The organism is Tahibacter soli (genome assembly GCF_025717065.2).
GTDB classification, from domain to species: domain Bacteria; phylum Pseudomonadota; class Gammaproteobacteria; order Xanthomonadales; family Rhodanobacteraceae; genus Tahibacter; species Tahibacter soli.
Genome location: NZ_JAOVZO020000020.1, coordinates 230,686 through 287,233, shown reverse-complemented (window position 1 = coordinate 287,233; position 56,548 = coordinate 230,686). Strand labels below are relative to the sequence as shown.

The window sequence follows — 56,548 nt, the reverse complement described above, 5'->3', positions numbered from 1 at the left end:
AGGACACGCGCATTTCGGGCTACATGTTCGAATCGGCGCTCGAAGCCGGGCTCGTCGCCGCCGGCGCGAACGTGCGCCTGCTCGGACCGATGCCGACGCCGGCCGTCGCGTACTTGACGCGCAGCCTGCGCGCGAGCGCCGGCATCGTGATCAGCGCGTCGCACAATCCGCACCAGGACAACGGCATCAAATTCTTCTCGGCCGCGGGCGAAAAGCTCGACGACGCCGTCGAGCTCGCGATCGAGGCCGAACTCGAAGCGCCGTTCACGACGGTCGCGTCCGAGCACATCGGCAAGGCCGCGCGCATCGCCGACGCGCCGGCGCGCTATGCGGAATTCTGCAAATCTACCATCGCGGAAGATCTGAACCTCAAGCGCCTGAAGATCGTCGTCGACTGCGCGCACGGCGCGACGTACCAGATCGCCCCGACGCTGTTCGAAGAACTCGGCGCGACCGTCGTCGGCATCGGCACGCAGCCCGACGGTCTCAACATCAATCGCGACGTCGGCTCGACGCGACCGGCGGCGCTGCAGCGCGCCGTGCTCGAACACGGCGCCGACCTCGGCATCGCGTTCGACGGCGACGGCGACCGCGTGCAGATGGTCGACCACACCGGCAGGCTCGTCGACGGCGACGACATCCTGCACGTGCTGGCGAGCGACTGGCATGCGAGCGGCCGTCTGCAAGGCCCGGTCGTCGGCACGCTGATGACGAACTACGGGCTGGAGCAGGCGTTCGCCGCGGCCGGCGTCGGCTTCATCCGTGCCAGGGTCGGCGACCGCTACGTCATGCAGCAGCTGAAGCAGCACGACGGCATCCTTGGCGGCGAAGCGTCGGGCCATATCCTGTGTCTCGACCAGGCGAGTACCGGCGACGGCATCGTCAGCGCGCTGCAGGTGCTCGAAGTCGTGGTGCGCCGCGCGCGACCGCTCGCCGATCTCGTCGCGGGCTGGATGCGCCTGCCGCAGAAGACCGTCAACGTGCGTGTGTCCGGCGGCGCGAAGCTGCTCGAACATGCGTCGGTCGTGGCCGAGCGTGCCGCGGTCGAACGCGAACTCGACGGGCGAGGGCGCCTCGTGCTGCGCGCGTCGGGCACCGAGCCGCTCGTGCGCGTGACGATCGAGTCGGCCGACGCGGCGCTCGTCGACGCGCTGGCCGCGCGGCTCGCGCGGGTCGTAGAATCCGCCGCGAACTCCTGAACGATCTCTGGCCGCCGGCGCGCGGTCGTCTCTCATCACCGGAAAACGCCATGTCAGCCATTCCGACCCTCGACATCCGCCGCTACGACACCGACCGCGACGCCTTCGTGCGCGAGCTCGGCGCCGCGTATCGCGAATGGGGTTTCGCGGGCATCCGCGGCCACGGCATCAGCAACGAACTGATCGACGGCGCGTACGAGCGCTTCCGGCAGTTCTTCGCGCTGCCGGCCGAAACGAAGATGAAGTACCACTTGAAGGGCACCGGCGGCGCGCGCGGCTACACGCCGTTCGGCGTCGAGACCGCGAAGGATTCGCGCTATCCGGACCTCAAGGAGTTCTGGCACGTCGGCCGCGAACTGCCGGAGGGTTCGAAGTTCGCCGACGTGATGGCGCCGAACCTGTGGCCGGTCGAAGTGCCGGGTTTTCGCGACTACGCGTACGGGTTGTATACCGCACTCGATGCGCTCGGTTCGCGCGTGCTGCGCGCGCTCGCGCTGCACATCGGGCTGCCCGAGACGTTCTTCGAAGACAAGACGAACCTCGGCAATTCGATCCTGCGTCCGATCCACTATCCGCCGATCACGTCGCCCGACGTTCCGAACGTGCGCGCCGGCGCGCACGAGGACATCAACTTCATCACGCTGCTGGTCGGCGCGAGCGCCGCGGGTCTCGAAGTGAAGTCGCGCGCGGGCGAGTGGGTGCCGTTCACGGCCGACGCCGACACGATCGTGGTGAACATCGGCGACATGCTGCAGCGGCTGACGAACCACGTGTATCCGTCGACGACGCACCGCGTGACGAATCCGCCGGGCGAAGCGGCGCGCAAGCCGCGCTACTCGGTGCCGTTCTTCCTGCATCCGAATCCCGACGTCGTGCTCGACCCGCTCGATTCGTGCGTGACCGCCGACAATCCGAGGCGCTACGACACCTCGATCACCGCGCACGAGTATCTGCTGGAGCGGCTGCGCGAGATCAAGCTGGTATAGCACTCTTCGGCTGCGAGCGTTTGATTTGCTCCCTCTCCTCCAAGCTCGCTTGGGGGAGAGGGGCGGGGTGAGGGGGCGACGCCGAAATCTGCATCGACCTCGACGAAGTGCGTGGCGTCGCCCCCTCACCCAACCCTCTCCCCCAAACGCTGAGCGTTTGGGGGAGAGGGCTTTAATGCGGATCCTGCACACGAAAATCCTTCGAGCGCTTCTGCACGAGCGCGAGCCCGACCTTGTCGGGCAGCACCTTGATCAGCCCCTTGATGAAGCGGTTCACGCGTCCGGTCACGCGCACGATCTCGCCGCGCTCGGTCGCGTCCCAACCTTCGCGCGCCACTTCCTCCGACGTCATCCACATCCACTTCGGCATCTTCGACACGAGCGGCCGCGAGCCGGTGACATCGTGGAATTCGGAATAAGTGAAGCCGGGGCAGACCGCGCAGACGTTCACGCCGAATTGGCGATTCTCGAGCGCGAGCGACTGCGAGAACTTGATCAGGTACGCCTTCGACGCCGCATACATCGTATGACCGGCCGAACCGGGCACGTGCCCCGCGAGCGACGCGATGTTCGCGATGCGGCCGTAGCGGCGCTGCTGCATGCCGGGCAGCAGGCGATACGCAAGCTCGCACGGCGCGGTCATCAGCACCTGGATGAAGTCGGCGTGGCGCTGCCACGGCTGCGAAAGATAGTGGCCGGGCACGCCGTAGCCGGCGTTGTTGATCAGGATGTCGATCGCGATGCCGCGGCGTTCGATGTCCGCGCACAGCGCCTCGGGCGCCTTCGGGTCGGCGAGGTCGGCCGCGATCGTCTCGACGCGCAGGCCGGGGTGCTTGCCGGCCAGTTCCGCAGCGAGCTTCGCCAGGCGCTCCTCGCGCCGCGCGGTCACCACGAGCGACGCGCCGCGCGCGGCGAGTTCGCGCGCGAACGCCTCGCCGATACCGGCCGACGCGCCGGTCACCAGGGCCCAGCGCGAACTCGTCGTGGTCATGCGATCGTCTCCTCGGATGGCGGGATGCCGAGCATAGCCGCGCGGCCGGCCGCGATGCATTGCGGCAGGGCGTCCGCATCGCTATCCTTCGCGCCCTCTCAACCGCAGCCCGCGAACATGCGCCGTCAATTCGTCGCCGGAAACTGGAAGATGCACGGAACGCTCGCCAGCGCCGACGCGCTCGTGCGCGCCGTCGTCGCCGGTTGCCCGCAGGGCGTCGACGTCGCGGTGTTCCCGCCGGCCGTGCAGGCCGCGCCGCTCGCGGCGTTGCTGGCCGGCAGTCCGGTCGCGGTCGGCGTGCAGGACGTCAGCGAGCATGCGCAGGGCGCCTATACCGGCGACGTCGCGGCATCGATGGCGCGCGACGTCGGCTGCACGCACACGCTGGTCGGCCATTCGGAACGCCGGCAGTATCATGCCGAGTCGAACGAGCAGGTCGCGGCGAAGTTCGCGCAGGCGCAGGCGGCCGGTCTCGTGCCGGTGCTGTGCGTCGGCGAAACGCTGGCCGAGCGCGAAGAAGGGCGGACGAACGCCGTCGTCGCGGCGCAGATCGAAGCGGTCCGCACGCGTTGCGGCATCGGCGCGTTCGCGCAGGCCGTGGTGGCGTATGAACCGGTCTGGGCGATCGGTACCGGACGCACCGCGAGCGCCGCGCAGGCACAGGAAGTTCATGCGTTCATCCGTAGCCAACTTGCGAAAGACGATGCTACAATCGCAAACTCGCTACGGATTGTTTACGGTGGTAGCGTTAAGCCCTCGAATGCGGTCGAGCTCTTCGCTCAGCCGGATGTCGACGGCGGATTGATCGGCGGCGCCTCTCTGGTAGCGGCCGATTTCCTGGCGATTTGTGAGGCGGCGCGCTGAGCGCGATGCCTGGTTGAGTCGAGATGCTGCTGACGATCTTCAACGTTTTCTACATTCTCATCGCAGTCGCGATGGTTGCGCTGATTCTCTTGCAGCGCGGCGCTGGCGCGGACGCGGGCTCCGGTTTCGGAGCTGGCGCCTCGGCGACGGTGTTCGGCGCGCGGGGCTCGGCCAACTTCCTGTCGCGCGCCACTGCGGTGCTTGCCGGATTGTTCTTCCTGCTCAGTCTGGGCATGGGCATGTACTTGAGTCGCGGCGGCGGCGCCGGCATCCGGCCGCAGACCGATTTGGGCGTCATGTCCGGTGTTGAAGTGCCTTCCGCCACCGAGAAAGCTCCTGCTTCCGCGACGCCGCCGGCCGGCGACGTTCCGCAGGCGGCGACCCCGGCTCCGGCGGCATCCGCTTCGGACAAGCCTGCTTCGGACACCACCGAAGTGCCCAAGCCAGTTCCTGCCGAGGCCGCTCCGGCCAAAGACGGCAAGACCGATGCCAAGGCGGACGAGTCGAAGAAGAACTAGTTGGAACGCAATGCCCAGATGGCGGAATTGGTAGACGCACTACCTTGAGGTGGTAGCGACTTCGGTCGTGGGGGTTCGAGTCCCCCTTTGGGCACCAATCTAGTTTACGGTCGTACGCAGCTGCAGGGCTCATACGGCCGCTGATGCATCGAAGTCTGATGCGGAGGTTCGCTGACCCGTGCTTGCCGAATACTGGCCCATCCTGCTTTTCATCACCGTCGCTACCGGCCTGGGCCTAGTGCTGCTCGCCGTCGGTACGCTGCTCGGTCCCAAGACCCCCACGCTCAAGAAGCGATCCGCGTACGAATGCGGCTTCGAAGCCTTCGAAGACGCGCGCATGAAGTTCGACGTGCGCTACTACCTGATCGCGATCCTCTTCATCATCTTCGATCTGGAAATCGCGTTCCTGTTTCCCTGGGCCGTGGTGTTCAAGCAGATCGGCATCGTCGCACTGATCGAAATGGGCCTGTTCCTGGCGCTGCTCGTCGTCGGCTTCGTCTACGTCTGGAAGAAGGGAGCGCTGGAATGGGAGTGATCGACAGCGTAAGCCGGGTGATGCACAACCCGGTTCCGGTTTCCACGGTCGACGACATCCTGCGCCCCGGCGACGACAATCCGCTGATCGAACGCGGTTTCGCCACGGCGCGCATGGACGATCTGATCAACTGGGCGCGCACCGGCTCGATGTGGCCGATGACGTTCGGTCTCGCCTGCTGCGCGGTCGAAATGATGCACGCGGGCGCCGCGCGCCTCGACCTCGACCGCTACGGCGTCGTGTTCCGTCCGTCGCCGCGCCAGTCCGACGTCATGATCGTCGCGGGTACGCTGGTCAACAAGATGGCGCCGGCGCTGCGCAAGGTCTACGACCAGATGCCCGATCCCAAGTGGGTCATTTCGATGGGCTCGTGCGCGAACGGCGGCGGCTACTACCACTATTCGTACGCGGTCGTCCGCGGCTGCGATCGCATCGTGCCGGTCGACGTGTACGTGCCGGGCTGCCCGCCGACGGCCGAAGCCCTGGTCTACGGCATTCTGCAATTGCAGAAAAAGATACGCCGCACCAACACCATCGCGCGCTGACGGGAACCCCGCATGAGCGAGAACACGCCCAACCCGCTGGCGCAGCGCCTCTCCGCGCGTCTTGGCGCCAGCCTCGTCGCCCTGACCGAACGTCGCGGCGAACTGACCCTCGAAGTGCTGCCGGAAAACTGGCTGGCCGTCGCCAAAATGATGCGCGACGACGCCGACCTGTCGTTCGAGCAGCTGATCGATCTCGCCGGCGTCGACTACCTCGGCTACGGCCAGACCGAGTGGGACACCACCGACGTTTCGAACCAGGGCTTCTCGCGCGGCGTCGAAGGCGAAGGCCCCGGGCGCTTCCGCTGGAGCGACCGGCCGAAGGCCGGCAAGCAGGAGCGCCGCTACGCGGTCGTCGTGCATCTGCGTTCGATCGCGCACAACGGCCTCGTGCGCCTGCGCGCCTACTGCACCGACGACGCGCTGCCGCTGATCCCGTCGCTGACCGGCGTCTACCCGGTCGCGAACTGGTTCGAGCGCGAGGCGTTCGACCTCTACGGCATCGTGTTCGAAGGCCATCCGGACCTGCGCCGCATCCTGACCGACTACGGTTTCGTCGGCCATCCGTTCCGCAAGGATTTCCCGCTGATCGGCAACGTCGAAGTGCGCTACGACGCGCAGGCCGAGCGCGTGATCTACGAACCGGTGTCGATCGACCCGCGCGTGCTCGTGCCGCGCGTGATCCGCGACGATTCGCGCTACGACCAGGCGAAAGCCGAAGCGGCTGCCGCACAGCCGGCGGGGAAGTGACATGCAGGAAATCCGCAACTACACGATCAACTTCGGCCCGCAGCATCCGGCCGCCCACGGCGTGCTGCGCCTCGTGCTGGAAATGGACGGCGAGACGATCATGCGCGCCGATCCGCACGTCGGCCTCCTGCATCGCGGGACCGAGAAGCTCGCCGAGTCCAAGCCGTTCAACCAGTCGATCGGCTACATGGACCGTCTCGACTACGTGTCGATGATGTGCAACGAGCACGCCTACGTGCGTGCGATCGAAAACCTCATGGGTATCGAGGCGCCGATCCGCGCGCAGTACATCCGCACGATGTTCGACGAGATCACGCGCATCCTGAACCACCTGATGTGGATCGGATCGAACGGCCTCGATCTCGGCGCGATGGCGGTGTTCCTGTATGCGTTCCGCGAGCGCGAAGAGCTGATGGACTGCTACGAAGCGGTGTCCGGCGCGCGCATGCACGCGACGTACTACCGCCCGGGCGGCGTCTACCGCGACCTGCCCGAGCAGATGCCCAAGTACAAGGAATCGCGCTGGCACAAGGGCCGCGACCTGACGCGCATGAACGAATGGCGCGAAGGCTCGATGCTCGATTTCCTCGACGCGTTCTGCAAGGACTTCTACGGCAAGGTCGACGAATACGAAACGCTCCTGACCGACAACCGCATCTGGAAGCAGCGCACGGTCGGCATCGGCGTCGTGTCGCCGGAAGAGGCGCACGCGTGGGGCATGACCGGTCCGATGCTGCGCGGTTCGGGCATCGCCTGGGATCTGCGCAAGAAGCGGCCGTACGCGGCATACGACAAGATGGACTTCGACATCCCGGTCGGCGTCAAGGGCGACTGCTACGACCGCTACCTCGTGCGCATCGAAGAAATGCGCCAGTCGAACCGCATCATCGAGCAGTGCGTGAAGTGGCTGCGCGCCAATCCCGGCCCGGTCATGGTGCAGAACTTCAAGGTCGCTCCGCCGTCTCGCGAAGAGATGAAGGACGACATGGAAGCGCTGATCCACCACTTCAAACTGTTCACCGAAGGCTATTGCGTGCCGGCGGGCGAGACGTACAGCGCGGTGGAGGCGCCGAAAGGCGAATTCGGCGTGTACATGATCTCCGACGGCGCGAACAAGCCGTTCCGCCTCAAACTGCGCGCGCCGGGCTTCGCGCATCTGTCATCGATGGACGCGATCGTGCGCGGCCACATGCTGTCCGACGTCGTCGCGATGATCGGCACCTACGACATCGTGTTCGGCGAAGTCGACCGCTGAGCGCGACGGGAGCGAGAGAATGAAAGCAACCGGCAACTACGACAAGGTCAAGGACGTCGATCCGCTCGTCGTACTCACCGAACACACGCGTCACCACATCGAAGAGTGGGTCGCGCGCTTCCCGCCCGACCGCAAGCGCTCGGCGCTGATCCAGTCGCTGTTCGCGGCGCAGGAGCAGAACGGCGGATTCCTCACCGACGAGCTGATCACCGCGGTGGCGAAGTATCTCGAGCTGCCGCCGGTGTGGGCGTACGAAGTGGCGAGCTTCTATTCGATGTTCGAGACGTCGCCGGTCGGCCGCAACAACGTGGCGATCTGCACCAACATCTCGTGCTGGTTGAACGGCGCCGAGGACATCGTGCGCCGCTGCGAAAAGAAGCTCGGCATCAAGCTCGGCGAAAGCACGGCGGACGGCCGCATCTATTTGAAGCGCGAAGAAGAATGCCTCGCGGCATGCTGCGGCGCGCCGATGATGGTGGTCAACGGCCACTATCACGAAAACCTGACCGACGAGAAAGTGGACCAGATTCTCGACGGCCTGAAGTAAGGCAGGGCGGGGCGGACATCCAACGCGGCGAACGCCGCGCCTGCATCAAGAGCGAAGCGCTATGGCATTCGGACCGGCACCACAAGAACATCAGGTCGTCTACACCACGCTGCATTTCGATCAGCCGTGGACGTACGACAACTACGTCAAGGTCGACGGCTACAAGGCCTGGCGCAAGATTCTCGCCGAAAAGCCCGACCCGGCGACGCTGATCGAAGAGGTCAAGAAGAGCGCGCTGCGCGGTCGCGGCGGCGCCGGCTTTCCGACCGGCCTGAAGTGGTCGTTCATGCCGCGCACGGCGCCGGGCCAGAAGTATATTCTTTGCAATTCCGACGAGTCGGAACCGGGCACCGCGAAGGACCGCGACATCCTGCGCTTCAATCCGCATTCCGTCGTCGAGGGTCTTGCGATCGCGTGCTACTGCACCGGTTCGACCGTGGCGTACAACTACCTGCGCGGCGAGTTCCATCACGAGCCGTTCGAGCATTTCGAAGCGGCGCTGAAGGAAGCCTACGCGCAGGGCCTGCTCGGCAGGAACATCCAGGGTTCGGGCATCGACGTCGACATCTTCTCGGCGCTCGGCGCCGGCGCCTACATCTGCGGCGAAGAAACCGCGCTGATGGAATCGCTCGAAGGCAAGAAGGGCCAGCCGCGCTTCAAGCCGCCGTTCCCGGCGAACTTCGGCCTGTACGGCCGGCCGACTACGATCAACAACACCGAAACCTACGCGTCGGTGCCGGCGATCCTGCGCAACGGCGCCGACTGGTTCCTCAATCTCGGCAAGCCGAACAACGGCGGCCCGAAGATTTTTTCCGTTTCCGGACATGTGAACAAACCCGGCAACTACGAAATCCGCCTCGGCACGTCGTTCAAGGACCTCCTGGCCATGGCCGGCGGCGTCAAGGGCGGTCGCCAGCTCAAGGCCGTGATTCCGGGCGGCTCGTCGATGCCGGTGCTGCCGGCCGCGACGATGCTCGAATGCACGATGGACTACGACTCGCTGCAGAAGGCGGGTTCGGGCCTGGGTTCCGGCGCGGTCATCGTGATGGACGAAACCACCTGCATGGTGCGTGCGTGCCAGCGCATCTCGCGCTTCTACTACGCCGAATCGTGCGGCCAGTGCACGCCGTGCCGCGAAGGCACCGGCTGGATGTACCGCATGCTCACGCGCATCGTCGAAGGCAAGGCGGAGCTCAACGATCTCAACGTGCTCAAGCAGGCCGCGGGCCAGATCGAAGGCCATACGATCTGCGCGTTCGGCGAAGCCGCCGCGTGGCCGGTACAGGGCATGCTGCGCCACTTCTGGCACGAATTCGAATACTTCATCGTCAACAAGCGCTCGCTCGTGGACGACCAGCTCGGCAAGGCCGCTTGAGGACGACGCAACGATGAGCGCCCAGCCCGTCAATCCGAACACGCCGCCCGATCACGTCAACATCGAGATCGACGGCAAGCCGATGTTCGCGCCGAAAGGCTCGATGATCATTCATGCCGCCGACAAGGCCGGCATCCCGATTCCGCGCTTCTGCTACCACGACAAGCTGGCGATCGCGGCCAACTGCCGCATGTGCCTCGTGGAAGTGGAGAAGTCGCCCAAGCCGATGCCGGCGTGCGCGACGCCGGTCATGGAAGGCATGAAGGTCCAGACGAAATCGGCGAAGGCGCTGAACTCGCAGCGCAACGTCATGGAGTTCCTGCTGATCAACCATCCGCTCGACTGTCCGATCTGCGATCAGGGCGGCGAGTGCGAGCTGCAGGACGTCTCGATGGGCTACGGCCGCTCCGTCAGCCGGTTCGTCGAGCGCAAGCGTTCGGTCGCCGACGAGGACATCGGCCCGCTGATCGCCACCGAGATGACGCGCTGCATCCAGTGCACGCGCTGCGTGCGCTTCGTCGGCGAAGTGGCCGGCACGTACGAACTCGGCGGCCTGAGCCGCGGCGAAAACCTCGAGATCGGCACGTACATCGGCAAGACGATCGAGAGCGAAATCGGCGGCAACATCATCGACGTGTGCCCGGTCGGCGCGCTGACGAACAAGGTGTTCCGCTTCCGCGCCCGCGCGTGGGAGCTGGTCGCCCGCGACGGCATCGGCTGGCACGACGCGCTCGGCTCGAACCTGTGGCTGCATACGCGCCGCGGCGAAGTGCTGCGCACGGTGCCGCGCGACAACGAAGCGATCAACGAGTGCTGGCTGTCGGACCGCGACCGCTACAGCCACCAGGGCCTCTACGCCGACGACCGCGCGCAGCAGCCGATGGTCAAGCGCAACGGCGGCTGGGTCGAAATCACGTGGGACCAGGCGCTCGCGCTGGTCGCCGAAAAATTGAAGGGCGTGCCGGGCGACCAGATCGGCGTGCTCGTGCACCCGGCGACGTCTACCGAGGAAGGCCATCTCGTCGCGCAGATCGCCAAGGGCCTGGGTTCGCGCAACCTCGATCATCGCCTGCGCCAGCTCGACTTCGCGGACGACGCGTCGGGCTTCGGCTTCGCAACGCCGGTCGCCGACATCGAGAAGGTCGGCGCGGCATGGCTCGTCGGCGCGAACCTGCGCCACGAACTGCCGCTCGTCAATCACCGCCTGCGCAAGGCCGCCAAGCGCGGCGCGAAGGTGTATGCGCTCGGCGCCGTCGACGTCGATTCGAACTACGACTTCGCCGGCAGCATCGTCGCGGCGCCGCATGCGCTCGTCGACGCCGCGCTCAAGCTCGCGAAGGCCGCCGGCGACCTGCCGGCCGAACTCGCGGCGCTCGCGAACGGCATCGACGTCGACGACGCCGCGCGCGCGACGATCAAGGCGCTGTCCGACGCGTCCGCGTCGATCGTCGTGTTCGGCGAAGCGGCCGCGATGCATCCGCAGGCGTCGATCCTGCGCGCCGCCGCGCGCTTCGTCGCCAAGGCCACCGACAGCGGCTACAACGAAGTGCCGCTCGGCGCGAACGCGCTGGGTCTCGCCGCGGTCGGCGTGCTGCCGCAGGGCGGACTCGACGCGCAGGCGATGCTGCGCGATCCGCGCAAGGCGTATGTCGTGTACGGCGCCGAAGCGCCGTTCGACTTCGCCGACGGCGGTCTCGCGATGACGAGCCTCGCGCGCGCCGAGACCGTGATCGCGTTCGACGCCTACGCCAGCGAGCAGCTGCGCGCGATCGCGACGCTGATCCTGCCGATCGCCGCGCTGCCGGAAACCGACGCGACGCTGACCAATCTCAACGGCATCGTGCAGACGGTCGCCGCCGGCGCGAAGGCGCCGGGCGAAGCGCGGCCGGGCTGGAAGGTGCTGCGCGCGGTCGGTGCGAAGCTCGGCGTCGCCGGCTTCGAGTTCACCGAAATCGCCGAGGTGCGTGCGCAGTTTGCGGGCAAGTCCACGAATGCACACGCGAACGGCAAGGTCGCCGGGCGCGGCAAGGCCGAGGGCCTTGCGCGCATCGTGACGGTGCCGATCTACCGCAGCGACGCGACGCTGCGCCGCAGCGCCGCGCTGCAGGCGCATCCGCTGACGCAGGGCGGTCGCGTCGCGCTGCACCCGGAAGACGCGCTCGCGCTCGGCCTCGCCGACGGCGCGGTGGCGAAGGTGTCCGGTCCGGCCGGCACCGCGACGCTGCCGGTCGCCGTTACGCGCGCCGTGCCGCGCGGCGGCGCGTGGATCGAGGCGGCCTATACCGAAACCGCAGCGCTGCCGGCTTACGGCGCCGCGCTCAGCATCAGCAAGGCTTGACGACATGTCCAACGATCTGATCCTCGTCGCCTGGACCCTCTTCAAGATCCTGGCCATCGCCGTTCCGCTGATCCTCGCGGTCGCGATGTACGTGTACTGGGAACGCAAGGTCATCGGCTGGATGCACGTGCGCAACGGACCGAACCAGGTCGGTCCGCTCGGCCTGCTGCAGGCGTTCGCCGACGTGTTCAAGCTGCTGTTCAAGGAAATCACCGTCCCCGACCAGGCCGGCAAGTTCCTGTTCTACCTCGCACCGGTCGCCGCGCTCGCGCCGGCGTTCGCCGCGTGGGCCGTGATCCCGTTCGACCAGGGCATGGCGCTCGCGAACGTCAACGCGGGCCTCTTGTACCTGCTCGCGATGACCTCGCTCGGCGTGTACGGCATCATCCTCGCGGGTTGGGCGTCGAACTCGAAGTACGCGTTCCTCGGCGCGATGCGCGCGGCGGCGCAGGTCGTCAGCTACGAAATCTCGATGGGCATGGCGCTGGTGTCGGTGCTGATCCTCGTCGGCAGCCTCAACATGAGCGACATCGTCAACGCGCAGGCCGGCAGCAAGGGCCTGTTCGACTGGTTCTGGCTGCCGCTGCTGCCGATGTTCGTCATCTACTTCGTGTCGGGCGTGGCCGAAACCAATCGCGCGCCGTTCGACGTCGCCGAAGGCGAGTCGGAAATCGTCGCCGGCTTCCACGTCGAATACTCGGGTTCCGCGTTCGCGATCTTCTTCCTCGCCGAATACGCGAACATGATCCTGATCTCGTTCCTGTCGTCGGTGCTGTTCCTCGGCGGCTGGCTCTCGCCGTTCCAGGGCTGGGGGCTCGGGTTCCTGTCCGTCGGCGGCTGGTGGTGGCTCTTCGTCAAGGCCTTCGTCATGGCGTTCCTGTTCCTGTGGTTCCGCGCGACGTTCCCGCGCTACCGCTACGACCAGATCATGCGCCTGGGCTGGAAGGTCTTCATTCCCATCGCGATCGCGTGGATTTTCGCCACGGGCCTCATGGCCTACTACGGCGTCGTCACCGTCGGTTCGGAAGTTCGCCCATGAATCGCATCGTCTCGTACATCAAGAGCCTGTTCCTGCTCGAACTGCTGGCCGGCCTGTGGCTGACCGCGAAGTACTTCGTCAAGCCGAAGTACACGATGCAGTACCCGATGGAAAAAATTCCGAAGTCCAATCGCTTCCGCGGCCTGCACGCGCTGCGCCGCTACGCGAACGGCGAAGAGCGCTGCATCGCCTGCAAGCTGTGCGAAGCGGTGTGCCCGGCGCTTGCGATCACGATCGATTCGGAGCCGCGCGCCGACGGCCAGCGCCGCACCACGCGCTACGACATCGACCTCTTCAAGTGCATCTTCTGCGGCTTCTGCGAGGAAAGCTGCCCGGTCGACTCGATCGTCGAGACGGACATCCACGAATACCATTTTGAAAAACGCGGCGAAAACATCCTGACCAAACAGAAGTTGCTCGCGCTCGGCGACCGCTACGAAGCGGAAATCGCCAAGTCGCGCGAGCAGGATGCGGCCTTCCGCTGAGCGCCCGGAGAACGTGATGACGCTACAGCTGATCTGCTTCTACGCCTTCGCCGCCGTCATGGTCGCCTCCGCGCTCGCGGTCGTGACCGTGCGCAACACGGTGCACGCGGTGCTGTTCCTCGTGCTGACCTTCTTCACCGCCGCCGCGACGTGGATCCTCGCCGAGGCCGAGTTTCTCGGCATCGCGCTGATCGTCGTCTACGTCGGCGCGGTGATGGTGCTGTTCCTGTTCGTCGTGATGATGCTCGACATCAAGCCCGAGTCGATGCGCGAAGGCTTCATCCGGTTCCTGCCGGTCGGCGTCGTCGTCGCGGCGGTGATGCTGGTGGAAATGCTCGGCCTCATCGGCGTCAAGGCGATGGCCGCGAAACAGATGCCGGCCGATCCGGCCGTCGCCGACGGCGTCGCGCAGAACACCGCGTGGCTCGGCAAGGCGCTGTACACGCAGTTTTTGCTGCCGTTCGAGATCGCCGCGCTGATCCTGACCGTCGCGCTGGTCGCCGCCGTCGCGCTGACGCATCGCAAGCGCACCGGCGTCAAGACGCAGAAGCCGGGCGAGCAGGTGCGGGTCATGCGCGAAGACCGCATCCGCATCGTCAAGATGGCGGCCGAAACGCCCACGAATCCGACGACGGGAGAGTCCGCATGATCACGCTCGCGCATTACATCGTGCTCGGCGCGATCCTGTTCTGCATCTCGGTCGCCGGCATCTTCATCAACCGCAAGAACGTCGTCGTGCTGCTGATGGCGATCGAGCTGATGCTGCTCGCCGTGAACATGAACTTCGTCGCGTTCTCGCGCTTCCTGGGCGATCCGTCGGGCCAGGTGTTCGTGTTCTTCATCCTCACCGTCGCCGCGGCGGAAACCGCGATCGGCCTTGCGATCCTGGTCGTGCTGTTCCGCAACCGCAGCACCATCAACGTGGCCGAAATCGATTCGATGAAGGGTTAAGCCGACATGATCACGCCCAAGCTCATCCTCATCGTCATCGCGCTCGCGCCGCTCTTCGGCGCGATCGTCGCGGGCCTCTTCGGCAGTCGCGTCGGCCGGGCCGGCGCGCACAGCGTCACCATCGCCGGCGTCGGCGTATCGTTCCTGCTGTCCTGCTACGTGCTCTACCAGCTCGCCACGGGCGGGTGGGGCGTGTTCAACGAAAACCTCTACACGTGGTTCCAGGTCGGTCCGCTGAGCGCGAACGTCGGCTTCCTCGTCGATCGCCTGACGGCGGTCATGATGGTGGTCGTCACGTCGGTGTCGCTGCTCGTGCACGTCTACACGATCGGCTACATGGCCGAAGATCCGGGCTACCAGCGCTTCTTCAGCTACATTTCGCTGTTCACGTTCTCGATGCTGATGCTCGTCATGAGCAACAACTTCATGCAGCTGTTCTTCGGCTGGGAAGCGGTCGGCCTCGTGTCGTATCTGCTCATCGGTTTCTGGTTCAAGCGCCCGAGCGCGATCTTCGCGAACATGAAGGCGTTCATCGTCAACCGCGTGGGCGACTTCGGGTTCCTGCTCGGCATCGCGGCGGTGCTTTACTGGTTCGGCTCGCTCGACTACACGCAGGTGTTCAACGCCGCGCCGACGACGCTGCCGGGCAAGAGCCTGGAGCTGATCGCCGGCCATCCGTGGGCCGCGGCGACCGTCATCGGCGTGCTGCTGTTCATCGGTGCGATGGGCAAGTCGGCGCAGGTGCCGCTGCACGTGTGGCTGCCCGACTCGATGGAAGGCCCGACGCCGATCTCCGCGCTGATCCACGCCGCGACGATGGTGACGGCGGGCATCTTCATGGTCGCGCGCATGTCGCCGCTGTACGAGCTGTCGGACGCCGCGCTGTCGTTCGTCATGGTCATCGGCGCGACGACCGCGCTGTTCACCGGCCTCATCGGCATCGTGCAGAACGACGTCAAGCGCGTCGTGGCGTATTCCACGTTGTCGCAATTGGGATACATGACCGTCGCGCTCGGCGTGTCGGCGTATTCCGCGGCGATCTTCCATCTCATGACGCACGCGTTCTTCAAGGCGCTGCTGTTCCTCGGCGCGGGCTCGGTCATCATCGCGATGCACCACGAGCAGGACATGCGCCACATGGGCGGCCTGAAGAAGTACCTGCCGATCACGTTCGCGACGGCCTGGATCGGCACGCTCGCGCTGACCGGCTTCCCCGGCTTCTCGGGCTTCTTCTCGAAGGACGCGATCATCGAGGCGGCGCACGAATCGCATCGCTGGGGTTCGGGCTACGCGTACTTCTGCGTGCTCGTGGGCGTATTCGTCACCGCGCTGTACAGCTTCCGCCTGATCTACCTGACGTACCACGGCAAGGAGCGCTTCGTCGTCGAGGACAAGCACCACGGCCATGGTCACGACGCGCACCACGGCGACGCGCACGACGATCACCATGGCCATCACGAGCCGGGTCATCTCGAACACGCGCCGCACGAGCCGGGCTGGGTCGTCTGGCTGCCGCTGGTGCTGCTGGCGATTCCGTCGATCGTCGCGGGCTGGTGGATCGGCCCGATGGTCTACGGCGACTTCTTCGCCGGTGCGATCGCGAATGTGCATCCGGCCGGCGCGGAAGCCGCGCACGGCGCGCACGAATGGCACGGTCCGCTCGCGATGCTGGTGCACGGCCTGACGGCCGCGCCGTTCTGGTTCGCGGTCGCGGGTTTCGCGACGGCCACCTACGTGTACCTGTTCAATCCGTCGATCGCCGACAAGGCGGCCAAGGCGTTCGCGCCGCTGTACCGGCTGCTGCAGAACAAGTACGGCATCGACGATCTGTATTTCGCGATCTTCGCGCGCGGCGGCGTCGGCCTCGGCCGCGGGCTGTGGCGCGGCGGCGACGTCGCGGTGATCGACGACGGCATCGTCAACGGCTCGGCTTCGCTCGTCGCGCGCGTCGCGGCGACGGTGCGCCGCGTGCAGTCGGGCTACCTGTACCACTATGCGTTCGCGATGATCGTCGGTTTGATCGTCCTCCTCGGCGGCTTCTGGCTGGCGGCGCGGTAAACCTCGGGACCAAGGGAAAATAACGATGTTTGCGAACTGGCCCCTCCTGAGTCTCATCATCTGGCTGCCGATCGTGGCCGCCGTGCCGACGCTGCTCGCCGGCGACAAGCGTCCGGATTCGGCGCGCTGGATCGCGCTCGCTGCCACCGTGCTCACGTTCCTTCTGAGCCTTGCGATCCTGCCGAACTTCGACGCGTCGTCGGCGGCGATGCAGCTGCAGGAAAAGCACCTGTGGATTTCAGTCCTCAACGTGCACTACCACCTCGGCGTCGACGGCATCTCGGTCGCGCTGGTGCTGCTCACGACGTTCACGAGCGTGCTCGTGATCGTCGGCGCGTGGGGTTCGATCGACGAGAAGGTGAGCCAGTACATGGCCGCGATGCTCGTGCTCGAAGGCCTCATGATCGGCGTGTTCTGCGCGATGGACGCGCTGGTGTTCTACGTCTTCTTCGAAGGCATGCTGATCCCGATGTTCATCCTGATCGGCGTGTGGGGCGGCGCGCGGCGCGTCTACGCGACGTTGAAGTTCTTCATCTACACGTTCTTCGGCTCGATCTTCATGCTGGTCGGCCTGATCTACCTGTACTTCAAGGCCGGTTCGTTCGACCTTGCGACGCTTGCGCAGGTGGGCCTGAACGCGAAGGAGCAGATGTGGCTGTTCTTCGCGTTCCTGATCGCGTTCGCGGTGAAGGTGCCGATGTGGCCGGTGCATACGTGGCTGCCGGACGCGCACGTCGAAGCGCCGACCGGCGGCTCGGTGGTGCTGGCCGCGATCATGCTCAAGATCGGCGGATACGGCTTCATCCGCTTCTCGCTGCCGATCACGCCGGACGCGAGCTTCGAGTACGCGTGGGTCGTCATTGCGATGTCGCTCGTCGCGGTCGTCTACGTCGGCTACGTCGCGCTCGTGCAGGAGGACATGAAAAAGCTGATCGCGTACTCGTCGATCGCGCACATGGGCTTCGTCACGCTCGGCATCTTCATCTCGCTCGCGCTCGTGCGCTCGCAGAACAACGAACTGGCGGCGCGCCTGGGCATGCAGGGCGCGATGGTGCAGATGATCTCGCACGGCTTCATTTCCGGCGCGATGTTCTCGTGCGTCGGCGTGCTGTACGACCGGCTGCACACGCGCATGATCCGCGACTACGGCGGCGTCGTTAACGTGATGCCGAAGTTCGCGACGATGTTCGTGCTGTTTGCGATGGCGAACTGCGGCCTGCCCGGCACGAGCGGCTTCGTCGGCGAGTTCTGGGTCATCCTCGCGGCGTTCCAGACGAACCCGTGGATCGCCGCGCTCGCCGCGTTCACGCTGATCATCGGCGCGGCGTACACGCTGTGGCTGGTCAAGCGCGTGATCTTCGGCGAAGTCGGCAACGACAAGGTCGCCAAGCTCGAAGACATGAACGGCCGCGAGACCTTCGTGCTCGCGTCGTTCGCCGCCGCCGTGCTGTTGTTCGGCCTGTGGCCGAAGCCGTTGTCGGATCTGATGGATGCGCCGATCGCCCATCTCGTGCAGCAGATACTCGTGAGCAAGGGCGCGTGAGGGAACGACCATGACCACCATCAGCCTGACCGACCTCTACACCCTGATTCCCGAGTCGTTCCTGACGCTCGCGATCTGCTTCATCCTGCTGTTCGACCAGTTTCTGAAGCCGGCGCAGCGCAACGTCACGCACTATCTGTCCATTGCGACGCTCGCGGTCACCGCATGGCTCGTGACGCGACACTACGGCGACGCGACCGCGTTCGGCGGCATGTTCGTGCACGACGGCATCGCCGACGCGCTGAAGCTGTTCGTGCTGCTGACGACCGCGCTGGTGTTCGTCTATGCACGCTCGTACCTCGCCGATCGCGGCCTCTACGTCGGCGAGTACTACGTGCTGTGCCTGTTCGCGGTGCTCGGCATGATGTTCCTCGTGTCGGCCGGCAGCCTCGTGATCGTGTACCTCGGCCTCGAGCTGCTGGCGCTGTCGTCGTATGCGCTCGTCGCGCTCAATCGCGATTCGCCGCTCTCGTCCGAAGGCGCGATGAAATACTTCGTGCTCGGCGCGCTCGCGTCGGGCATGCTGCTGTACGGCATGTCGATGGTCTACGGCGCGACCGGCACGCTCGACCTGAACAAGATCCACGCCGCCTCGGTCGCGGCGACGCAGCCCACGCTGCTGCTGTTCGGCGTGGTGTTCATCGTCGTCGGCATCGCGTTCAAGTTCGGCGCGGCGCCGTTCCACATGTGGCTACCGGACGTCTACCAGGGCGCGCCGACCGCGGTCACCGTGTTCATCGGTTCGGCGCCGAAGCTCGCCGCGTTCGGCATGGCGTACCGCCTGCTCGAATCGGGCCTGGGCGGTGCCGGTCCGCACTGGCAGCAGATGCTCGCCGCGCTCGCGGTCGCTTCGCTCGCGATCGGCAACATCGCGGCGATCATGCAGTCGAACCTGAAGCGCATGCTCGCGTACTCGACGATCTCGCATGTCGGCTTCCTGTTCCTCGGGCTCGTCAACGGCGCGCCGTCGGGCTATGCCGCCGCGATGTTCTACGCGATCAGCTATGCGCTGATGGCGGCGGTCGCGTTCGGCATGATCCTGCTGCTTTCGCGCGCCGGCTTCGAAGCCGAGGAGATCGAAGACTTCAAGGGCCTCAACCAGCGCGCGCCGTGGTATGCGTTCCTGATGTCGCTCACGATGTTCTCGCTCGCCGGCGTACCGCCGCTGTTCGGCTTCTTCGGCAAGCTGCTGGTGCTCAAGGCCGCCGTTGACTCGGGCCACGTGTGGCTCGCGATCGTCGGCGCGGTGTTCGCGATCGTCGGCATCTACTACTACCTGCGCGTGGTCAAGGTGATGTACTTCGACGACGCCGACGATGCGACGCCGCTCGCCGCGCCTTCCGATGCGCCGATGCGCTGGGTGATTTCGGTCAACGCCCTTGCATTGCTCGTGCTCGGCCTCACCTGGGGTCCTCTGTATGCCTGGTGCGCGCGTTCGTTCGGTATTTCGTAAGACTTCGTTGTGACAAAGGCTTGCGCGATTCCGTAACGCCACGTACAATTCCGTTTCTGATGCGGGGTGGAGCAGTCTGGCAGCTCGTCGGGCTCATAACCCGAAGGTCGCAGGTTCAAATCCTGCCCCCGCTACCAGTTTCAAGCGAAAGGCCACCACGTGTGGCCTTTTTGCTAGAACGACGACGGCTTGGCTCCACAGGCCCGTCCGAGCGCAGGATGCGCGCGTTGCCGATGTTGGGAAGCAAGACAACGGCGGACTACGGAATGGGCCTTAGTGCCCATTTTTTGTTTGTGTAAAACGGATCTGCGTGAAAGACGACGAACTGATACAACTGATCAACCCGATAGTCGCTGACCTCGGCCTCGAATGCCTCGGCATCGAGTACGCGCCGAGCCGCGGCAACAGCCTGCTGCGCGTCTACATCGACGTCGCCGACCGTCCCGTCACCATCGAAGACTGCGAAGCGGTCAGCCGCGAACTGTCGGCCCAGCTCGACGTCAACGATCCGATCGCCGGGCGCTACACGCTGGAAGTTTCGTCGCCGGGCATCGACCGGCCGCTGTTCACGCCGGCGCAGTTCGCGCGCTTCATCGGCGAAACCGCGAAGATCGCGCTGAACCTGCCGATGGACGGACGCAAGCGCCTGCAGGGGCCGATCCGCGCCGTCGAGGACGATCGCATCACGATCGAGCAGGACGGCACACCGGTCGTCGTGACGCACGACAATATCCAGAAAGCGAAACTGGTTCCCGATTACGCGGCGCTCGGCCTCGCGCCGGAAAAACCCAGACCGGGCGCGCCGAAGCGCAAACCGAACAAGTGAAAAAATCCGGACAACCAAGCGGTGCCGGGCGGAGTGACAAGCCGATGAGCAAAGAACTGTTGCTGGTAGTGGACGCCGTCGCGAACGAGAAGGGCGTCGACAAGGGCGTGATCTTCGACGCGATGGAGGCGGCGCTCGCGTCCGCCGCGAAGAAGCGCTACGTCGACCAGGACGTTGCGATCCGCGTCTCGATCAATCGCACCAACGGCGACTACGAAACCTTCCGCCGCTGGGAAGTCGTGGCCGACGACATCGTCATGGAATCGCCGGACCGCATGATCCGCATGATGGACGCCGAGGACGAAAAGCCCGGCAGCGAGATCGGCGACTTCGTCGAGCAGCCGATCGAGAATCCGGAATTCGGCCGCATCGCGGCGCAGGCGGCCAAGCAGGTGATCGTGCAGCGCGTGCGCGAAGCCGAGCGCGCGCAGGTGGTCGACGCGTTCCGCGACCGCGTGGGCGAGCTCATCACCGGCGTGGTCAAGCGCGTCGAGCGCGGCGCGGTGTACCTCGACCTCGGCGGCAACGCCGAAGCGTTCATCGCGCGCGACAAGACCATTCCGCGCGAAACCGTGCGCACCGGCGACCGCGTGCGCGGCTACCTGTACGACGTACGCGCCGAAGCGCGCGGTCCGCAGCTGTTCGTCTCGCGCACGGCGCCCGAGTTCATGATGGAGCTGTTCAAGCTCGAAGTGCCGGAAGTCGGCCAGGGCCTCGTCGAGATCAAGGCGTGCGCGCGCGACCCGGGCGACCGCGCGAAGATCGCGGTGCTCGCGACCGATACGCGCACCGACCCGATCGGCGCGTGCATCGGCATGCGCGGCTCGCGCGTGCAGGCCGTGTCGAACGAACTGAACGGCGAGCGCATCGACATCGTGCTGTGGAACGAAAACCCGGCGCAGTTCGTGATCAACGCGATGGCGCCGGCGGAAGTGCAGTCGATCATCGTCGACGAAGACAAGCACTCGATGGACATCGCGGTCGCCGAGGACAAGCTGTCGCAGGCGATCGGCCGCGGCGGCCAGAACGTGCGCCTGGCGAGCAAGCTGTCGGGCTGGCAGTTGAACGTCATGACCGAAGCGCAGGTGCGCACGAAGAGCGAGTCGGAGCAGGAATCGGCGCGCGAGTTGTTCATGCAGCGCCTGGAAGTGGACGCCGAGATCGCCGCGATCCTCGTGCAGGAAGGCTTCTCGACGGTCGAGGAAATCGCGTACGTGCCCACCGGCGAACTGCTGGCGGTCGAAGGTTTCGACGAGGACATCGTCGAGGAGCTGCGCGCGCGTGCGCGCGATGCGCTCCTGACCGAAGCGCTCGCCGTCGAGGAAGACATCGACGACCACAAGCCCGCCGACGACCTGCTGGCGGTCGAAGGCATGGAAGAATCGCTGGCCTATACGCTCGCGCAGCACGGTGTCGTGACGCGCGAGAACCTGGCCGACCTTGCGACCGACGAGCTGATGGAATTCGGCATCGACGGCGTCGACGAGGATCGCGCCCGAGCTTTGATCGTGGCGGCGCGTACCACCGAGACGTAATCCGATCGCGGAATACGTAGGGCGGTACCACGCGGTCGGATCACGGAGTAACCAAAAATGTCGGACGTCACCATCAAACAGCTCGCCCAGGTTCTGGGCACCCCGGTCGAGAAGCTTCTGTCGCAGCTCGCCGAAGCCGGCATGAGTTTCAACAACGCCGACCAGGTCATCAGCAGCACCGAAAAGGTGAAGCTGCTCGGCTTCCTGCGTCGCACCCACGGCAAGACCGAGCCGGTCGCCGAGGATTCCGCGCCGCGCCAGATCACGTTGAAGCGCAAGACGGTCAGCGAGATCACCGTCAACCAGGGCGCCGCGCGCGGCAAGACGGTCAACGTCGAAGTGCGCCAGAAGCGCACCTACGTCAAGCGCAGCGAAATGGACGACAAGGCGCCGAAGGTCGATTCCGACCGCGAAGAGGCGCTGCGCAAGCTGTCCGAATCGACGCTGCGCCGCGAAGGCGAGGAACTCGAGCGCCAGGCGCAGGAAAAGCGCCGCGCCGACGAGGAAGCGCGCGCCGCCGCGGTGGCCGCCGAAGAGCAGCGCAAGCGCGACGAAGAAGCGCGCCAGCGCGCCGTCGATGCACCGGGCGAAGCGCCCGCGGCAGCGACGGCGGCGCCCGAGGCGCCTGCCGTGCAGCCGCCTGTCGCGCAGCCGCCGGTCGCACCGGCGCAGCCGTCGTATCCTGCGCAGACGCAGTCGCCGCGTCCGTCGTATCCGCCGCGTCCTTCGGGTCCGGGCACGGGTCCGCGGACGGGTCCGGGCGCGCCGCGTCCGGGCGGTCCCGGTGCGCCGCGTCCGGGTGGACCGGGCGCGCCGCGTCCGGCGGGTCCGGGCGCCCCGCGTCCCGCGGCCGGTGCGAGCGATGCCCGCCCGCCGCGCCGCGACGAAGCGCCGCGCCATCACACCCCGCACCGGCCGCCGGCGCCCGCCGCCAAGCGTCCGGACGAACCGCGCAACGCCGCGGCCAAGGTCAAGCACGGTTCGCACCGCATGCAGGAAACCGATGCCGGCGATCACGCGCATCGCTTCGCCGGCGGCGAGCTGCATCTGACCGCCGACGAGCGCGCGCGCCGTTCCAACCGCAAGAAGCCGCGCGGCAAGCCGGACCTGAGCCGCTTCACCGACAAGCACGCGTTCTCGAAGCCGACCGCGCCGGTCGTGCGCGATGTCGCGATCGGCGACGCCATCATCGTGGCCGATCTCGCCGCGAAGATGGCGGTGAAGGGTTCCGACGTCGTCAAGGCGCTGTTCAAGATGGGCGTCATGGCGACGATCAACCAGGTCATCGACTACGACACCGCGTCGCTCGTCATCGAAGAGCTCGGCCACAAGGTGGTGCGTGCCGACGCCAACGATGCCGAGACCGCGCTGATCGCGCACTCGGAAGAAGGCCAGGGCGAGCGCGAATCGCGTCCGCCGGTCGTCACGATCATGGGTCACGTCGACCACGGCAAGACGTCGCTGCTCGACTACATCCGCCGCACGAAGGTGGCCGCGGGCGAAGCCGGCGGCATCACGCAGCACATCGGCGCGTACCACGTCACGACCGACAAGGGCGTGATCACGTTCCTCGACACGCCGGGCCACGCGGCGTTCACGCAGATGCGTGCGCGCGGCGCGAAGCTGACCGACATCGTCGTGCTGGTGGTCGCGGCCGACGACGGCGTCATGCCGCAGACGGTCGAGGCGGTCAAGCACGCGCGCGCCGCGAACGTGCCGCTGATCGTCGCGGTGAACAAGATGGACAAGCCGGAGAGCAACCCGGAGAACGTCAAGCAGGGCCTCGTGCAGCACGAAGTCGTGCCGGAAGAGTGGGGCGGCGACGTGCAGTTCGTGCCGGTGTCGGCGAAGACCGGCATGGGCGTCGACGCGCTGCTCGACGCGATTCTCGTGCAGTCCGAAGTGCTCGAACTCGGTGCCGTCGTCGACGGCCGCGCGAGCGGCGTGGTGATCGAATCGAGCCTCGACAAGGGCCGCGGCCCGGTCGCGACGGTGCTCGTGCAGTCCGGCACGCTCAAGAAGGGCGACTTCCTCGTCTGCGGCGTCGAGTACGGCCGCGTGCGTGCGATGTTCGACGAAACCGGCCGTCAGGTCGGCGAAGCCGGCCCGTCGATTCCGGTGCAGGTGCTCGGCCTCTCGGGCGTGCCCGACGCCGGCGACGACTTCGTCTCGGTCGACGACGAGCGCCTGGCGAAGGACGTCGCCCAGCAACGCCACCAGAAGCGTCGCGAAACGCGCCTGGTCAAGCAGAGCACGAAGCTCGAAGACATCATGGCGACGATGACGCAGGGCGGCGATCAGCAGACGCTGAACCTCGTCGTCAAGGCGGACGTGCAGGGTTCGGCCGAAGCGCTGCGCGAAGCGCTGACGAAGCTCACCAACGACCTCGTCAAGGTCAACGTGATCGTCTCGGGCGTCGGCGGCATCACCGAATCGGACGCGACGCTCGCGGCCGCGTCGAAGGCCACGATCATCGGCTTCAACGTCCGCGCCGACGCGTCGGCGCGCAAGCTGATCGAAGGCAACGGCCTCGACCTGCGCTACTTCTCGATCATCTACGACGTCATCGACCAGGTGAAGCAGGTCGCGTCGGGTCTCCTCGGCATGGAAGTGCGCGAAGAGATCATCGGCGTGGCGCAGGTGCGCGAAGTGTTCCGCAGCTCGAAGTTCGGCGCGGTGGCCGGCTGCATGGTCATCGAGGGTTTCGTCAAGCGCAACAAGCCGATCCGCGTGCTGCGCGACAACACGGTCGTGTTCCAGGGCGAACTCGAATCGCTGCGCCGCTTCAAGGATATCGTCGACGAAGTGCGCAACGGCATGGAATGCGGCATCGCGGTCAAGCAGTACAACGACGTGAAGGCCGGCGACCAGATCGAGTGCTTCGAACGCATCGAAGTGCAGCGCACGTTCTGATTCCGTCGAGGCCAGGCGTTCGGGGAGGCCGCGTGCCTCCCTACGTTCCCGCCGAACGCTTGCGGCGCAAGCGTTCGGCCGCTCCTTTGATTCGAAGGGAGCTCCAAAGCGGCGTGCTCGACGCAACGTCGCCCAGAGGTCGCCACCATGCCTAATTCTTTCAACCGCTCCGACCGCATCTCCGCGGAACTGCGCCGTCTCGTCGGCACGATGGTGCACGAGGTCGTGCGCGATCACGCACTGCCGTCGGTCAGCGTCTCCGACGTCGAAGCGTCGCGCGAACTCGATGTCGCGATCGTCTACGTGACCGCGCTGATCCCCGAGCAGGGCCGCCCGGCGGTGAAACTGCTCAACGAAATGGCGAAGGGTTTTCGCCGCGAACTGTCGCGCATCATGAAGCTGCGCCGCGTACCGGAACTGCGCTTCAAGTACGACGACTCGGTCGACAAGGGCGAGCGCATCGAAGCGCTGCTGCGCGCCGACAAGGAACGCGGTCCGGCGCCGGAGTGACGCGGCGCCGCGTCGCTCACGCGGTGCCGGCGATCTGGTCGCGCAGCCACGCGCGCGCGAACTGCCAGTCGCGCTTGGCGGTCGTCACCGAATAGCCGGCCGCGTCGGCCGCCTCGTCGATCGACAGGCCGCCGAAGAACCGCAGCTCGACGAGCTTCGCCGCGCGGCCGTCGATACGCGCCAGGCGCGTGAGCAGCCGGTCGAGATCGAGCAGGTCGACACCGGCCTCGGGCGTCGGCAGGTCTTCGATCGCATCCAGCGTGATCCGCTCGAATCCGCCGCCGCGTTTCTGCGCGAGGCGTTCGCGGCACGCGTCGACGAGCACGCTGCGGATCACGAGCGAGGCTACGGCGTAGAAATGCCGGCGGTCGTTGTAGTTCGCGGCCTGACGGCCGAACAGGCGCAGATAGCCTTCATGCACGAGTTCGGTCGGGCTGAGCGTGACGGCCGCGCCGCCGCGCAGGCTGCGCTGGGCCACGATGCGCAGCACCGGATAGACGGCCCGGATCAGCTCGGCCTCGGCATCGCCGTCGCCGGCGAGCCTGCGAGCGAGCAATTGGGTGATGGCCGCGGCGTCGGTGTCGTCCGGCAGGCGGTCCGGGATCAGTGAATCGTCCATGCGTAGGTATACGTCGCGTAAAGGGTACGGGGGTCGAATGCCGCCGCCACGCCGCAAGCATAGCGTTGCGCGGGCGTCGATTTTCGCGCGGGTCGGCCGGTTGTGGCCCGTTCGTGTCAAAATTCCCGGTTGTCGTTTACTTCTTGACGCATGAGCAGACCCAAAGACCCAACGATCTGGCGCGACGTGCACGGCATCGTGCTCGTGGACAAACCGCGAGGACTCAGCTCGAACCAGGCGCTGCAGAAGGTGCGCCGCCTGTTTCGCGCGGCGAAAGGCGGGCATACCGGCAGCCTGGACCCGCTCGCGACCGGTCTTTTGCCGGTCTGCCTGGGCGAGGCGACGAAGATCGCAGGCCACCTGCTCGGCGCGTCCAAGGCCTACGTCGCCGACGTGCGGCTCGGCGTGACGACGGCCACGGCCGACGCCGAGGGCGAAATCCTCGAAACGCGTCCGGTGCCGCCGCTCGACGCCGCGTCGATCGAACGCGCGCTCGCGCCGCTGCGCGGGCGCATCCGCCAGGTGCCGCCGATCTATTCGGCGTTGAAGCAGGACGGCGTGCCGCTGTACCGGCTCGCGCGCGAAGGCGTGCCGGTGCAGGTCGAGGCGCGCGAGGTCGAGGTGTTCCGGCTCGATCTCGTGCACCATGACGGCGCCGATCTGCGGCTGGCGGTCGAATGCGGCTCGGGCACCTACGTGCGCAGCCTCGCGCGCGATCTCGGCGAGGCGCTCGGGTGCGGTGCGCACCTGACCGCGCTGCGCCGCACCTGGGTCGAGCCGTTCCGCACGCCGGCGATGCGCACGCTCGCCGAACTCGAAGCGATCCGCGCCGCACACGGCGAGGCCGGGCTCGACGCGCTCGTGCTGTCGACCGACGCGGGCCTCGCCGCGCTGCCGCTCGTGGCGCTCGACGCCGCGCAGGCGTCGAAGCTGCGCCAGGGCCAGCCGGTAAAGCTGGGCGCGCCCGCGACGGCGCTGTGCCGCGTGCACGATGCCGGCGGCGTACTGGCCGCGCTCGGCGAAATCGACGCGAACGGCGTCCTGCGCGTGGTTCGCGGGCTCAATCTGCCCGGCTGAACGCGCCTCGCCGAACGTTGCAGACTTGTTGCGGCGCAACCGATGACGCTAAAATACCGCGCTTAATCGACTTTCATTTCCACGCGGGGCTTGTGCAACGCCATCGGTCGGTGTCGTTTCGCAAGCCTCGCCTCGCTCTCAAGGTTCACCAAGATGCTCAACGTAGAACAGACCCAGAAGATCCTCGCGGACTTCGGCCGCGTGCCGAACGACACCGGTTCGCCGGAAGTCCAGGTCGCGCTGCTGTCGGCGCGCATCGAAGCGCTGTCGGGCCACTTCTCCAAGCACGCCAAGGATCACCACTCGCGCCGCGGCCTGCTCAAGATGGTCAACCAGCGCCGCCGCCTCCTGGCCTATCTCAAGGCCAAGGACGCCACCCGTTACAAAACCCTGATCGAACGCCTCGGCATCCGCCGCTAAGCGAACAGCACCGAGGAGATGGCAGTGGCGAAAGTTTCGAAGTCGTTCCAGTACGGTAGTCACGAAGTCACACTGGAGACGGGCGAAATCGCCCGCCAGGCTGGCGGTGCGGTCATGGTCAGCATGGGGGGTACGGTCGTGCTCGTCGCGGCCGTCGCTGCTTCCAAGGCGCGCGAGGGGCAGGATTTCTTCCCCCTCACCGTCGACTATCAGGAAAAGTTCTATTCCGCCGGCCGCATTCCCGGCGGTTTCTTCAAGCGCGAAGGCCGTCCGACCGAAAAGGAAACGCTGACCTCGCGCCTGATCGATCGTCCGATCCGTCCGCTGTTTCCGGAAGAGTTCAAGAACGAAGTGCAGGTCATCGCGACCGTGCTGTCGCTGAACCCTGAAGTCGACGGCGACATCCCCGCGCTGATCGGCGCGTCGGCCGCCCTGGTTCTGTCGGGCGTGCCGTTCAAGGGCCCGATCGCGGCTGCCAAGGTCGGCTACGTCAACGGTCAGTACGTGCTGAACCCGTCGGTCTCCGAGCTCAAGACGTCCGATCTCGAACTCGTCGTCGCCGGCACCGCCAACGCCGTGCTGATGGTCGAATCCGAGGCCAAGCTGCTGTCCGAAGACGTCATGCTCGGCGCGGTCACGTTCGGCCACCGGCAAATGCAGATCGCGATCAACGCGATCAACGAATTCGCCGCCGAAGCCGGCCGCAAGAACTTCACCTGGTCGGCCCCGGCCCGTAACGACGCGCTGTACGGCGCGCTCGAAGCGGCCATCGGCACGCGCTTCGCCGAGGCGTTCCAGATCCGCGACAAGCTCGCCCGCCGCGACGCCGTTTCGGCGCTCAAGGCCGACGTCAAGGCCGCCTTGGCCGAACAGGCCGCCGCCAACGGCTGGACCGACGGCGAAATCGGCGCCGCGTTCGGCGACGTCGAATACCGCACGCTGCGCGACGGCGTGCTGAAGACGAAGGTCCGCATCGACGGCCGCGCGCTCGACACGGTGCGTCCGATCGCGATCCGCGTCGGCGTCCTGCCGCGCACGCACGGCTCGGCGCTGTTCACGCGCGGCGAAACGCAGGCGCTCGTGACGGTCACGCTCGGCACGACGAAGGATTCGCAGATCATCGACGCGCCGGAAGGCGAATCGAAGGATCCGTTCCTGTTCCACTACAACTTCCCGCCGTACTCGGTCGGCGAAACCGGCCGCATGGCCGGCCCGAAGCGCCGCGAAATCGGCCACGGCCGTCTCGCCAAGCGCGGCGTGCAGGCCGTCAAGCCGACGATGGAATCGTTCCCGTACGTGCTGCGCGTGGTCTCGGAAATCACCGAGTCGAACGGCTCGTCGTCGATGGCCTCGGTCTGCGGTTCGTCGCTCGCGATGATGGACGCCGGCGTGCCGCTGACGGCGCCGGTCGCCGGTATCGCGATGGGCCTCGTCAAGGAAGGCGACGACTTCGTGGTCCTGTCGGACATCCTCGGCGACGAAGATCATCTCGGCGACATGGATTTCAAGGTGGCCGGTACCGATTCGGGCGTCTCGGCGCTGCAGATGGACATCAAGATCGACGGCATCACCGAAGAAATCATGCGCGTGGCGCTCGACCAGGCCAAGCGCGGCCGTCTGCACATCCTCGGCGAAATGAACAAGGTCATCACCTCGGCGCGCTCGGAAATGAGCGAATACGCGCCGCGCCTGCTGACCATGCGCATCCACCCGGACAAGATCCGCGAAGTCATCGGCAAGGGCGGTTCGGTCATCCGCTCGATCACCGAAGAAACCGGCACGACGATCGACATCCAGGACGACGGCACGATCGTCATCGCCTCGGTCAACCGCGCCGCCGCCGACGAGGCGAAGAAGCGCATCGACATGATCGTTTCCGACGTCGAGCCGGGCCGCATCTACGAAGGCAAGGTCGCCAAGCTGATGGACTTCGGCGCTTTCGTGACCATCCTGCCCGGCAAGGACGGCCTCGTGCACGTCTCGCAGATTTCCAACGAGCGCGTCGAGAAGGTTTCGGACAAGCTCAAGGAAGGCGACATCGTGAAGGTCAAGGTGCTCGAAGTCGACAAGCAGGGCCGCATTCGCCTGTCGATGAAGGCCGTGACCGAAGAAGAGCAAGGCGCCGCTTGATTCTCGCGCCGATGCATGCAAAGAAGCCGGCTTCGTGCCGGCTTTTTTGTGGACGAATATTGTTGCGATGCAACATCGCGCCGATGTAGCATGCCGCGCCACCGTGGAGGGTGTATGACGACGACGCCGCAAGACTGGTTCAAGCAGTGGGAGGCGCTCTCGCAGCGCTACTGGGACGGTTGGAAGAATCAGGGCGTGAGTCCCCCGGGCTTCGACGCGAACGCGCCGTGGCAGGCGGGTCTGGAACAGTGGGCGAAGCTGTTCGCGCCGGCCGTGCCGGCGCAGGGCGACGTCGTCGAGCGCGTCACCGCGAACGCGAAGGCTTACATGGCGCTGATGCAGTCGATGATCGGCGCCGCCGCCGGCCAGCAGCACGCCGGCGCGAATCCCGCCGCCGCGTGGACCGAGGCGCTCAAGAGCGGCTTCAACATGCCCGGACTCGATGCCGCATTGTTGAACAATCCACTGGCCGGCAATCTGCGCGATATCGCCGGGCAGGGCGCCCAGGGCTTCGAGCAGATGATGGCGCAGTTCGCCAAGAACGCCGGCGGCTCGCTGCGCAATGAGGCGCTCGCCGCGCTCGGCACGCCGACGTTCGGCCTCGCGCGCGAACACCAGGAGCGCTGGCAGCAGCTCGGCGCCGCGTGGATCGACTATCACGAGCAGACGAACCGCTACAACGCGCTGATCTTCAAGGCGAGCCAGAACGGATTCGAGCTCTTCCAGGGCAAGCTCGCCGAACGCGAAGAGCCGGGCCGCCAGCTCGACTCGGTCAAAGCCGTCTACGACCTGTGGGTCGACGCGGCCGAAGAGGCGTACGCGCAGATCGCGCTGTCCGACGAATTCCGCAAGGCGTACGGCGCGATGGTCAACGCGCAGATGCGCGTGCGCTCGCTCGTGCAGACCGAAATCGAACAGCAGACGCGCCAGCTCGGCATGCCGACGCGCACCGAGCTGAAGGGTGTCGAGAAATCGCTGCACGAAGTACGCCGCACGATCAAGGCGAACCGCGAGGCGCACGACGCCGGCCTTGCCGCCGAAGTCGCCGCGCTGCGTGCCGAACTCGCCGCGCTCAAGCGCGAGATCGGTGCCAAGCCCGCCGCACCGGCCGCCGAAAAGTCCGACGGCGGCGCCGCCAAGCCTTCCAAGAACAAGCGCTGAGGATGTCATGGGCCCGATCCGCATCGAACCGCAAAAGGCGCTCGACGAGGCGCTGAAACTGCAGCAGAAACTGTCGGCCGCGACGCAGACGCTGCGCTCGCTCGATCCGGTGACGTTCGGCGTGACGCCGAAGGAAGCCGTGTTCAAAGACGACAAAGTGACTTTGTACCGTTTCAAGGGCGCCAAGGCGCCGACCGCGAAGACGCCGCTCTTGATCTGCTACGCGCTGGTCAACACGCCGTACATGGTCGATCTGCAGGACGACCGCTCGCTGGTCAAGAACCTGCTGGCGCTCGGCGAGGACGTGTATCTGATCGACTGGGGCTATCCCGACGGTTCGGACAAGTACCTGTCGCTCGACGACTACATCAACGGCTACCTGCGCCGCTGCGTCGACTTCCTGCGCGCCTCGCACGGCGTGGACGCGATCAACCTGCTCGGCATCTGCCAGGGCGGCGCGTTCTCGCTGTGCTTCACGTCGATCTATCCCGACAAGGTGAAGAACCTGGTCACGATGGTGACGCCGGTCGACTTCCACACGCCGGACAACATGCTGTCGCACTGGACGCGCGAGCTCGACGTGGATCTCTTCGTCGATACGCTCGGCAACGTGCCGGCCGATCTGATGAACTACTGCTATCTCACGCTCAAGCCGGTGCGGCTGAACCAGCAGAAGTACATCGGCCTCATCGACATCCTCGACAACAAGGCCGAGCTGGAGAACTTCCTGCGGATGGAAAAGTGGATCTTCGACTCGCCCGACCAGGCCGGCGAAGCGTTCCGCCAGTTCATCAAGGATTTCTATCAGGGCAACAAGCTCGTCAACGGCGGGCTGTCGATCGGCGACAAGCCGGTGGACCTCAAAAACATCCGCCAGCCGGTGCTGAACATTTTCGCCGAGCAGGATCATCTGGTGCCGCCTGCCGCGTCGCGCGCGCTCGAAAAAGTGGTCGGGACGACCGACTACTCGCAGATCGCGTTCAAGGGCGGGCATATCGGCATCTATGTTTCCGGGCGCGCGCAGCGGGATGTGCCGCCGGCGATTCATGAGTGGCTCGCTAAGCGGTCTTGAGGTTTTTGCTCTGGCTCGTCATCCCAGTGGACGCTGGGATCCAGCCTTTTCTTGTCGCTTTGTAGTTTTTGCCTGGCTTTGTACAAAGCGTTTCGCTCGCTGCCGCGAGCGAGCAGAGAGGGATTGCTTGTCCAATCCCTCTCTGCACTCTCCAAGGACACCCCGACGGCCGCGGTTTGCGGGCATCCGTGCCCGCAAACTTCGCGAGATCGCTCCGGGGTTCGTTGATGGGCCATCCATGGCCCGTCAACGAACTGCGCACATCCTGTGCGCACCCGCTGCGCGGGCTGATCCTCCGCAATCTCGCCGCGTCCGACGGGGCCCCGGGTAGAGCGGGCGGCTTCCTGCCGCCAGAAGCAACGGCAACAGCAACGGCCGAAGTTTGGCGCTTCTACAGAGCCGCCATACCGGCGAAGGCCGGTATCCAGCTTTTTGCGCAAAGTAAACACGTAAACACCAATTCACGCCGCGTATAGCCCTCTCCCCCAAGCTCCGCTTGGGGGAGAGGGTTGGGTGAGGGGGCGACGCTCGGGTCTTCGTTGCGATTCTGTCCCGGCGACATGCACGCTCACCGCATCCAGCGCACCGCTCCGTGGTCTGTGTCACGACCCTATTGCGAGAACGACATCGCATTGTCCGCGGACATCGTTTCGAGCCTTGCAACGGCAACGCATACCATCGGCACTCAAGGATCGACGAGACCGCGCTCGTCGAGCATCCGGTGAATCAAGTGAGAAATCTTCGATGAATGCGTCTCGATGCGCGACGACCGCGCTGGCTCTCGGCCTCGCCGCAACGGCGCCGGTCATGCATGCGGCGACGACCTATGCCGGAGCGGTCACCGGCGTGCAGGCGCACGACGCCCCGGGCGGTTCGGGCGGCTATTCGCCGGGCTATGCGATCCAGGCCGCCGCCGATCGACTGACCTACGTGCTCGGCGACGCCGACCGTATCGCGCCGGCCGCGGTCGCCGCCGGCGACGTCTTCGCGGTGAAGCTGCTCGCGTCGGCCGGATCGCTGCCGACGACCCTCGACGTGGCGGCCGGCACGGGCCTGCTCGACGTGGCGGCCGTGCGACCCGTGGCAGGCACGTGGGGCGTCGCGATCGGCATGGAGGTCGACGGCGGCAGCGTCACCGTCAACGGCCGCGCGAACGTCTACGCGCAGTCGGACGATCCCGTTCCGACGAGCGCGGCGCTCGGCGTTCGCGTCCGTTCGGGCTCGGCGACGTTCCAGGGCGCGGCCGACATCAGGACGTATACGCCGGGCTATTCCCAGGGCCTGTGGGTTTACCAGGGCGCCGTGAGCTTCAACGGTCCGGCGACCGTGCTGGCGCAGGCGCGCGGCGAGTCGACGACCGGCGTCTACAACGCCGGCGGCGGCGCGAGCCGGATCGATTTCAATCAAGGCGCGTCGATCGCCGCTCGTGCGATTTATCCGAGCGACAACGTACACGGCGTTTACAACGACAACCAGAACAGCCGGATCCGCGTCGTCGGCGCGCTGGATATCACGGCCGTCTCGCAAGGCTCGACGGCATTCGGCGTGCGCAACCAGGGGCTGCTGGAGGTCGCGGGCAACACCGTTGTCGCGGTCACCGGCCCGCGTTCGACGCACGGCATCGCGAATACGCATCGCACTGCGCGCATGAATTTCGGCGGCGACGTCGACATCGCGGTGACCAACACCGGCGGCTACGTGCCGTTCGGCAATCCGACCGCCGTCGGCAACGGCTATCCCGGAACATCGTACGTACGTTTCGACGGTGCCGTGACGGCCACCGTCGCCGCGACGACCGAAACCTATGCGATCGACAACGCGAGCACGCTGCAATTCACGTCGGCGACGAAGCGCGTGTCGCTTGCCGCCGCGTCGAGCTGCGGCACGTGCGACGTCTACGGAATCCGCAACCAGGGCGGCTCCGTGCAAGCGACGGGCGGCCTGATCGTGTCCGCGTCGGCCGCGAGCGCCGGCAAGGCGCATGCGATTCGCAACGTCGCGGCCGGCGGGCGCGGCGCCACGGTCGTCGTCAACGAAACGGCCGGTCAGCTCGTCCAGCTGGACGGCGACGTCGTGACGGGCGCGCTGCCCGGCGAAACCGGCACGGCCGCCACGCGTATCGTCCTGGCGGCGCCAGGCTCGTTCCTGCACGGCGGAATCGCGGGATACGCCAGTGCCGACGGGTACTACCACGCGGGCGATACCGAGCTGACGATCGGCCCCGGCGCGACGTGGCGGCATGACGGCGTCGACCATCGCGCGGATTTCGGCGGCGGCAAGCTGGCCGTTGCGGGGAGCGGCGTCGTCGACGCGACACGCCTGCTCGGCAACGTGCTTACGATCGACGGCGCGAGCGGGCAAGGCGCCGATGTCGCATTGTCGGATCGTGCGGTTTTGCGGATGTATACCGACGTGACGGGCGTCGCCGGGGCGCCCGCTGCGGGGCGTATCGTGTTTGGCGGCGGCGTCGGCCAGTTCGCGGCGCCGGGGACGGTGCGGATCGCCATAGTGCGCGATCCGCTGTTCGACAGCGGCGCGCTGGCGGATAACGATGCGCCGGTTCTCTATCCGATCGCCGCGTCGGTCGTCGTGGATGCGACGCCGGCGGCGGGCGGCGTCGCGGCGTTCGCTGCCGTTTCCGGACGCACGGAAGCGGTGGCCGTCACGGTCGGCGGCGCTGCGCGAACGGCATTGGTGCAACCTGCCGTTGCGCTCTCGGCGGATCGTCGGCAGATTCTTTTGAAGGGACTGCGAGTTCGCGTGTTGCCGCGCGACACGATTTTTCTGGGCGGGTTCGACGATTGATTGTCGGTCGAAACGCCGCGCGTTGGCGGTTGCCGTTGCAGTTGCTTCTGGCGGCAGGAAGCCGCCCGCTTCACCCGGGGCCCCATCTGCCGCGAGCAAGCGCCCGGTGATCAGGCCCGCAGGGGACGCACAGGGATGTGCGTCGTCCGCCGCGGTCCAGGATGGACCATCGGCGGACCCCGCCGGGCGCTTGCGGTACCCGCAGGGCAGGATGCCCGGAGGGGCGTGGTAGTTGGGGTGGCCTTCTTTGGTTACTTTCTTCGGCCAGTCGAAGAAAGTGACTCGGCCGCCGGCAGGCGGGCGAAACGCTCTGTTAAACGCCAGGCAAAATCTACAACGCGACAACCAATTGCCGGATCGGCGTCTGCCAAGACGACGAGCAAAGCGCGAGCGAGGCTAAATGGCCAGGACCCGTTCCATCACCCCATCCCCAAACGAGGCCGAAACCGAAACGTCGCGCCTGTGCGCATACCCGATAAAACAATCGCAGCGCGCGTTCGGGCAGCGCCGCTCGCCGCGCGTGTGAAAAAAACTGCCATCGTACAAATTGCCAAGATCGCGGCGCACGAAGTGACAAGGGCGGACGTTGCCGTCTCCGTCGACCGAGATCGAAGAGCCCCCCGCGCGGCAGTCCGCGCCGAGGCTCGCCGGCGGCGCGAGATTGAACGGGAAATGCGGATCGATCGCCGCCAGCCGCGCCACGTCGGCCGTGTCGTAGTAGTCGTCCGGCCGCGGATCGAGCGCGTTGATCCACAGATACTCGCCTTCGCGCAGCGCCGCACGTACCGCGTCGATCTCGGCGTAGTGCTCGCGCGCGCCGACCACGCCGACGCTGAAGCGCACGCCCGCGTCGCGCAGTCGCGCGATGCGCGCGAGAAACGCGTCGCGCGCCATCTGTGTCGGGTGATACGTGCACCACAGCGCGAGCGCGTCGCGGTTCGCGCGATCGATCCAGGCGAGGTTGCTTGACAGGTTCGTCTGTATCGCCACGCGCCGCACGTTCGGCGCATGGCTCAGCGTCACCAGCGCTTCGACGTACGGCTTGCGCACGAGGCCTTCGCCCCACGGCGTGAACAGAATCGCCAACGGCTCGGACCATGCGACGGCCCAGTCGACGAAGCGCGCGAGATCGTCCGCGTCGCGGCGCAGCGTTTCGCGCGTGTCGCGGCGCTTGGCGAACGGGCAGTACGCGCAGTCGTAGTTGCAGCTCGCCAGCCGGCCGCGATACAGGATGCGCAGCGTCGCCTCGTCAAGCGGCCGCATAGGCGTCCATGCGCTCCTGCACCGCGTTCGAGACGAGCCACGGCCCGATCGTGTCGGCGTGCGCCATGCCTTCGGGCGTCAGCGCGACGACGCCGCCGTCGCGCCGCGCGAGGTCGAGCTCGAACAGTTCGGCCAGTTGGGGCAGGTCGTCCGGCGCCGTGCCGCCGAACCGCATCCGGTACGCATGCTCGTCGAGCCCCGGCCATGTCAGCAGCGACTGGATCACGTAGCGGCGGCGCTGCTCGTCCGCGTCGAGCGCATAGCCGTAGCGCGCCTGCGCGAAGCTCGTGGCAGGCGCGCCGACGTAGCGCTCGAGGATCTGCGAAACGCTCGCGCGCGCGACGCCGTAGTGGTCGGAATAGTGCAGCGTGCGCGTGTACGAACGCGCGCCGCAGCCGACGCCCACCATGCCGTCGTTCTGGCAGCAGTAGGCGGGGCCGTCCTGCGCGGGGGCGTGCGGCGCGCGAAACATGCGCATCGACACCTGCGTGTAGCCGGCGCCGAGCAAAGCGTCGCGCGCGACGGCGTACAGCGCGCCGCGCGTGTCCGTCGCGGCGCCGCGGCGCTCTTCGAGGCGGCCGAGCCCGGTCTTGGCGCGCACGTACAGCGGATACAAGTACAGTTCTTCGGGCGCGAACGCGAGCGCGCTGCCGATCGAATCGACGAGGCTCGCGGCCGACTGGCCCGGGATGCCGTAGATCAGGTCGAGATTGAGCGTGGGAAAGCGCAGCGCCCGGATGTCGCCGATCGCGCGCACGACTTCGTCGCGCTGCGCCGGCCGCACGAGCGAGGCGAGTTCGGCGTCGACGAAGCTCTGCACGCCCATGCTGACGCGGTCGATGCCGGCGTCGCGGCAGACCGCGAGTCTGTCGCGCGTCGCGGTTTCCGGACTCACCTCGATGCCGGCCGGCACGTGCGCCACGTCGACGTTCAGATGCCGCTGCGCCGCGTCGAACACGCGCGCGAGCTGCGCCGGCGCGAGATAGCTCGGCGTGCCGCCGCCGATCGCGAAGCGTACGACGCGATGCGTGCCTAGCGCATCGCCGACGACGGCGAGCTGGCGTTCGAGCTGCGCGACGTACGCCTCGACGAGACCGTCGGCCGGACGCCCGAGCGCGAACAGGTTGCAGAAGCCGCAGCGATACGTGCAGAACGGTACATGGAGATAAGCGAACAGGTTGTCGCGATCTTCGCCGGCCCACAGCGCGGCCAGGTCGACCGGTGCGGGCAGGTCGCGGTACGCGGTCTTGTGGGGATACGCGTAGGCGTAGGCCTGATAGGCGCCGGCGCGCAGACGGTCGGCGAGCCGGGTCATGCGTCGATCTCGAAATGCGCGTAGGGCACGTGCGTAACGGTCGGATGCGCGTGGCGGTGACCCTCGTAGCCGTCTTCGCCGTAGGCCGTGCCGTGGTCGGAACAGACGATCGCGAACGCCGGGCCGCGGCGGCGCAGCGCGGCCCACAGTGGTGCCAGCGCCGTGTCGACGTACGCGAGCGCCGCCGCGTGCGAGGCGAGCGTGTCGTGCGCGGCGCCCGGCACGTAGTGGCGGTTCGGCTGGTGCAGCGCCGATACGTTGAGAAACAGAAAAACGCGCCGCGCCGCGAGCGCCGGGTCGGCGAGCCGCTCGCACGCGAGCGCGACCTGCGCGTCGGTCGAGCGCGACGCGGCGACCGAGAATTCGGGCCGCCAGTACTTTTCGTCGAACGGCGCGGCGAGCGCGCATCCGAGCGGGCCTTGCAGGTTGAAGAATCCGACGCCGCCGATGCAGATCGTGCGGTAGCCGCGCCCGGCGAAGCCTTCGACGATCGTCGCGGCGTCGTCGAACACGCAAGTGCGTTCGCCGGTCGTCTCGCTGCCGGGAAAGCGCAGCGCGAACAGACGCGGATGCAGGCCCGGCGCGACCGGCGTCGGCAGAAAGCCCGCAAAGAAAGCCGCGTGCGCCGCGTAGGTGAAGGTGCCGGGCGTGTGGCGCGGCTCCCATCCCGTCGGGGGCAGCAGGCGAGCGAGGTGGGGCAGCGCGCCGGCGCGCCACTGCGCCTGCGCGACGTCGTAGCGCAGCGTGTCGAGCGTTACGAATGCGACGTCGCGTGCGCCGACGATGCGGCGCATGTCGGGTATCGCGTCAGCGTTCATCGGCGGCGGCGAGCCATGCCTGGTCGTCGTAGGTCGTGCGGCCTTCGTGCACGAGGCCGGGCAGGAGGTCGCCGAAAGCGTTCGCTTCGATGACGATCGCTTCGCGGCCGCGCACGATCATGTCGAGTCCGATCGAGTGGCTGCGCGCGAACGCGCTTGCCGCCGCGGCGCTCGCGCCGTCGAGCGCCGCGTTTTCGGCGTCGCCGTGCCAGTCGGGCGCCGCGCGGCGGTTGCCCAGATGCAGGTTCGTCAGCGGCGTGGCGCTCATGCGCGCGATGCGCTGGCGCGGCCGGCCGCCGAACGCGACGACGCGCAGGTCGTGCGACAGACCCGCGCCGGCCGGCGTGCGCGGCTTGGCGACCCAGCGCTCGGCGTACGCACCCTGCGCCGCAAGCCGGTCGACGAGCCGTGCGATCGTCGCGCGGTCGGTGTGACGCGCGACACGCAGATGGTTGTACACGCGGCCGTCGTCGCCGATGCGCGCCGAGGTCGTGGCGACGAGACGGCCGTCGCGATGGCGCTGCAGCGCGATCACGCCGGCCGCCGACGATCCGTAGCGCGCCTTGACGAACACGCGCGGTGCGGCGTCGGGCGGATGACGCGCGTCGAACGCGCCGAATCCCTCTATCGTGCCGAGCGGCTCGGGTACCGCGACGCCGGCCGCGCCCAGGCGTTGTTGACAAATCCATTTGTCGGTCATGTCGAGAATGTCGGCGGCCGGATTGACGAGCCGCAGCGACGCGACGCCCGCGAGCCGTTCGCCGGCGCGGCGCAGCAGGTCGGCGAAGCCGAGAAACCACCAGTGTCCGTATGCGAGCTCGCCGTGCCGCAGCGGTTCGGGCGGCGGCCCGCGCTCGCCGTCGAGCCGCCAGCCGCGCCGGATCAGCGCGTCGGTCAGCGTCGCGTCCTCGCCCGGCGAATCGAACTTGCACCAGCGATGCGCCGCGGCGGCGCCCGCGAGCCGGTCGAGGCCCGCGTCGGTCAGGAGTTCCTTCCAGTCGATCGCCGCAAACCGCCCGCCGCGCGCGGCGACGGCGCCGGCGAGCAGCGCGATGCGGCGATTGGCGACGACGCCGACGGCGAGCATCACTCGCTTACTTGCACGTAGCGTTCGCCGTCGTCTTCTTCCTCCGCGCCGTCGATGATGAGTTCGAGCGGCAGCGCGCGCAGCTTCGCGATCGCCGCGTCGCCGATGTAGTGATGGCGCACGTCCAGGCGCTTCAGGCCCGCGATATGCGGACTGGCCGCGAGCGCGAGCGCGCCGCGGTCGCCGAGCGTGCCCATGGAAAGATCGAGCGTATGCAGACGGCCGAGCCATGGCTGCCGCGCGACGTGTTCGGCGATCTCGTCGCTGATCGTCGCGTTGCGCAGGCCGAGATACGTGAGGCGCGAGGGGTCGATGCGCGCCAGCAGGTCGGCGTACGGCGCAATCGATCCGCCGAAGCCGTAGTTTTCGTCGCCGAGCCACAGTTCGAGGTGTTCGAGCTGCGGCAGAGTCGACTGCGCAATGCCGGCGACGACCGCGTCGGGCAGGCCGCCGGTTTCGATCGCGAGCTCCTTCAGCGACGCGTGCGCGAACGGCGGTACGACGAGTTGCTCGGCGCCGCGGATGCGCAGGGTTTCGAGCTGCGGGAACGCGGCCAGGAGCGGCGCGTAGTTGGTCTGGATGATCCACGAGATTTCGCAGTCCTCGCAGGTCATGTCGCCGACGAACAGCGCGCGCAGCGCGGGCAGTTCGGCGCGGCGCGCGATCAGCGCCTCGAGATAGCCGGCCGGCGATTCCTCGGGTCCGTTCGCCCAGCTGCCGATCACGAGCGCGTCGAGCGTTGCGAGGTTCGTCTGCCCGAGAAATTCGGCGAGCAGTTCTTCCTGCGTCTCGTCGGCTTCGTATTCCTGCATCAGGCGGTAGACCGCGCGCGGATCGCCGACGCGGTCGCCGTGGCTGAAGTCGCGCACGGGCTTGCCGAAAAACGTGTCGAGCGTTGCGTTGACCGTCATGACTGTCCTTCCCTGGAACGGGCGCGGCGACTCTAGCACGCGTCCCTTGCGGCTATTCCTTGGCGCGTTTCGCGGTTTTCTTCGTCGCCGCCGCCTTGTTCGCGGTCGCCTTTTTCGTGGCGTTCTTCGCCGCGGCCTTCTTCGCTGCCGGTTTCTTCGCCGCCGGTTTCTTCGTGGCGGTCGTCTTCGCGGCGGCCTTCTTCGCGGCGCGACGCGGCTTCTCCAGCGCCGGCGCGTCGTCGGCTTCGCCCTCGACGGTTTTCTCGGCGAACGGATTGAGCGCGGCGACGCGCGAGAGCACGCTGCCGATGCTGCCGAGCGCTTCCTTCGTCGCGGCGACCGACCAGTCCCACACCTTGCGCTCGTCGACGCCGGTGAACGCGCGGAACGCATCGGCGAGACCGTCGGTCCGCACTTCGCCGATCTTCGCGAACGCCTGCGCGCGGCGCCCGATCGCGTACGTCGTCGACGCGTTGCCGAGCGCACTGGTCAGCACGGCGGCGATGGGCGCCACGCGGCCGAGCACGCCGCCGCCGATCGTGCCGCCGTAGCGCGCGAACAGACGGCGGCCGAGCGCGTCGACGCTGACGCTCGCGCCGACGCCGAGCGCGCTGATCTGCGCGATCAGCGGCTTGCGCAGCGCGTCGGGCAGCGGCAGGTCGTAGAGTTTGAGCGTGTCTTCGATCAGCGACTCCTGAATGGCGCTGACCGCGGCCATGTCGGCGATTTCGCCGAGCGTGAAACGCAAGAGGATGCCCGCGCCGGGAATCGCGCCGGCCAGCGCCGACAGCGCGCCGACGCCGGCGGCCTTCAGGCACGCGGTGCGCAGCAGCGCCTGGAACTCCGCGTCGCGATCGCGCTCGGCCGGCGGCGGCGACACGCGTTTTGCGGGGATCTCCGTGCTAGGCTTTCTCGATGCCATCTTCCACCTCGTCGTTCGCTGCGTTGTGGCAGCTTATACGTTATGCGCGTCCCCATCGCGCGCGCCTCGTCGCCGCGACCCTGTGCTCGGTCGCGAACAAACTGTTCGACGTCGCGCCCGAGATACTCATCGGCATCGCGATCGACGTCGTCGTGCGCGGCCAGGGCTCGTTCGTCGCCGGGTTCGGGGTCACCGACCCGCTGCACCAAGTCTACCTGCTCGGCGCGCTGACGCTCGCGATCTGGGTGTTCGAGTCGGTGTTCGAGTTCGCCTATCTCGTCTTGTGGCGCAATCTCGCGCAGACGCTGCAGCACGAGCTGCGCACGAGCGCCTATGCGCACGTGCAGAACCTCGACCTGGCCTATTTCGAAGACCGCTCCAGCGGCGGCCTCGTCGCCGTGCTCAACGACGACGTGAACCAGCTCGAGCGGTTTCTGAACGGCGGCGCGAGCGAACTGATCCAGGTGGTCGTCACGGTGATCGCCTGCGGCGCGGTGTTCTTCGCGATCTCGCCGCAGATCGCGGTGCTCGCGTTCACGCCGATTCCGGTGATCCTGTGGGGCGCGTTCTATTTCCAGCGCAAAGCCGGTCCGCGCTACGACGTCGTGCGCGAGAAGGTGGCCGTACTGTCCGGGCGCCTGGCGAACAATCTCGCCGGCATCGCGACGATCAAGAGCTTCGCGGCCGAGTCGCGCGAATCGGCGCGGCTCGACGTCGAAAGCCGCGCCTACGTCGACGCGAACCGCCGCGCGATCCGCTTGAGTTCCGCGTTCGTGCCGCTGATTCGCATGGCGATCCTGTTCGGCTTTCTGTGCACGTTCGTGCGCGGCGGCCAGCTCGTGCTCGAAGGCCATCTGCAGGCCGGCTTCTACGCGGTACTCGTGTTCCTGACGCAGCGCCTGCTGTGGCCGCTCACGAGGCTCGCCGACACGGTCGACCTGTACGAGCGCGCGATGGCGTCGACGCGGCGCATCCTCGCGCTGCTCGGCACGCCCGTGCAGATCCGCGACACCGGCACGCTCGCGCCCGCGCAGCCTGCGCGCGGCGCGGTTTCGTTGCGCAATGTGCATTTTGCGTACGCGAACGGCGCGGCGGTGCTGCACGGCGTCGATCTCGACGTGCCGGCCGGCACGACCGTCGCGCTGGTCGGCGCCACGGGCGGCGGCAAAAGCTCGCTGATCAAGCTGCTGCTGCGCTTCTACGAGCCGACGGTCGGCGAGATCCTGCTCGACGGCGAACCGCTCGCGCGCTACCGGCTCGCGTGGCTGCGCGCGCAGATCGGCTGGGTCGCGCAGGACGTGTTCCTGTTCGACGGCAGCGTGCGCGACAACATCGCCTACGGCCGTGCCGGCGCGAGCGACGACGACATCGTCGCCGCGGCGAAGGCGGCCGAAGCGCACGACTTCATCATGCGGCTGCCGCAAGGCTACGACACGCCGGTCGGCGAGCGCGGCGTGAAGCTGTCGGGCGGCCAGCGCCAGCGCCTGTCGATCGCGCGCGCGCTGCTCAAGGACCCGCCGATCCTCCTGCTCGACGAGGCGACGAGCGCGGTCGACAACGACACCGAAGCGGCGATCCAGCGCTCGCTCGCGCGCCTGGCGCACCAGCGCACGGTGATCGTGATCGCGCATCGGTTGTCGACCATCGTGTACGCCGACCAGATCGTCGTCGTCGAGAACGGCCGCATCGTCGAGCGCGGGCGCCACGGCGATCTCGTGCGCCACGGCGGCGTGTACGCGGCGCTGTGGAACGTGCAGACCGGCGAGGCCGCGGCCGTGCGCGAGTGAGCGCGACGCGGCCCTGCGGTATCCTTTGCCATTGCGAATGAGGGAACGCCCATGAACGACCTGGACCGCTACGACACCGTGCGGGCCGTGCACTGGCACGGCGATCATCTGCGCCTGCTCGACCAGCGCCGGCTGCCGTTCGAGACCGTGTTCGTCGACTGCCGCAGCGCGGCCGACGTCGCGCAGGCGATCAGGGATCTCGTCGTGCGCGGCGCGCCCGCGATCGGCATCGCCGCGGCGTGGGGCGTCGTGCTCGCGGCGCAGCAGGCGCCCGAGCTTCTCGCCGAGGCGATCACGCAGCTGCGCGCGTCGCGGCCGACGGCGGTCAATCTCATGTGGGCGCTCGAACGCATGCAGCGCGCGATCGACGCGGGCGCCGACGCCGGCAGGCTCGCCGACGAGGCCCGTGCGATCCAGGACGAAGACCTCGCCGCGAACCGGCACATGGGCCAGCTCGGCGCGGCGCTGCTGTCGGGCGGCGGCGTGCTGACGCATTGCAATACCGGTTCGCTCGCGACCGCGGGCTTCGGCACGGCGCTGGGCGTCATTCGTGCCGGCGTCGCCGGCGGAAAGATTTCCAAGGTGTACGCCGGCGAAACGCGGCCGTGGCTGCAGGGCGCGCGACTGACGATGTGGGAACTCGTGCAGGACGGCATACCGGCGCAGCTGATCGCCGATTCGGCCGCCGCGTATCTCATGCGTTCGGGCGCCGTGCAGTGGGTGATCGTCGGCGCCGACCGCATCGCCGCGAACGGCGACACCGCGAACAAGATCGGCACGTACCAGCTCGCGATCGCCGCGAAGCACCACGGCGTGAAGTTCATGGTCGTCGCGCCGTCGTCGACGGTCGACATGGCGACGCCGGATGGCGCCGGCATCGAGATCGAACTGCGCGATCCGGCCGAACTCCTGGGCGTTGCGGGCACGCGCACCGTCGTCGAAGGCGCGAACGCGTGGAATCCCGTGTTCGACGTGACGCCGGCCTCGCTGATCGACGCGATCGTCACCGAGCGCGGCGTGATCGAGCGCCCGAACCGCAAGGCGATGACGGCGCTGTTCGGGGCGTGACGATGACCGCGGGCGCCGTGCGTGTCGCGGTTCTGATTCCCTGCTTTAACGAGGCTATCGCGATCGGCGCGGTAGTCGCGGCGTTCCGCGCGGCGCTGCCTGGCGCGCAGGTCTTCGTGTTCGACAACAACTCGCGCGACGCGACGGCCGCCGTGGCCGCGCAGGCCGGCGCGATCGTGCGGCGCGTCGAGCTGCAGGGCAAGGGTCACGTCGTGCGGCGCATGTTCGCCGACGTCGACGCCGATGCGTACGTGATGGTGGACGGCGACGACACGTACGACGCGGCGAGCGCGCCGCGGCTCGTCGGAACTTTGCTCGAACGACGTCTGGACATGGTCGTCGGTGTGCGCGAGCCGATCCACACCGGCGTGCACCGGCCCGGCCACGCGTTCGGCAATCGCCTGCTCAGCGGCTTCCTGTCGCGGCTGTTCGGTCGCAACTGCTCGGACATCCTCACCGGCTACCGCGTGTTCTCGCGCCGCTTCGCCAAGTCGTTTCCGGTGCTGTCGTCGGGCTTCGAGATCGAAACCGAGCTGACCGTGCACGCGCTAGAGCTGCGGATGGCAGTGGGCGAGATGTCCACGCCGTTCAAGGAGCGGCCGGAAGGCTCGCACAGCAAGCTGTCGACCGTACGCGACGGCGTGCGCATCGTCTCGACGATGGTGCGATTGTTCGCGGCCGAACGGCCGCTGGCGTGCTATTCGATCATCGCCGCGCTGCTCGCGCTTACGTCGGTCGCGCTCGCGATTCCGCTGTTCGTGACCTACGCGCACACCGGCCTCGTGCCGCGTTTTCCGACCGCGATCCTGTCGACCGGCCTGATGCTCTCGGCCGCGCTGTCGCTGTTCGCCGGGCTCGTGCTCGACACGGTCACGCGCGGCCGGCGCGAGACGAAGATGCTCGCGTATCTGGCGCAGCCGACGCCGGGCGGGGAGTAGCGCCGTGCCGCAGTTTCTTCTGTTCTGCATCGGCGGCGTGATCGGCTTTCTCGTCGACGCCGGCGTGCTGCGCCTCCTGATTTCCGCGTTCGCCGCAAACGCGTACCTCGCGCGCGTGTTCTCGTTCCTGTGCGCGGCGACCGCGACCTGGCTGTTCAATCGCCACAACACGTTTCGCGGCGTGCGCCGCTACGGGCTTCTCGGCGAATGGGCGCGCTATCTCGCCGCGATGACCGGCGGCTTCGTCGTGAACTACGGCACGTATGCGTTGTTGTATACGTTTGTCGAAATCGTGCGCACGTACCCCGAACTCGGCGTCGCGGCCGGGTCGGTTGCCGGTCTCGTCGTCAATTACGCATCGTCGCGCTGGTGGATCTATCGCCGCGACGCGTGAATGCGGCCGCGATCGCGACGAGCGCGAGCGGCGCGAACGGATGCAGGTAGCGGAACGACACGATGTGCGAAAACAGAAAGTGTCCGGCCACGAGGCCGCACGTGGCGAGCGCGAACGCCAGCGACGCGGCCCGGTATTCGCGCGGGCTGCGTACGAGCGCCGCGACGGCGAGCGGTGCGAGCGCAAACAGACAGAACGTCAGCCACGGCGGCGCCGCGGCGATGAAGTACCGCGCGACCGGGTTGAACGTCGCGTGCGTGCGGCTCGCGTCGTGGCCGAGCCTTTCGCGGACGGCATTGCGAATGTCGTCGGAAAGCGGTCGCGTGCCGACGTCGTCTTCCAGACGCGGCGCCGTGACGGTGCGCACGAAATAGTCGGTCATGCTGCCGGCCTGCATCGCGAGAAAGCCCGGAATGTTCTCGCGCAGCGCGCGCGCCGCGATCTTGCGCGCGACGACTTCGGCGCGCTCGTCGCCGAGTTCGCGCTTGAGCGTGTGGATCAGGCCGTCGGGCAGCCACAGCTGCTGTTCGCGCAGCAGCGGGTTGCGCAGGTCCGGCCCGAGCGTTGCGAGAACGTCGCGCGAGACGCCGTAGCGTTCGAGGTGTTCGGGTTTGACCAGCGGTGCGACGAGGCCGAGGCGGAACGTGCCGCTCGCGCGCAGATACGTCGGCTCGGTTTGCGCGACATGGCCGTACAGGCGCTGATAGCCGGCATGCGCGAACGCGGTCGCCACGAGCGCTACAGCCGCATGCAGCGCGAGGCGGGGCCATGACGGGCGTTTGCGCGCGAACAGCGCCGCGAACGGCGGTACGAGCGCGAAGCCGAGCACGACCGGCAGCAGGCTCATGCGCAGCGCGACGGTTGCCGCACCCGCGACCGCCATCGGCACGAGCCAGCGCCAGTCGCACCGGCGCGCGTACGCGATGCCGCAGGCGATCGTGGTCACGAGGCACAGCGTGCCGGGGCTTTCGGCCATGACCATGCGTTCGTAGAACAACTGCGCCGGTTCGAGCGCGATGATCGCCGCCGCCAGCGCCGCGTAGCGGAACGCGACGCCGAGGTCGACGGCGATGCGCGCGCACAGGAGCGCGGTCGCGACGCCGCACAGCGACTGCGCGGCGACGAGCGCCGTCAGCGATCCGAACGCGACTGCCCCGACGCGCACAAACATCGGATAGAGGAACGAGCGGTCCGGCGGAACCCAGCCGGTCAGCGCCGCGTGCAGATAGCTTTCCGAATCGCCGAGAAAGAAGCGGACCGTGGGATCGGCAATGCCGGCGACGAGCTTGATCGCGATCAGCGCGGCGGCGAGCGCCAGCCACGGGTGCGGTGTCGGTCGGAACGTGTCGGCGGTCGGATTCGGCATCGATCGGTGCATTGAACCAAAGGCCGACTTTAGCGCGTATCGGGGCCGGCTCCCGGGACGCGCCCGGCGAGAAGCCGGATCGATTTAAAGCAAGTGAGAAGCATTACTATTTGAGATAACCTGCCGCCGTCAACCGCCGCGGTCCGACGTGCGGGAAAGCCGCGCACGAACCGCCATTGCCAGAGGCCCTCCGATGTTCCGACGCCGAACCGCGCGCGCCGCGCTCTTTCGATCCGGTGTACGGCACGCCGGTGACGATACCCGCGTACACGAGCCACACCGACCAGGTGCAGAAGCAGCTCGGCGTCTACGCGCAGGATCAGCTTTCGATCGATCGCCGGATCGTGATGCTCGGCGTGCGCAAGGACCGGGTCGATACCGACACCGACGATCTCATCGCGCGCACGAGCGCGTCGCAGTCCGACGACGAGGCCTCCGGCCGCGTCGGCGTGAGCTATCTGTTCGACAGCGGTTTCGCGCCGTACGCGTCGTACTCGCAGTCGTTCCAGCCGACCGTCGGCAGCGACTTCGCCGGCCGGCCGTTCGAACCGGCGACGGGCGACCGGGTCGAGGCCGGCGTCAAGTTCCAGCCGGCCGGCGCCGACGGGCTCGTCACACTCGCGGCGTTTGAAATCACGCAGAAAAATTCCAAGACGATCGACCCGAGCCACACGCTGCACCAGGTGCAGCGGGGCGAGACGAAGCTGTCGGGCATCGAGCTCGAAGGGCGCTGGAACCTGGGGCCGGGCCTGTCGGTCTACGGCGCGTACACGTACACCGATTCGGAAGTGACCCGCACCACCGACCTGCCGTCGCTCGGCAAGAAGGTGGCGCTGGTGCCGCGGCAGCAGGCGTCGGCCGGCTTCGACTACACGTTGACGCAAGGCGCGCTCGCCGGATTCGGCTTCGGCGGCGGCGTGCGCTACGTCGGTCGCCATTTCGGCGACATCTACAACCAGTGGGAGACGCCGGGCTACACGCTCTTCGACGCCGCGCTGCACTACGACCTCGAACGCTGGCGCCTGCAGCTCAACGCGAGCAACCTGCTCGACAAGGAATTACGTGTCGGTCTGCAACAGCAATACGTGGTGCTACTACGGCTACGAGCGCCAGGTCAGCGCGACCGCGCGCTATCGCTGGTGATCGTGCGGACGAGCCGCGGACCTCCGGCAGTTACCTGTCTTGCCGCGTTCGCGTCGCGGCGCGCGGTCGTCGCTGGCGCGAGCGACCGCGCGCCGCATGCGCGACAGCGAAGCCTGCAGCGTGTGGTCGGTGGTGCCGGACGGTCGCGGGATTCAGACGACCAGCGACGCCTCGGCGTCCTGACAGTTGCGCCGCGCGAGCGCGAGATTCGATTTCGCCTTGTCCAGAACGAGATAAAGGAACAATCCCGGCTTGGCGGCGATCGGGCGAATGATGTGATATTGCTTGCCGAGCGTGATGAGGATGTCTTCGATGCTGTCGGCGAGCCCGAGGCTCTTCATCGTCTTCATCTTCGCGCGTACGACCTCGGTATTGCCGGCCGCCGCGAGATCGAGATCCAGACCGCTGCCGATGCGTCCGAGCGTCATGCCGCTGTTCGCGTCGACGAGCGCCGCGCACAGCGCGCCGTCGGCCTGCAGCAGGTTCGCAAGGCTTTCGTTGATATTGGCCACGGGACTTCTCCTTCGTAGGAAACGGCGCACCGGTCGATGCTGCGCGAACCCGGGCGCGGTGCGACGCCCGGGCTCGTTCTATTCGCGAAAGGCACGTCCGATTGCGCTGCAGCAGTTGCGCGCGGCCCACAGGAGCTGCCCGAGCACCGACGCGCCGTTCGCGACGATTGCGAGCGACATCGGCGGTTTCGCGTCGGGCACGTGCATGATCACGACCGTGCCGCTGTCGGCCTCGATGATCATGCGATTGCATTCGACGATGCCGGCTTCCTTGGCGATAGCAGAGCCGATCGCGCCGAGCGAGCTGCCCATCGCCGCGAGCCGTTCGGCGCCGCTCTTGCCGACCTGCAGCGAAGCGACTTCGAACCCGTCGGCGGACAGCAGCACCGCCGAGACGACGCCGGGCGTCGACTGGCCGAAGGCTTCGAGCTGCTTCTGCGCCACTCCGGTGGCGACTTTTCCGAAACGCGGCGCTGCGCTCATGCGGTGAGTCTCGTCGGGTCGGCGGTTTCGATGAGGCACAGGAGGGTGTCGACCAGCAGCAGCACGTCGGGCCGGCGGCGCACGTCGACGCCGAACACCGGCAGCGTCAGGCCGCGCGTTTCCAGCCGCTGCGAGAACGCGTCGAGCGGCGGCGCGCCGGCGTGATCGAGACGGCCGACGCCGATCACGATCGGCGTACGTTTGCCGCTGCCGAACGCGTCGACGAAGTGATCGAGCTGGACGAGCGCGTCCGACTGCGACGCATCGATCAATACGATCACCCCGGCCGCGTTCAGGCCCAGGATGTCCCACATGAAGCGGAAGCGCGCCTGGCCCGGCGTTCCGTACAGGCGCACCGCGGTGCCGTCGTCGAGTGCGATGTGGCCGTAGTCGAGACCGGCGGTCGTGAGCGCCTTGTCGAAGGCTTCGCGGTCGGTGTTGAACACGTCGGTCGACACCGGCGCTTCGTCGCTGATTGCCGCGATCGCGGTCGTCTTGCCGACGCCCATCGGCCCGGTGAAGACGATTTTGAATTCGCTGTCGGCGCCGCTCATTCGGACAATCCCAGGCGCTGGCGCAGTCCGCGTATCAGATTGCCGAAACGCGACGGCGGCGGAGCGACCGGCGCCGGCGCCGTCGCGTCGATCGCGCTCGCGAGGATGCCCGCCATGGAGCAGGCGTTGAGAAACCGCTCGACCTGCGCTTGCGGCTGTCGCGTCGTCTGCGCGAGCTGTTCGAGCGTGAGTGCGTTTTGCGACAACGCCGCCGACAGCGCCAACTGGTCGCGCGTGCCGCGCACGAGGCCGAAATCCGGCCAACGGCGCAGGCGGTGGCCGGCGCGGCGATCGAGCCACGGTGCGAGGCCGGCAGGCCCGTTCAGGCCGCTGAACCACGCCAGTTCCAGTACCGGCCGGCGCGCGTGGCCTTCCGGCGCCCGCTCGGCCGTGCCTTCCAGCGCCGACAGTTCGACGTGGCGCTGCGTGAACTGCGGCCATAGATCCGCGCCGATGAAGTAGGCCGAGAGGTCGTCCTTGACGAACAGCGTTCCGAACGCGCTGGCGCTCGCGTACAGCCGGCCCGTCGCGGTGCAGCGCGTGAGGCGTCGCAGCGATTCGGCGAATGCCCAGCCCGGGTGCAACTGCTCGACCGGCGGCGCTGTGCGCACAGGCGTCACGAGCGCGCGTTCGATGTCGTCGAGCACGCCGAGCAGTTGCATCACGCGAAACGGATGACACAGCGTATGCGTGCCGACGGGTCGGACCGAGCCGCCCTCGTAGACGGCGATCATCGGCTTGTCGGTGCGCGCCCAATGCGCGATTGCCGGTTCGTTGGAATGGGCGCCGGCCATCAGCACTTCGGCCCGTTCCGGTGTAGACAGTTCCCACGCAGCGGCGGCTCGTCCGTCGAGGATTTTGAGCATCGACTGGAACGCGTGAGTTGCATCGTCGCCGAGGCCGACCACGGCGATTTTCCGTTTTTGCATCAGTGCCCCCCGTCTGGTCGGTGACGCCGACTCAAGGCACGGGTCGAAAGCGTCTCGAACCGCTCCGCATCGCCGTGCGCGGCGATGCAAAGTTCCTTCGTCTGCGGCGTTGAACCAGCTCCGAGATGTGCATCGAATCTATCATCGCAAAAAAAACTTGTACAGGAGTGTACGTTACAGCTGTAAGGACTGTATGAAGTTACAGCTGTAATCGGCGCATCGACCTAGCGACGTTTCGCGGACGCGGCGCGTTCAGTCCCGCTTTTCGGCGTAGCGGTCGTGCGCCTCTCGGGCGATAAACGCGGCCAGTCCGCGTCCGGCCGCCGCCAGGCGTTTCATTGCGGCGACGCGGTGTGCGCCGGCACTCGCGCGGGTATAGCGGTAGACGCCGGCATCGCGAAACGCGACGTCGATGTAGTCGGCGCCGCAGCGGTAGGCGACGATCGGCGAATCGCCGGAGAGGTTCGCGTAGGCGATCATGGCAAATACATGACGGCGGCTCGGCGAAACCGAAGCGTCGACGTACGCGCCAGGCGAACGCGGGCGGGCGAACCGTCATGTGTAGAAATTGTCAGCTATTTATCAATAAAAAAAGCGCTGCCGAGTCCGTTCGTGCAAGCGACCCGCATGGCAAGACCGTCGCGCGATGCAGCGCCGGTCGCATGAGCCCTTGCAATTTCGATTTCATGCAACATAATTAGTTCCATGAAACGCGACAGCAAACTTTCAGGCGTCCTGCACGTCCTGCTGCACATGCTCGGCATGAAGGCGCCGGCGACCTCCGAGCAGCTCGCGCGGGTGATGGGAACCAATCCCGTCGTCGTGCGGCGAGTGATGGCCGGCCTGCGCGACCAGGGCTTCGTCACGTCGGCGAAGGGTCACGGCGGCGGCTGGGCGGTCGCCTGCGATCCGGCGACGGTCACGCTGGCCGATATCTACAAGGCGGTCGGCGAGCCGACGCTCGTGGCGATGAGTCATCGCACGCAGATGCCGCATTGCCTCGTCGAACAATCGGTCAACCGCGCGCTCGACGGCGCTTTTCGCGAGGCCGAGACGATTTTCCAGTCCCACCTCGCGGCCGTGACGCTGGCCGCGTTGTCCGCCGACTTCAATCGCCGCCTCGCCGAGCGCGGCCAGACGATCGAGGAACAGACGCATGCGCTATGACGCAATCGTGGTCGGCGGCAGCTATGCCGGCCTCTCGGCGGCAATGCAGCTCGCGCGTGCGAACCGCTCGGTGTGCGTGCTCGATACCGGCACGCCGCGCAACCGGTTTGCCGCGGCGTCGCACGGCTTCTTCGGCCAGGACGGCATGCCACCCCGCGAGATGATCGCGAACGCGCGCGAGAAGGTCGCCGCGTATCCGAGCGTGCGGTTCGTCGACGCCGAGGCGACAGCCGCGAGCGCCGACCGCGACGGCTTCGTCGTCGCGACGGCCGGCGGCGATGCGTTGCCGGCGAAGAAACTCGTGCTCGCGTTCGGCCTCGACGACGGCTTGCCCGATATCCCCGGCATCCGGGAGCGCTGGGGCAAATCGGTGCTGCATTGCCCGTATTGCCACGGCTACGAGTTTCTCGATCGTCCGCTCGGCGTGCTGAGCGTTCTGGCGGCCTCGGCGCATCAGGCCGCGCTGATTCCCGAATGGGGACCGACGACATTCTTTCTCCACGGCGGTGCGCTGCCGGACGACGAGACGCGCGCACGGCTGGCTGCGCGCAAGGTAGCGATCGAAGCGGCGCCGATCGTCGGCCTTGAAGGCGAGGCGCCGGATCTGGCGGGCGTGCGACTCGCCGACGGACGCTTCGTCGAGATCGCGGCGTTGTATCTCGCGCCGCGCACGCGCCTGCGCAGTGCGATTGCCGGGCAGCTCGGCTGCGAGCTCGAGGACGGGCCGTTCGGCCCGGTGATCCGCACAGACGCGATGCGGATGACGAGCGTCGCGGGCGTGTACGCGGCGGGCGACATCGCGCGGCCGATGCACAATGCGACGTTCGCCTCGGCCGACGGGGTGCTGGCCGGGGCGGCGGTGCATCAGGCGTTGGTGTTCGGGGAAGCGGGCGGGAGGTAGGGCGCCCGACTCTCAAGGCCGAAAGCGTGGTAGCGCAGGTGCACGACCACGCACGGGATTCAAGCCGTGCGAACGAGGGTCGATCATTGCGCGAGCCCGATGGCTTTGATCGTGGGATGAAGCGACTTCATCGATGCGCCGCCCGCATCGCTCAGCGGTGGTATCGGGGCGGCTCGGTTCAGAAAGCGCCGCATTAACGGCTGCCGGTCGGCCGGGATGGCAGCAGCGTCAACAGCGTGATGACCGTCGGAAAAATGAAGCCTTTCAGGTAGGACAGCGGATGACGCCCTGCGGTAAAGGCGACGGGGATGTCGCCAAAATGCGCCCAGTAGTGGGTTGCAACCAGTGCGCCGATGCCCGCCCACATCACCCATAGGGCGCGGCGGATGCCGCACGCGACCAGCGTCAGGCCGGCGATGATGACGAAGCGGAGCGCCGACTGGATGTACTCGTAGGATTTTGGCGTGCCGTTCGCTGTCCTGTCGTACAGCCCGTCATGGTTGCCGACGCCCAGATAAAGATCGTAGAGGACGGTGCAGTGATAGACGATCAGCAGTCCGGCAAGGACGCAGACGATCGTCCGGCGGAGCAGCAGGAAGCGGTTTGCGCTGAGGACAGTCAGGATTGTCATGGGTCCTTGAGCTTGCCTTTTCGCGAGGTTGCTCTAGAGCAAAAATCGGGGCTTTGGAATCGCCCGTGCCCCTGGACTTCTCAAGCTCTTCGGGGACTTGGGCTGCACTCAAACAAGGTGGCGGAGAGAGTGGGATTCGAACCCACGGTGGGCATGAACCCACGGCAGTTTTCAAGACTGCTGCCTTAAACCGCTCGGCCATCTCTCCGTTGTAACCGCATCCGCTTTCGAACTCGACGCAACCGTTGCCGGTGGGATTGTTCGGCCCATCCCTGGGCCTCACCCCTCGCTGCGCGAGGGGCCGGCCCTGCGGCCGTCTTGATTCGTTCCCGACGAATCAATCGAACCCACGGTGGGCATGAACCCACGGCAGTTTTCAAGACTGCTGCCTTAAACCGCTCGGCCATCTCTCCGTTGTAACCGCATCCGCTTTCGAACTCGACGCAACCGTTGCCGGTGGGATTGTTCGGCCCATCCCTGGGCCTCACCCCTCGCTGCGCGAGGGGCCGGCCCTGCGGCCGTCTTGATTCTTTCCCGACGAATCAATCGAACCCACGGTGGGCATGAACCCACGGCAGTCCCAAGACTGCTGCCTTAAACCGCTCGGCCATCTCTCCGTTGCAACCGCATCTGCACGCGTCGCGCTCGACCAATGCTAGCGAATCGCACGACTACAGCGAGTTGGCATTCGCCGGAACCTGAATCTGCGCTCCGCAGCAGCTGGCAAGGATAACGCAGTGATCGTCGCCGCTCCATGCGCGCCCTATGCGACCGTGGATTTGGTTGAGGACTGCGCCGTACCGTACGCTCGCTCCTGGCAAATCTTGTTGCCTTCGTAACACCTGTTACGTAGCGTGGCGCGAGGGGTCTGGAGGTAACGACGTGATTTCGGTGGCACTGATCGACGACCACGCGATGATGCGTACGGGTCTGCGCCTGATTCTGGAGAAGGCCGGCGGCTTCGAGATCGTCGGCGAAGCGGGCGACGGCGAGGCGGGGCTCGCGCTGCTCAAGAAGCTCGAACCCGACGTTGCGCTGCTCGACCTGCACATGCCGTGCCTCACTGGCATCGAGGTGACCGAGCGCGCGCGCAAGGCCGACCTGCGTACGCGCATCGTCATCGTGACCGTCGCCGGCGATTCGCCGTTTCCGCGCCGTCTGCTCGAAGCCGGAGCGGCAGGCTACGTGACCAAGGCCTGTTCCGACGACGAACTGTTGCAGGGGATACGGCAGGTCGCCGACGGCCGGCGCTATCTCGCCGCGTCGATCGCGCAGCAGCTGGCGATGGAGGCGGTTACCGGCACCGGCGGTTCGCCGTTCGATGCGTTGAGCAAGCGCGAGCTCGAGGTCGCGATACGCTTCGCACAGGGCGACGACGCGCTGACGACCGGACGCCACCTGCGCATCAGCAACAAGACGATTTCGACGCACAAGGCGAACATCTTCGCGAAGCTCGATATCGACAACGTCGTTGCATTGGCACATCTTGCACAATTACACGGACTGCTCGACCCGGGCAGCGCATGCGAAACCGCGAACGGTACGCAGCGCAAGCCGCGCGATTGAATGGCTAGTGGTCTGCAACCGACAAATCGGAAGAGGGATCGCGAAGGACGCATCGTGCAGGACGCCGCTGCGGAGCGAAGCCGAGCACAAGCTATTGGCTGAGTGAGCAGCAAGTCATGCGCGGCCAGGACGAGCGAGCTACTTTCGATTTGTCTGTTGCAGGCCACCAGTCGGCGCGTCGCAAACGAAGCCCCTGAAACGACGAACGCGGCGCATACGGCGCCGCGTTCGGTCAGAACTTTCCGGAATCTCAAGACGCGACGACCGGCTCGGTTCGAAGCCGGTCGCGGTCGCGTCTTACTTCGGCTCGCCGTCGGTCGGTGCCGGCGGCGCGTCGGCCTCGGGCTTCGCTGCCGGCTTCTCGGCCGGCACCGGCGTTGCGGGCGGCGTGTGCAGCGCCGAATGCACGGCCTGGCGGATGCTCGTGCCGTGCGGCGGCGCCTCGAAGTTTTCGATCGGCGCGGACACCGGCTTGGCGGCCGGCGTCGGCGCGGCGGCCGGCGCCTGGACCGTCGGAGACGGCGCAGCGGCCGGCGCGGGCTTCGGTTCCGGCATCGTCAACGAGAGCTGACTTGCGGTCGGACCGCGCGATTCGGCGGCGTCGGACGGCTTCGGTTCCGGCGTCGCGGCTTCGACCGGCTTCGGCGCGATCGGCGCAGCGACCGGCGTCGCGGCTTCGACGGGCTTCGGCGCAGCGACCGGCGTCGCGGCTTCGACCGGCTTCGGCGCGATTGGCGCAGCGACCGGCGTCACGGCTTCGACCGGCTTCGGCGCGATTGGCGCAGCGACCGGCGTCGCGGCTTCGACCGGCTTCGGTGCGATCGGCGCAGCGGCCGGCGTCGCGGCTTCGACCGGCTTCGGGGCGATCGGCGCGGCGGCCGGCGTCGCGGCTTCGGCCGGCTTCGGCGCGATCGGCGCGGCGGCCGGCGTCGCGGCTTCGACCGGCTTCGAGGCGACCGGCGCAGCGACCGGCGTCACGGCTTCGACCGGCTTCGGCGCGATCGGCGCGGCGGCCGGCGTCGCGGCTTCGACCGGCTTCGGGGCGATCGGCGCGGCGGCCGGCGTCGCGGCTTCGACCGGCTTCGGCGCGACCGGCGTCGCGGCCTCGACCGGCTTCGGTGCGACCGGCGCAGCGGCCGGCGTCGCGGTCTCGACCGGCTTCGGCGCGATCGGCGCGGCGACCGGCGTCGCGGCCTCGACCGGCTTCGGTGCGACCGGCGCGGCGACCGGCGTCGCGGCTTCAACCGGCTTCGGCGCGATCGGCGCGGCGACCGGCGTAGCGGCTTCAACCGGCTTCGGCGCGATCGGCGCAGCGGCCGGCGTCACGGCCTCGACCGGCTTCGGTGCGACCGGCGCAGCGGCCGGCGTCGCGGCCTCGACCGGCTTCGGCGCGGCCGGCGTCACGGCTTCAACCGGCTTCGGCGCTGCGGCCGTCTGCGCGGGCTTGCCGCCGCTCGCCGCGTCGTTGTCGCCTTCGCCTTCCTCGTCGTCGAAATCGATATCGAGATCGGCGTTCACGCCGTCGGCGGATTCGACACCGCCCTCGTTGCGGCGACGGCGGCGGCCGCCGCGACGACCGCGGCGACGACGGCTGCCTTCGCGCGCCTCATCGGTGACCGGCGCACCGTCGGTGCTCGTTGCCGGCACGGCCGGCTTCGCGGCGGCGACGCTCGCATCGGCGGCTGCGGCGATGGCACCGGCATCGGTGCCCGGAATCTTTGCGACCGGTGCCGTTTCGGCGGCGGCCGCCGGTGCGACCGGCGCGGCGGACGGCGGTACCGGCGTCGGCTTCGCCGGACGTTCGGCGGACGGCGGCGGCGGGGTCGTCATGCGCTGGTCGCCGCGCGGCTCGCCCTGGCGATCCGGACGCGGCTGGCGCTGCTCGCCCTGCGGCTTGTCGGTCTGCGGCTTGTCGCCTTGCGGGCGACGCTCGGACTGCGGGCGTTCGGGCTTCGGCGGACGCGGTTCCTGCGGCGGGCGCTGTTGCTGCTGCGGCTTGCCCTGCTGCTGCGCGCCGTCGCGCGGTTTCTGCGCATCGTCGCGCGGCTTGCCGTCGCGACCGCCGCGCTGCTGGTCGCGGCCACGGTTGTCGCGATCGCCGCGGCCGTCGCGGCCCGGACGACCGCGCTGGTCGCGCTGTTCGTTGCGGCCACCGCCGGCCGGGCGGGGCTCGGGCTTGGCGGGCTGCGGCGCCGCGACCGGCGGGTGCGCCGGCTTGCGGAACCACGACAACATGCGTTCGAAGAAGCCCGGCGCAGGAGCGCGCGGCGCCGTCGCCGCGGCCTTGCGCGGCGCC

The 56,548-nt window shown here is 67.4% G+C and carries 51 protein-coding genes, 3 tRNA genes and 1 pseudogene (2 of these 55 running past the window's edge); 38 read left to right on the top strand and 17 right to left on the bottom strand.

What is annotated here, in order from left to right; genetic code table 11:
- Positions 1-1,199, top strand: the 3' portion of a protein-coding gene (gene glmM / locus OD750_RS22205; RefSeq protein ID WP_263544275.1) for a phosphoglucosamine mutase. It extends 148 nt beyond the left edge of the window; 1,199 of the gene's 1,347 nt are visible here — the last part of the coding sequence; its start codon lies beyond the left edge, outside the window; it ends in the stop codon at positions 1,197-1,199.
- A gap of 50 nt (positions 1,200-1,249) precedes the next feature.
- Positions 1,250-2,185 carry an isopenicillin N synthase family dioxygenase gene (locus tag OD750_RS22200; protein ID WP_263544274.1) on the top strand — a complete coding sequence of 312 codons (936 nt, stop codon included), beginning with the start codon at positions 1,250-1,252 and terminating at the stop codon, positions 2,183-2,185.
- Positions 2,186-2,357: 172 nt separating this feature from the next.
- Here OD750_RS22200 and OD750_RS22195 read toward each other — a convergent pair whose 3' ends face one another.
- Positions 2,358-3,176, bottom strand: a complete 819-nt coding sequence (locus OD750_RS22195) for an SDR family NAD(P)-dependent oxidoreductase (RefSeq protein WP_263544273.1) — start codon at positions 3,174-3,176, stop codon at positions 2,358-2,360.
- Between the two features lie 117 nt (positions 3,177-3,293).
- On the opposite strand from OD750_RS22195, the gene tpiA reads away from it, so the two are divergent.
- From tpiA to rbfA, 22 genes are all read left to right on the top strand, one after another.
- Positions 3,294-4,040 carry a triose-phosphate isomerase gene (gene tpiA / locus OD750_RS22190; RefSeq protein ID WP_263544272.1) on the top strand — a complete coding sequence of 249 codons (747 nt, stop codon included), beginning with the start codon at positions 3,294-3,296 and terminating at the stop codon, positions 4,038-4,040.
- Positions 4,041-4,066: 26 nt separating this feature from the next.
- Positions 4,067-4,558: a preprotein translocase subunit SecG gene (gene secG, locus OD750_RS22185; RefSeq protein ID WP_336407584.1), complete on the top strand. Its 492-nt coding sequence runs from the start codon at positions 4,067-4,069 to the stop codon at positions 4,556-4,558.
- 12 nt (positions 4,559-4,570) lie between these two features.
- Positions 4,571-4,655, top strand: a tRNA-Leu gene (locus OD750_RS22180).
- Between the two features lie 81 nt (positions 4,656-4,736).
- Positions 4,737-5,093 carry an NADH-quinone oxidoreductase subunit A gene (locus tag OD750_RS22175; RefSeq protein WP_263544270.1) on the top strand — a complete coding sequence of 119 codons (357 nt, stop codon included), beginning with the start codon at positions 4,737-4,739 and terminating at the stop codon, positions 5,091-5,093.
- Positions 5,084-5,638, top strand: coding sequence for a NuoB/complex I 20 kDa subunit family protein (locus OD750_RS22170; protein ID WP_263544269.1), 555 nt, complete (start codon positions 5,084-5,086; stop codon positions 5,636-5,638). The genes OD750_RS22175 and OD750_RS22170 overlap by 10 nt, the downstream gene beginning before the upstream one ends.
- Positions 5,639-5,650: 12 nt before the next feature.
- Complete coding sequence (locus OD750_RS22165; RefSeq protein WP_263544268.1) at positions 5,651-6,385, top strand: NADH-quinone oxidoreductase subunit C; 735 nt, start codon at positions 5,651-5,653, stop codon at positions 6,383-6,385.
- A 1-nt stretch (position 6,386) separates the two neighbouring features.
- Positions 6,387-7,640 carry an NADH-quinone oxidoreductase subunit D gene (locus OD750_RS22160; RefSeq protein ID WP_263544267.1) on the top strand — a complete coding sequence of 418 codons (1,254 nt, stop codon included), beginning with the start codon at positions 6,387-6,389 and terminating at the stop codon, positions 7,638-7,640.
- 19 nt (positions 7,641-7,659) lie between these two features.
- A complete protein-coding gene (gene nuoE / locus OD750_RS22155; protein ID WP_263544266.1) occupies positions 7,660-8,187 on the top strand; it encodes an NADH-quinone oxidoreductase subunit NuoE in 528 nt (175 codons plus the stop codon).
- A gap of 61 nt (positions 8,188-8,248) precedes the next feature.
- Positions 8,249-9,562 carry an NADH-quinone oxidoreductase subunit NuoF gene (gene nuoF / locus OD750_RS22150; protein WP_263544265.1) on the top strand — a complete coding sequence of 438 codons (1,314 nt, stop codon included), beginning with the start codon at positions 8,249-8,251 and terminating at the stop codon, positions 9,560-9,562.
- A gap of 13 nt (positions 9,563-9,575) precedes the next feature.
- Complete coding sequence (gene nuoG / locus OD750_RS22145) at positions 9,576-11,900, top strand: NADH-quinone oxidoreductase subunit NuoG (protein WP_263544264.1); 2,325 nt, start codon at positions 9,576-9,578, stop codon at positions 11,898-11,900.
- 4 nt (positions 11,901-11,904) lie between these two features.
- Positions 11,905-12,939 carry an NADH-quinone oxidoreductase subunit NuoH gene (nuoH, locus tag OD750_RS22140; RefSeq protein WP_263544263.1) on the top strand — a complete coding sequence of 345 codons (1,035 nt, stop codon included), beginning with the start codon at positions 11,905-11,907 and terminating at the stop codon, positions 12,937-12,939.
- Entirely contained in the window at positions 12,936-13,424 is a 489-nt protein-coding gene (nuoI, locus tag OD750_RS22135; RefSeq protein WP_263544262.1) for an NADH-quinone oxidoreductase subunit NuoI, read from the top strand. The genes nuoH and nuoI overlap by 4 nt, the downstream gene beginning before the upstream one ends.
- A 16-nt stretch (positions 13,425-13,440) precedes the next feature.
- Positions 13,441-14,073 carry an NADH-quinone oxidoreductase subunit J gene (locus OD750_RS22130; RefSeq protein ID WP_263544261.1) on the top strand — a complete coding sequence of 211 codons (633 nt, stop codon included), beginning with the start codon at positions 13,441-13,443 and terminating at the stop codon, positions 14,071-14,073.
- Positions 14,070-14,375, top strand: a complete 306-nt coding sequence (gene nuoK, locus OD750_RS22125) for an NADH-quinone oxidoreductase subunit NuoK (protein WP_263544260.1) — start codon at positions 14,070-14,072, stop codon at positions 14,373-14,375. The genes OD750_RS22130 and nuoK overlap by 4 nt, the downstream gene beginning before the upstream one ends.
- Before the next feature lie 6 nt (positions 14,376-14,381).
- Positions 14,382-16,433: an NADH-quinone oxidoreductase subunit L gene (nuoL, locus tag OD750_RS22120; RefSeq protein WP_263544259.1), complete on the top strand. Its 2,052-nt coding sequence runs from the start codon at positions 14,382-14,384 to the stop codon at positions 16,431-16,433.
- A gap of 25 nt (positions 16,434-16,458) precedes the next feature.
- Positions 16,459-17,976: an NADH-quinone oxidoreductase subunit M gene (locus OD750_RS22115; protein WP_263544258.1), complete on the top strand. Its 1,518-nt coding sequence runs from the start codon at positions 16,459-16,461 to the stop codon at positions 17,974-17,976.
- 10 nt (positions 17,977-17,986) lie between these two features.
- Positions 17,987-19,429 (top strand): NADH-quinone oxidoreductase subunit NuoN, encoded by a 1,443-nt coding sequence (gene nuoN, locus OD750_RS22110; RefSeq protein WP_263544257.1) that lies wholly within the window; start codon positions 17,987-17,989, stop codon positions 19,427-19,429.
- A 60-nt stretch (positions 19,430-19,489) separates the two neighbouring features.
- Positions 19,490-19,566 (top strand) — tRNA-Met (locus OD750_RS22105).
- A gap of 167 nt (positions 19,567-19,733) precedes the next feature.
- Positions 19,734-20,255, top strand: a complete 522-nt coding sequence (gene rimP / locus OD750_RS22100) for a ribosome maturation factor RimP (RefSeq protein WP_263544389.1) — start codon at positions 19,734-19,736, stop codon at positions 20,253-20,255.
- 44 nt (positions 20,256-20,299) lie between these two features.
- Entirely contained in the window at positions 20,300-21,790 is a 1,491-nt protein-coding gene (gene nusA / locus OD750_RS22095; protein WP_263544256.1) for a transcription termination factor NusA, read from the top strand.
- A gap of 57 nt (positions 21,791-21,847) precedes the next feature.
- Positions 21,848-24,703 (top strand): translation initiation factor IF-2, encoded by a 2,856-nt coding sequence (infB, locus tag OD750_RS22090; protein ID WP_263544255.1) that lies wholly within the window; start codon positions 21,848-21,850, stop codon positions 24,701-24,703.
- Between the two features lie 147 nt (positions 24,704-24,850).
- Entirely contained in the window at positions 24,851-25,213 is a 363-nt protein-coding gene (rbfA, locus tag OD750_RS22085; protein ID WP_263544254.1) for a 30S ribosome-binding factor RbfA, read from the top strand.
- Between the two features lie 16 nt (positions 25,214-25,229).
- Here the strand turns inward: rbfA and OD750_RS22080 are convergent, their stop codons facing one another.
- Positions 25,230-25,832 (bottom strand): ECF-type sigma factor, encoded by a 603-nt coding sequence (locus tag OD750_RS22080; RefSeq protein WP_263544253.1) that lies wholly within the window; start codon positions 25,830-25,832, stop codon positions 25,230-25,232.
- 150 nt (positions 25,833-25,982) lie between these two features.
- On the opposite strand from OD750_RS22080, the gene truB reads away from it, so the two are divergent.
- From truB to OD750_RS22050, 6 genes are all read left to right on the top strand, one after another.
- A complete protein-coding gene (gene truB / locus OD750_RS22075) occupies positions 25,983-26,909 on the top strand; it encodes a tRNA pseudouridine(55) synthase TruB (protein ID WP_263544252.1) in 927 nt (308 codons plus the stop codon).
- A gap of 153 nt (positions 26,910-27,062) precedes the next feature.
- Positions 27,063-27,329 carry a 30S ribosomal protein S15 gene (gene rpsO / locus OD750_RS22070; protein ID WP_263544251.1) on the top strand — a complete coding sequence of 89 codons (267 nt, stop codon included), beginning with the start codon at positions 27,063-27,065 and terminating at the stop codon, positions 27,327-27,329.
- Positions 27,330-27,353: 24 nt separating this feature from the next.
- Complete coding sequence (gene pnp, locus OD750_RS22065) at positions 27,354-29,459, top strand: polyribonucleotide nucleotidyltransferase (protein WP_263544250.1); 2,106 nt, start codon at positions 27,354-27,356, stop codon at positions 29,457-29,459.
- 114 nt (positions 29,460-29,573) lie between these two features.
- Positions 29,574-30,620: a class III poly(R)-hydroxyalkanoic acid synthase subunit PhaE gene (phaE, locus tag OD750_RS22060; RefSeq protein WP_263544249.1), complete on the top strand. Its 1,047-nt coding sequence runs from the start codon at positions 29,574-29,576 to the stop codon at positions 30,618-30,620.
- A gap of 7 nt (positions 30,621-30,627) precedes the next feature.
- On the top strand, positions 30,628-31,692 hold the full coding sequence (gene phaC / locus OD750_RS22055) for a class III poly(R)-hydroxyalkanoic acid synthase subunit PhaC (RefSeq protein ID WP_263544248.1): 1,065 nt from the start codon (positions 30,628-30,630) through the stop codon (positions 31,690-31,692).
- A gap of 744 nt (positions 31,693-32,436) precedes the next feature.
- The gene (locus tag OD750_RS22050; protein ID WP_263544247.1) at positions 32,437-34,497 is read left to right on the top strand and encodes an autotransporter outer membrane beta-barrel domain-containing protein; all 2,061 of its coding nucleotides are present in this window, start codon (positions 32,437-32,439) and stop codon (positions 34,495-34,497) included.
- 396 nt (positions 34,498-34,893) lie between these two features.
- Here OD750_RS22050 and OD750_RS22045 read toward each other — a convergent pair whose 3' ends face one another.
- Genes OD750_RS22045 through OD750_RS22020 form a run of 6 tightly spaced genes read right to left on the bottom strand, consistent with a single transcriptional unit; the run spans position 34,894 to position 40,771 of the window.
- Positions 34,894-35,760: an STM4011 family radical SAM protein gene (locus OD750_RS22045; RefSeq protein ID WP_263544246.1), complete on the bottom strand. Its 867-nt coding sequence runs from the start codon at positions 35,758-35,760 to the stop codon at positions 34,894-34,896.
- Complete coding sequence (locus OD750_RS22040) at positions 35,747-37,075, bottom strand: STM4012 family radical SAM protein (protein ID WP_263544245.1); 1,329 nt, start codon at positions 37,073-37,075, stop codon at positions 35,747-35,749. The genes OD750_RS22045 and OD750_RS22040 overlap by 14 nt, the downstream gene beginning before the upstream one ends.
- Positions 37,072-37,869, bottom strand: coding sequence for an STM4013/SEN3800 family hydrolase (locus tag OD750_RS22035; protein ID WP_263544244.1), 798 nt, complete (start codon positions 37,867-37,869; stop codon positions 37,072-37,074). The genes OD750_RS22040 and OD750_RS22035 overlap by 4 nt, the downstream gene beginning before the upstream one ends.
- A gap of 13 nt (positions 37,870-37,882) precedes the next feature.
- Positions 37,883-38,980, bottom strand: a complete 1,098-nt coding sequence (locus OD750_RS22030; protein ID WP_263544243.1) for an STM4014 family protein — start codon at positions 38,978-38,980, stop codon at positions 37,883-37,885.
- A complete protein-coding gene (locus tag OD750_RS22025) occupies positions 38,980-39,891 on the bottom strand; it encodes an STM4015 family protein (protein WP_263544242.1) in 912 nt (303 codons plus the stop codon). Before OD750_RS22025 ends, OD750_RS22030 begins: the two co-directional genes overlap by 1 nt.
- Positions 39,892-39,943: 52 nt before the next feature.
- Entirely contained in the window at positions 39,944-40,771 is an 828-nt protein-coding gene (locus OD750_RS22020) for a hypothetical protein (RefSeq protein WP_263544241.1), read from the bottom strand.
- Between the two features lie 35 nt (positions 40,772-40,806).
- On the opposite strand from OD750_RS22020, the gene OD750_RS22015 reads away from it, so the two are divergent.
- From OD750_RS22015 to OD750_RS22000, 4 genes are read left to right on the top strand one after another with little or no spacing between them, the layout of a single operon-like run.
- Positions 40,807-42,600 carry an ABC transporter ATP-binding protein gene (locus tag OD750_RS22015; RefSeq protein ID WP_263544240.1) on the top strand — a complete coding sequence of 598 codons (1,794 nt, stop codon included), beginning with the start codon at positions 40,807-40,809 and terminating at the stop codon, positions 42,598-42,600.
- Between the two features lie 51 nt (positions 42,601-42,651).
- Positions 42,652-43,668, top strand: a complete 1,017-nt coding sequence (gene mtnA, locus OD750_RS22010; protein WP_263544239.1) for an S-methyl-5-thioribose-1-phosphate isomerase — start codon at positions 42,652-42,654, stop codon at positions 43,666-43,668.
- A gap of 2 nt (positions 43,669-43,670) precedes the next feature.
- Positions 43,671-44,606 carry a glycosyltransferase family 2 protein gene (locus OD750_RS22005; protein WP_263544238.1) on the top strand — a complete coding sequence of 312 codons (936 nt, stop codon included), beginning with the start codon at positions 43,671-43,673 and terminating at the stop codon, positions 44,604-44,606.
- A 4-nt stretch (positions 44,607-44,610) separates the two neighbouring features.
- The gene (locus OD750_RS22000; RefSeq protein ID WP_263544237.1) at positions 44,611-45,000 is read left to right on the top strand and encodes a GtrA family protein; all 390 of its coding nucleotides are present in this window, start codon (positions 44,611-44,613) and stop codon (positions 44,998-45,000) included.
- On the opposite strand, the gene OD750_RS21995 is transcribed toward OD750_RS22000, so the two are convergent.
- The gene (locus tag OD750_RS21995) at positions 44,954-46,366 is read right to left on the bottom strand and encodes a phospholipid carrier-dependent glycosyltransferase (protein ID WP_263544236.1); all 1,413 of its coding nucleotides are present in this window, start codon (positions 46,364-46,366) and stop codon (positions 44,954-44,956) included. The genes OD750_RS22000 and OD750_RS21995 overlap by 47 nt on opposite strands.
- A 236-nt stretch (positions 46,367-46,602) precedes the next feature.
- Here OD750_RS21995 and OD750_RS21990 point away from each other — a divergent pair.
- A pseudogene (locus OD750_RS21990) lies at positions 46,603-47,352 on the top strand (TonB-dependent siderophore receptor); the annotation flags it as partial.
- A gap of 309 nt (positions 47,353-47,661) precedes the next feature.
- Here OD750_RS21990 and OD750_RS21985 read toward each other — a convergent pair.
- The 5 genes from OD750_RS21985 to OD750_RS21965 all read right to left on the bottom strand — a co-directional run bounded on the left by OD750_RS21985 (position 47,662) and on the right by OD750_RS21965 (position 50,467).
- Positions 47,662-48,021: a hypothetical protein gene (locus OD750_RS21985; RefSeq protein WP_425508265.1), complete on the bottom strand. Its 360-nt coding sequence runs from the start codon at positions 48,019-48,021 to the stop codon at positions 47,662-47,664.
- Positions 48,022-48,099: 78 nt separating this feature from the next.
- Entirely contained in the window at positions 48,100-48,504 is a 405-nt protein-coding gene (locus OD750_RS21980; RefSeq protein ID WP_263544235.1) for a roadblock/LC7 domain-containing protein, read from the bottom strand.
- Complete coding sequence (locus OD750_RS21975) at positions 48,501-49,058, bottom strand: GTP-binding protein (protein ID WP_263544234.1); 558 nt, start codon at positions 49,056-49,058, stop codon at positions 48,501-48,503. The genes OD750_RS21980 and OD750_RS21975 overlap by 4 nt, the downstream gene beginning before the upstream one ends.
- Positions 49,055-49,987: a hypothetical protein gene (locus OD750_RS21970; protein WP_263544233.1), complete on the bottom strand. Its 933-nt coding sequence runs from the start codon at positions 49,985-49,987 to the stop codon at positions 49,055-49,057. Before OD750_RS21970 ends, OD750_RS21975 begins: the two co-directional genes overlap by 4 nt.
- Before the next feature lie 252 nt (positions 49,988-50,239).
- The gene (locus OD750_RS21965) at positions 50,240-50,467 is read right to left on the bottom strand and encodes a hypothetical protein (protein WP_263544232.1); all 228 of its coding nucleotides are present in this window, start codon (positions 50,465-50,467) and stop codon (positions 50,240-50,242) included.
- A 225-nt stretch (positions 50,468-50,692) separates the two neighbouring features.
- Here OD750_RS21965 and OD750_RS21960 point away from each other — a divergent pair, with 225 nt between their 5' ends.
- On the top strand, positions 50,693-51,154 hold the full coding sequence (locus OD750_RS21960; protein ID WP_263544231.1) for an Rrf2 family transcriptional regulator: 462 nt from the start codon (positions 50,693-50,695) through the stop codon (positions 51,152-51,154).
- A complete protein-coding gene (locus OD750_RS21955; RefSeq protein WP_263544230.1) occupies positions 51,144-52,055 on the top strand; it encodes an NAD(P)/FAD-dependent oxidoreductase in 912 nt (303 codons plus the stop codon). Before OD750_RS21960 ends, OD750_RS21955 begins: the two co-directional genes overlap by 11 nt.
- Positions 52,056-52,248: 193 nt before the next feature.
- On the opposite strand, the gene OD750_RS21950 is transcribed toward OD750_RS21955, so the two are convergent.
- The gene (locus OD750_RS21950) at positions 52,249-52,686 is read right to left on the bottom strand and encodes a hypothetical protein (RefSeq protein WP_263544229.1); all 438 of its coding nucleotides are present in this window, start codon (positions 52,684-52,686) and stop codon (positions 52,249-52,251) included.
- A 118-nt stretch (positions 52,687-52,804) separates the two neighbouring features.
- A tRNA-Ser gene (locus OD750_RS21945) sits at positions 52,805-52,894 on the bottom strand.
- A 674-nt stretch (positions 52,895-53,568) separates the two neighbouring features.
- Between OD750_RS21945 and OD750_RS21940 the strand changes: the two genes are divergently transcribed.
- Positions 53,569-54,252, top strand: a complete 684-nt coding sequence (locus OD750_RS21940) for a response regulator (RefSeq protein WP_263544228.1) — start codon at positions 53,569-53,571, stop codon at positions 54,250-54,252.
- A 297-nt stretch (positions 54,253-54,549) separates the two neighbouring features.
- Here OD750_RS21940 and OD750_RS21935 read toward each other — a convergent pair whose 3' ends face one another.
- Positions 54,550-56,548: the 3' portion of an Rne/Rng family ribonuclease gene (locus OD750_RS21935; RefSeq protein WP_263544227.1), read on the bottom strand. 1,655 nt of this gene lie beyond the right edge of the window; the window shows 1,999 of its 3,654 coding nt (coding positions 1,656-3,654); its start codon lies beyond the right edge, outside the window; the stop codon is at positions 54,550-54,552.

Coding starts and splice junctions, on each gene's coding strand:
- phaE (WP_263544249.1), top strand. CDS start 29,574: ATGACGACGACGCCGCAAGACTGGTTCAAGCAGTGGGAGGCGCTCTCG.
- nuoH (WP_263544263.1), top strand. CDS start 11,905: ATGTCCAACGATCTGATCCTCGTCGCCTGGACCCTCTTCAAGATCCTG.
- OD750_RS22045 (WP_263544246.1), bottom strand. CDS start 35,760: ATGCGGCCGCTTGACGAGGCGACGCTGCGCATCCTGTATCGCGGCCGG.
- OD750_RS21950 (WP_263544229.1), bottom strand. CDS start 52,686: ATGACAATCCTGACTGTCCTCAGCGCAAACCGCTTCCTGCTGCTCCGC.
- nuoG (WP_263544264.1), top strand. CDS start 9,576: ATGAGCGCCCAGCCCGTCAATCCGAACACGCCGCCCGATCACGTCAAC.
- OD750_RS22115 (WP_263544258.1), top strand. CDS start 16,459: ATGTTTGCGAACTGGCCCCTCCTGAGTCTCATCATCTGGCTGCCGATC.
- nuoN (WP_263544257.1), top strand. CDS start 17,987: ATGACCACCATCAGCCTGACCGACCTCTACACCCTGATTCCCGAGTCG.
- OD750_RS22035 (WP_263544244.1), bottom strand. CDS start 37,869: ATGCGCCGCATCGTCGGCGCACGCGACGTCGCATTCGTAACGCTCGAC.
- OD750_RS21975 (WP_263544234.1), bottom strand. CDS start 49,058: ATGAGCGGCGCCGACAGCGAATTCAAAATCGTCTTCACCGGGCCGATG.
- nuoL (WP_263544259.1), top strand. CDS start 14,382: ATGATCACGCCCAAGCTCATCCTCATCGTCATCGCGCTCGCGCCGCTC.
- mtnA (WP_263544239.1), top strand. CDS start 42,652: ATGAACGACCTGGACCGCTACGACACCGTGCGGGCCGTGCACTGGCAC.
- OD750_RS22025 (WP_263544242.1), bottom strand. CDS start 39,891: ATGACGGTCAACGCAACGCTCGACACGTTTTTCGGCAAGCCCGTGCGC.
- OD750_RS22130 (WP_263544261.1), top strand. CDS start 13,441: ATGACGCTACAGCTGATCTGCTTCTACGCCTTCGCCGCCGTCATGGTC.
- OD750_RS22200 (WP_263544274.1), top strand. CDS start 1,250: ATGTCAGCCATTCCGACCCTCGACATCCGCCGCTACGACACCGACCGC.
- tpiA (WP_263544272.1), top strand. CDS start 3,294: ATGCGCCGTCAATTCGTCGCCGGAAACTGGAAGATGCACGGAACGCTC.
- OD750_RS21955 (WP_263544230.1), top strand. CDS start 51,144: ATGCGCTATGACGCAATCGTGGTCGGCGGCAGCTATGCCGGCCTCTCG.
- phaC (WP_263544248.1), top strand. CDS start 30,628: ATGGGCCCGATCCGCATCGAACCGCAAAAGGCGCTCGACGAGGCGCTG.
- rbfA (WP_263544254.1), top strand. CDS start 24,851: ATGCCTAATTCTTTCAACCGCTCCGACCGCATCTCCGCGGAACTGCGC.
- OD750_RS22170 (WP_263544269.1), top strand. CDS start 5,084: ATGGGAGTGATCGACAGCGTAAGCCGGGTGATGCACAACCCGGTTCCG.
- nusA (WP_263544256.1), top strand. CDS start 20,300: ATGAGCAAAGAACTGTTGCTGGTAGTGGACGCCGTCGCGAACGAGAAG.
- OD750_RS21960 (WP_263544231.1), top strand. CDS start 50,693: ATGAAACGCGACAGCAAACTTTCAGGCGTCCTGCACGTCCTGCTGCAC.
- rpsO (WP_263544251.1), top strand. CDS start 27,063: ATGCTCAACGTAGAACAGACCCAGAAGATCCTCGCGGACTTCGGCCGC.
- nuoI (WP_263544262.1), top strand. CDS start 12,936: ATGAATCGCATCGTCTCGTACATCAAGAGCCTGTTCCTGCTCGAACTG.
- OD750_RS22015 (WP_263544240.1), top strand. CDS start 40,807: ATGCCATCTTCCACCTCGTCGTTCGCTGCGTTGTGGCAGCTTATACGT.
- OD750_RS22195 (WP_263544273.1), bottom strand. CDS start 3,176: ATGACCACGACGAGTTCGCGCTGGGCCCTGGTGACCGGCGCGTCGGCC.
- nuoF (WP_263544265.1), top strand. CDS start 8,249: ATGGCATTCGGACCGGCACCACAAGAACATCAGGTCGTCTACACCACG.
- OD750_RS22080 (WP_263544253.1), bottom strand. CDS start 25,832: ATGGACGATTCACTGATCCCGGACCGCCTGCCGGACGACACCGACGCC.
- OD750_RS22050 (WP_263544247.1), top strand. CDS start 32,437: ATGAATGCGTCTCGATGCGCGACGACCGCGCTGGCTCTCGGCCTCGCC.
- nuoK (WP_263544260.1), top strand. CDS start 14,070: ATGATCACGCTCGCGCATTACATCGTGCTCGGCGCGATCCTGTTCTGC.
- truB (WP_263544252.1), top strand. CDS start 25,983: ATGAGCAGACCCAAAGACCCAACGATCTGGCGCGACGTGCACGGCATC.
- OD750_RS21980 (WP_263544235.1), bottom strand. CDS start 48,504: ATGAGCGCAGCGCCGCGTTTCGGAAAAGTCGCCACCGGAGTGGCGCAG.
- OD750_RS22040 (WP_263544245.1), bottom strand. CDS start 37,075: ATGACCCGGCTCGCCGACCGTCTGCGCGCCGGCGCCTATCAGGCCTAC.
- OD750_RS22030 (WP_263544243.1), bottom strand. CDS start 38,980: ATGCTCGCCGTCGGCGTCGTCGCCAATCGCCGCATCGCGCTGCTCGCC.
- OD750_RS22160 (WP_263544267.1), top strand. CDS start 6,387: ATGCAGGAAATCCGCAACTACACGATCAACTTCGGCCCGCAGCATCCG.
- OD750_RS22005 (WP_263544238.1), top strand. CDS start 43,671: ATGACCGCGGGCGCCGTGCGTGTCGCGGTTCTGATTCCCTGCTTTAAC.
- nuoE (WP_263544266.1), top strand. CDS start 7,660: ATGAAAGCAACCGGCAACTACGACAAGGTCAAGGACGTCGATCCGCTC.
- OD750_RS22165 (WP_263544268.1), top strand. CDS start 5,651: ATGAGCGAGAACACGCCCAACCCGCTGGCGCAGCGCCTCTCCGCGCGT.
- infB (WP_263544255.1), top strand. CDS start 21,848: ATGTCGGACGTCACCATCAAACAGCTCGCCCAGGTTCTGGGCACCCCG.
- OD750_RS21965 (WP_263544232.1), bottom strand. CDS start 50,467: ATGATCGCCTACGCGAACCTCTCCGGCGATTCGCCGATCGTCGCCTAC.
- OD750_RS21995 (WP_263544236.1), bottom strand. CDS start 46,366: ATGCCGAATCCGACCGCCGACACGTTCCGACCGACACCGCACCCGTGG.
- OD750_RS21970 (WP_263544233.1), bottom strand. CDS start 49,987: ATGCAAAAACGGAAAATCGCCGTGGTCGGCCTCGGCGACGATGCAACT.